The organism is Psychrobacter sp. P2G3 (assembly GCF_001593285.1).
In the GTDB taxonomy this organism is placed as follows: Bacteria; Pseudomonadota; Gammaproteobacteria; order Pseudomonadales; family Moraxellaceae; genus Psychrobacter.
Window position 1 is genome coordinate 2,651,059 of sequence record NZ_CP012529.1, and the last position, 57,671, is coordinate 2,708,729.

The 57,671-nt window shown below is 41.6% G+C and carries 51 protein-coding genes (2 of these 51 only partly in view); 21 read left to right on the forward strand and 30 right to left on the reverse strand.

The features are described from left to right. The 5 genes from AK823_RS10780 to AK823_RS10800 all read right to left on the reverse strand — a co-directional run. On the reverse strand, positions 1–105 hold the 5' portion of the coding sequence (locus tag AK823_RS10780) for a type II secretion system protein N (RefSeq protein WP_068329148.1). It extends 840 nt beyond the left edge of the window; 105 of the gene's 945 nt are visible here — the first part of the coding sequence; it begins with the start codon at positions 103–105; its stop codon lies beyond the left edge, outside the window. Beyond that, positions 106–909 carry a type II secretion system protein N gene (gspN, locus tag AK823_RS10785; RefSeq protein WP_068037403.1) on the reverse strand — a complete coding sequence of 268 codons (804 nt, stop codon included), beginning with the start codon at positions 907–909 and terminating at the stop codon, positions 106–108. Between the two features lie 255 nt (positions 910–1,164). Beyond that, positions 1,165–1,488: an H-NS histone family protein gene (locus AK823_RS10790; protein WP_068037404.1), complete on the reverse strand. Its 324-nt coding sequence runs from the start codon at positions 1,486–1,488 to the stop codon at positions 1,165–1,167. Between the two features lie 521 nt (positions 1,489–2,009). Then, positions 2,010–2,654, reverse strand: coding sequence for a single-stranded DNA-binding protein (gene ssb / locus AK823_RS10795; RefSeq protein ID WP_068037407.1), 645 nt, complete (start codon positions 2,652–2,654; stop codon positions 2,010–2,012). A gap of 107 nt (positions 2,655–2,761) precedes the next feature. Further along, entirely contained in the window at positions 2,762–4,126 is a 1,365-nt protein-coding gene (locus tag AK823_RS10800) for an MFS transporter (RefSeq protein ID WP_068037410.1), read from the reverse strand. Between the two features lie 1,001 nt (positions 4,127–5,127). On the opposite strand from AK823_RS10800, the gene uvrA reads away from it, so the two are divergent. Beyond that, positions 5,128–8,034 carry an excinuclease ABC subunit UvrA gene (gene uvrA, locus AK823_RS10805; protein WP_068037429.1) on the forward strand — a complete coding sequence of 969 codons (2,907 nt, stop codon included), beginning with the start codon at positions 5,128–5,130 and terminating at the stop codon, positions 8,032–8,034. A 388-nt stretch (positions 8,035–8,422) separates the two neighbouring features. Continuing rightward, positions 8,423–9,739 (forward strand): hypothetical protein, encoded by a 1,317-nt coding sequence (locus tag AK823_RS14160; protein WP_068329151.1) that lies wholly within the window; start codon positions 8,423–8,425, stop codon positions 9,737–9,739. Between the two features lie 135 nt (positions 9,740–9,874). Here the strand turns inward: AK823_RS14160 and AK823_RS10815 are convergent, their stop codons facing one another. Then, entirely contained in the window at positions 9,875–10,798 is a 924-nt protein-coding gene (locus tag AK823_RS10815) for a hypothetical protein (protein WP_068329154.1), read from the reverse strand. A gap of 100 nt (positions 10,799–10,898) precedes the next feature. On the opposite strand from AK823_RS10815, the gene AK823_RS10820 reads away from it, so the two are divergent. Then, positions 10,899–12,194: a PD-(D/E)XK nuclease family protein gene (locus AK823_RS10820; protein WP_068329157.1), complete on the forward strand. Its 1,296-nt coding sequence runs from the start codon at positions 10,899–10,901 to the stop codon at positions 12,192–12,194. A gap of 287 nt (positions 12,195–12,481) precedes the next feature. Here AK823_RS10820 and AK823_RS10825 read toward each other — a convergent pair whose 3' ends face one another. Continuing rightward, entirely contained in the window at positions 12,482–12,763 is a 282-nt protein-coding gene (locus tag AK823_RS10825; protein WP_068329160.1) for a DUF503 domain-containing protein, read from the reverse strand. Positions 12,764–12,926: 163 nt separating this feature from the next. Here AK823_RS10825 and AK823_RS10830 point away from each other — a divergent pair, with 163 nt between their 5' ends. The 4 genes from AK823_RS10830 to AK823_RS10845 all read left to right on the forward strand — a co-directional run bounded on the left by AK823_RS10830 (position 12,927) and on the right by AK823_RS10845 (position 16,021). Further along, positions 12,927–13,742 carry a threonine/serine exporter family protein gene (locus AK823_RS10830; protein ID WP_068329163.1) on the forward strand — a complete coding sequence of 272 codons (816 nt, stop codon included), beginning with the start codon at positions 12,927–12,929 and terminating at the stop codon, positions 13,740–13,742. Position 13,743: 1 nt separating this feature from the next. Then, the gene (locus AK823_RS10835) at positions 13,744–14,196 is read left to right on the forward strand and encodes a threonine/serine exporter family protein (protein ID WP_068329166.1); all 453 of its coding nucleotides are present in this window, start codon (positions 13,744–13,746) and stop codon (positions 14,194–14,196) included. Between the two features lie 115 nt (positions 14,197–14,311). Further along, positions 14,312–15,667, forward strand: coding sequence for a glutathione-disulfide reductase (gene gorA, locus AK823_RS10840; RefSeq protein WP_068329169.1), 1,356 nt, complete (start codon positions 14,312–14,314; stop codon positions 15,665–15,667). Between the two features lie 141 nt (positions 15,668–15,808). Next, entirely contained in the window at positions 15,809–16,021 is a 213-nt protein-coding gene (locus tag AK823_RS10845; RefSeq protein WP_068329171.1) for a hypothetical protein, read from the forward strand. Between the two features lie 29 nt (positions 16,022–16,050). Here the strand turns inward: AK823_RS10845 and AK823_RS10850 are convergent, their stop codons facing one another. Continuing rightward, the gene (locus tag AK823_RS10850; RefSeq protein WP_068329174.1) at positions 16,051–16,707 is read right to left on the reverse strand and encodes a GNAT family N-acetyltransferase; all 657 of its coding nucleotides are present in this window, start codon (positions 16,705–16,707) and stop codon (positions 16,051–16,053) included. 108 nt (positions 16,708–16,815) lie between these two features. Then, positions 16,816–18,453 carry an FAD-dependent oxidoreductase gene (locus tag AK823_RS10855; protein WP_068329177.1) on the reverse strand — a complete coding sequence of 546 codons (1,638 nt, stop codon included), beginning with the start codon at positions 18,451–18,453 and terminating at the stop codon, positions 16,816–16,818. Positions 18,454–18,833: 380 nt separating this feature from the next. Here AK823_RS10855 and AK823_RS10860 point away from each other — a divergent pair, with 380 nt between their 5' ends. Further along, complete coding sequence (locus AK823_RS10860) at positions 18,834–20,066, forward strand: tRNA pseudouridine(13) synthase TruD (RefSeq protein ID WP_082785710.1); 1,233 nt, start codon at positions 18,834–18,836, stop codon at positions 20,064–20,066. Between the two features lie 82 nt (positions 20,067–20,148). Here AK823_RS10860 and AK823_RS10865 read toward each other — a convergent pair whose 3' ends face one another. Both AK823_RS10865 and AK823_RS10870 read right to left on the reverse strand, forming a co-directional pair. Then, positions 20,149–21,612, reverse strand: a complete 1,464-nt coding sequence (locus AK823_RS10865) for a GGDEF domain-containing protein (protein ID WP_082785711.1) — start codon at positions 21,610–21,612, stop codon at positions 20,149–20,151. 375 nt (positions 21,613–21,987) lie between these two features. Beyond that, on the reverse strand, positions 21,988–22,872 hold the full coding sequence (locus tag AK823_RS10870) for a PHP domain-containing protein (protein WP_068329180.1): 885 nt from the start codon (positions 22,870–22,872) through the stop codon (positions 21,988–21,990). 308 nt (positions 22,873–23,180) lie between these two features. Between AK823_RS10870 and ispZ the strand changes: the two genes are divergently transcribed. The 6 genes from ispZ (at position 23,181) to AK823_RS10900 (ending at position 28,181) form a co-directional block, all read left to right on the forward strand. Continuing rightward, positions 23,181–23,732, forward strand: a complete 552-nt coding sequence (gene ispZ, locus AK823_RS10875) for a septation protein IspZ (RefSeq protein ID WP_068037451.1) — start codon at positions 23,181–23,183, stop codon at positions 23,730–23,732. 195 nt (positions 23,733–23,927) lie between these two features. After that, complete coding sequence (locus AK823_RS10880; RefSeq protein WP_068037454.1) at positions 23,928–24,257, forward strand: YciI family protein; 330 nt, start codon at positions 23,928–23,930, stop codon at positions 24,255–24,257. Beyond that, positions 24,254–24,667: a hypothetical protein gene (locus AK823_RS10885; protein WP_068329182.1), complete on the forward strand. Its 414-nt coding sequence runs from the start codon at positions 24,254–24,256 to the stop codon at positions 24,665–24,667. Before AK823_RS10880 ends, AK823_RS10885 begins: the two co-directional genes overlap by 4 nt. A gap of 124 nt (positions 24,668–24,791) precedes the next feature. Further along, positions 24,792–26,822, forward strand: a complete 2,031-nt coding sequence (mnmC, locus tag AK823_RS10890) for an FAD-dependent 5-carboxymethylaminomethyl-2-thiouridine(34) oxidoreductase MnmC (RefSeq protein ID WP_068329184.1) — start codon at positions 24,792–24,794, stop codon at positions 26,820–26,822. A 213-nt stretch (positions 26,823–27,035) separates the two neighbouring features. Next, entirely contained in the window at positions 27,036–27,473 is a 438-nt protein-coding gene (locus AK823_RS10895) for a secondary thiamine-phosphate synthase enzyme YjbQ (protein WP_068329187.1), read from the forward strand. A gap of 84 nt (positions 27,474–27,557) precedes the next feature. Beyond that, positions 27,558–28,181, forward strand: a complete 624-nt coding sequence (locus tag AK823_RS10900) for a hypothetical protein (RefSeq protein WP_068329190.1) — start codon at positions 27,558–27,560, stop codon at positions 28,179–28,181. 104 nt (positions 28,182–28,285) lie between these two features. Here AK823_RS10900 and AK823_RS10905 read toward each other — a convergent pair whose 3' ends face one another. The 7 genes from AK823_RS10905 to ffh form a co-directional block, all read right to left on the reverse strand. After that, positions 28,286–28,948, reverse strand: coding sequence for a DUF4112 domain-containing protein (locus tag AK823_RS10905; protein WP_068329192.1), 663 nt, complete (start codon positions 28,946–28,948; stop codon positions 28,286–28,288). Next, entirely contained in the window at positions 28,941–29,879 is a 939-nt protein-coding gene (gene ubiA / locus AK823_RS10910) for a 4-hydroxybenzoate octaprenyltransferase (RefSeq protein WP_068329195.1), read from the reverse strand. The genes AK823_RS10905 and ubiA overlap by 8 nt, the downstream gene beginning before the upstream one ends. Positions 29,880–29,951: 72 nt before the next feature. Beyond that, positions 29,952–30,191 (reverse strand): hypothetical protein, encoded by a 240-nt coding sequence (locus tag AK823_RS10915; RefSeq protein WP_068329198.1) that lies wholly within the window; start codon positions 30,189–30,191, stop codon positions 29,952–29,954. Positions 30,192–30,269: 78 nt separating this feature from the next. Then, positions 30,270–31,169: a class I SAM-dependent methyltransferase gene (locus tag AK823_RS10920; protein WP_068329201.1), complete on the reverse strand. Its 900-nt coding sequence runs from the start codon at positions 31,167–31,169 to the stop codon at positions 30,270–30,272. Positions 31,170–31,220: 51 nt separating this feature from the next. Then, positions 31,221–32,063, reverse strand: a complete 843-nt coding sequence (locus AK823_RS10925; protein WP_068329202.1) for an undecaprenyl-diphosphate phosphatase — start codon at positions 32,061–32,063, stop codon at positions 31,221–31,223. A gap of 139 nt (positions 32,064–32,202) precedes the next feature. Then, positions 32,203–32,904: a tRNA (adenosine(37)-N6)-threonylcarbamoyltransferase complex dimerization subunit type 1 TsaB gene (gene tsaB / locus AK823_RS10930; protein WP_068329204.1), complete on the reverse strand. Its 702-nt coding sequence runs from the start codon at positions 32,902–32,904 to the stop codon at positions 32,203–32,205. 360 nt (positions 32,905–33,264) lie between these two features. Then, positions 33,265–34,815 (reverse strand): signal recognition particle protein, encoded by a 1,551-nt coding sequence (gene ffh / locus AK823_RS10935; RefSeq protein ID WP_068329207.1) that lies wholly within the window; start codon positions 34,813–34,815, stop codon positions 33,265–33,267. 475 nt (positions 34,816–35,290) lie between these two features. Here ffh and ccsA point away from each other — a divergent pair, with 475 nt between their 5' ends. Beyond that, positions 35,291–36,097, forward strand: coding sequence for a cytochrome c biogenesis protein CcsA (gene ccsA, locus AK823_RS10940; RefSeq protein ID WP_068329210.1), 807 nt, complete (start codon positions 35,291–35,293; stop codon positions 36,095–36,097). 77 nt (positions 36,098–36,174) lie between these two features. Here the strand turns inward: ccsA and purU are convergent, their stop codons facing one another. Both purU and AK823_RS10950 read right to left on the reverse strand, forming a co-directional pair. Continuing rightward, positions 36,175–37,038, reverse strand: a complete 864-nt coding sequence (purU, locus tag AK823_RS10945; protein ID WP_068330297.1) for a formyltetrahydrofolate deformylase — start codon at positions 37,036–37,038, stop codon at positions 36,175–36,177. 288 nt (positions 37,039–37,326) lie between these two features. Then, positions 37,327–43,068 carry an Ig-like domain-containing protein gene (locus tag AK823_RS10950; RefSeq protein ID WP_068329213.1) on the reverse strand — a complete coding sequence of 1,914 codons (5,742 nt, stop codon included), beginning with the start codon at positions 43,066–43,068 and terminating at the stop codon, positions 37,327–37,329. 484 nt (positions 43,069–43,552) lie between these two features. Here AK823_RS10950 and rpmB point away from each other — a divergent pair, with 484 nt between their 5' ends. After that, positions 43,553–43,789: a 50S ribosomal protein L28 gene (gene rpmB, locus AK823_RS10955; protein ID WP_068037487.1), complete on the forward strand. Its 237-nt coding sequence runs from the start codon at positions 43,553–43,555 to the stop codon at positions 43,787–43,789. Positions 43,790–43,828: 39 nt separating this feature from the next. Continuing rightward, positions 43,829–43,984 (forward strand): 50S ribosomal protein L33, encoded by a 156-nt coding sequence (gene rpmG / locus AK823_RS10960; protein ID WP_068037488.1) that lies wholly within the window; start codon positions 43,829–43,831, stop codon positions 43,982–43,984. A gap of 143 nt (positions 43,985–44,127) precedes the next feature. Here the strand turns inward: rpmG and AK823_RS10965 are convergent, their stop codons facing one another. From AK823_RS10965 to fghA, 6 genes are all read right to left on the reverse strand, one after another. Beyond that, positions 44,128–44,439, reverse strand: coding sequence for a hypothetical protein (locus AK823_RS10965; protein ID WP_068037491.1), 312 nt, complete (start codon positions 44,437–44,439; stop codon positions 44,128–44,130). 172 nt (positions 44,440–44,611) lie between these two features. After that, entirely contained in the window at positions 44,612–44,923 is a 312-nt protein-coding gene (locus AK823_RS10970) for a hypothetical protein (protein ID WP_068037494.1), read from the reverse strand. Positions 44,924–44,990: 67 nt separating this feature from the next. Continuing rightward, positions 44,991–45,341, reverse strand: coding sequence for a hypothetical protein (locus AK823_RS10975; RefSeq protein ID WP_068329216.1), 351 nt, complete (start codon positions 45,339–45,341; stop codon positions 44,991–44,993). A gap of 51 nt (positions 45,342–45,392) precedes the next feature. After that, positions 45,393–46,085 (reverse strand): ribulose-phosphate 3-epimerase, encoded by a 693-nt coding sequence (gene rpe, locus AK823_RS10980; protein ID WP_068329222.1) that lies wholly within the window; start codon positions 46,083–46,085, stop codon positions 45,393–45,395. A 197-nt stretch (positions 46,086–46,282) separates the two neighbouring features. Beyond that, positions 46,283–46,531: a TIGR03643 family protein gene (locus AK823_RS14340; protein ID WP_275477977.1), complete on the reverse strand. Its 249-nt coding sequence runs from the start codon at positions 46,529–46,531 to the stop codon at positions 46,283–46,285. Between the two features lie 379 nt (positions 46,532–46,910). Next, positions 46,911–47,801 carry an S-formylglutathione hydrolase gene (gene fghA / locus AK823_RS10990; RefSeq protein ID WP_068329225.1) on the reverse strand — a complete coding sequence of 297 codons (891 nt, stop codon included), beginning with the start codon at positions 47,799–47,801 and terminating at the stop codon, positions 46,911–46,913. Here fghA and AK823_RS10995 point away from each other — a divergent pair. Further along, entirely contained in the window at positions 47,800–48,006 is a 207-nt protein-coding gene (locus AK823_RS10995) for a hypothetical protein (protein WP_068329228.1), read from the forward strand. The two genes, fghA and AK823_RS10995, sit on opposite strands and share 2 nt — an antisense overlap. A gap of 231 nt (positions 48,007–48,237) precedes the next feature. Here the strand turns inward: AK823_RS10995 and AK823_RS11000 are convergent, their stop codons facing one another. The 4 genes from AK823_RS11000 to ispH all read right to left on the reverse strand — a co-directional run bounded on the left by AK823_RS11000 (position 48,238) and on the right by ispH (position 54,464). Further along, a complete protein-coding gene (locus tag AK823_RS11000) occupies positions 48,238–49,716 on the reverse strand; it encodes a C13 family peptidase (protein ID WP_068329231.1) in 1,479 nt (492 codons plus the stop codon). Between the two features lie 215 nt (positions 49,717–49,931). Then, positions 49,932–51,950 (reverse strand): molecular chaperone HtpG, encoded by a 2,019-nt coding sequence (gene htpG / locus AK823_RS11005; protein WP_082785712.1) that lies wholly within the window; start codon positions 51,948–51,950, stop codon positions 49,932–49,934. 225 nt (positions 51,951–52,175) lie between these two features. Continuing rightward, complete coding sequence (locus AK823_RS11010; protein WP_068329233.1) at positions 52,176–52,991, reverse strand: thioesterase family protein; 816 nt, start codon at positions 52,989–52,991, stop codon at positions 52,176–52,178. 516 nt (positions 52,992–53,507) lie between these two features. Next, positions 53,508–54,464: a 4-hydroxy-3-methylbut-2-enyl diphosphate reductase gene (gene ispH / locus AK823_RS11020; RefSeq protein ID WP_068329237.1), complete on the reverse strand. Its 957-nt coding sequence runs from the start codon at positions 54,462–54,464 to the stop codon at positions 53,508–53,510. Between the two features lie 252 nt (positions 54,465–54,716). Between ispH and gmk the strand changes: the two genes are divergently transcribed. The 3 genes from gmk to AK823_RS11035 all read left to right on the forward strand — a co-directional run. Further along, complete coding sequence (gene gmk / locus AK823_RS11025; protein ID WP_068329238.1) at positions 54,717–55,346, forward strand: guanylate kinase; 630 nt, start codon at positions 54,717–54,719, stop codon at positions 55,344–55,346. A 170-nt stretch (positions 55,347–55,516) separates the two neighbouring features. Next, positions 55,517–55,777, forward strand: coding sequence for a DNA-directed RNA polymerase subunit omega (gene rpoZ, locus AK823_RS11030; RefSeq protein ID WP_068037513.1), 261 nt, complete (start codon positions 55,517–55,519; stop codon positions 55,775–55,777). A 444-nt stretch (positions 55,778–56,221) separates the two neighbouring features. Next, positions 56,222–57,671: the 5' portion of an HD domain-containing protein gene (locus AK823_RS11035; RefSeq protein ID WP_068329239.1), read on the forward strand. It continues 749 nt past the right edge of the window; only the first 1,450 of its 2,199 coding nucleotides appear in the window; the start codon lies at positions 56,222–56,224; its stop codon lies beyond the right edge, outside the window.

The following is a 57,671-nucleotide window of genomic DNA, read 5'->3' on the forward strand; positions in this document are numbered from 1 at the left end:
TGCTGCTGTCCAAGCTAACCAACCAAGGGCCAATAATAACAGCCATGCCGAAAATCGATTCAGGTTATCTATTACTGGTTTTAGGCGTGCCGATACACTCATCATTTAACGCACCCCTAGGCCTGTCATTAACGGCTGGCGAACACTCACCACCGCTGTATCTTTCGGTGCTTGCCCCTCATACTCTGGCATATTCTCTAATAACCGCTGCGTCAAACTCACATCTAGCATATTATCGCCATCAAGATACAAGTCGCCTAAACGCTTATCTTGATTGTCCAATAGATTCATATGTAGCAGGTTTGTATCATTCTTTTGTTCTGTACTGAGTTCAGCGCGCATGGCTGGCATCGTGATATAAAACACTTTACCGCCACTTGGATAACCGACTTCACCGCCAACCCATGTCAGCTGACCATCTGCTTTTGTAAAGCCTATCGACTTTGGATCTGAACCTGACTTGCGTTGCAATGAAATCGCATTGACTTGAATAGGGGTATTGGGCAGCTGCCAATCGACCAATCCAGCAAGCGTTTCCGGCGCAATTTTGCCGCTCATATCAGCAACCTGCCAAGCGTTACGCCCTACTTTTATTTGTCCATCAAGGCGCGTCTGACCGGTACTGATGTCGATATCAGCGCCTATTTTACCTAAGAACAATTGCCACGGCTGCCAAGACCAATCGGCTGAACCTGTCAACGGGATGGTCGCTACTGGCAATTGCCAAATGGCTGAGCCTTGCCATAAATTACCTGACACATGCTGCACATAAGGTGAATCCGGTGCGTATTTTTCAATTACCCACGCTGCTGGCATCTGTAACAATGCAAATAGAGTGAATAAAATGAATCCAACCAGCCACCACAGCTTACGAGGACGCTTATGAGACGAAGCAGATGCTTTGGGCACAGTTAGAGTACTCTTATTGGCAAGGTAAAAATGATATTATCATAACAAACAATCACCTATATATGACAGCAAAAAAACCAGTATCTTTATTTAAAGATACTGGCTCTTAAAATCTAATCAGACAATTGCATTATCACTTTAATATATAACTCTCTTTCAAAGAGCTGATAAAGTCAGTGCAATATAGATTGGCTATAGCAAAATATATCTTGCCCATAGTCATTATATAAACAAGCTACCATATTAACTTGATTTTTATACAGCAAAATCTTCAAGATCACTACCTGCTGCTAGTGCATCAACTAACCACGTAGGCTTACGGCCACGGCCAGTCCATGTCTCTTGATTGTTATCAGTATTACGATATTTGATACTGCGTTTTTTCTCTAATTTTTCACCAGCCTTTAGAATCTCTTCGATGGTACTGTTGCTTTCTTCTGCAATTTTTTCGAACTGCATATAAGCATCATATAAACGCTGGTGTTGTTTTTTGGCGATAAGTTGTTGTGCATTTTCAGTAATGGCACGTAACTCATCTACGTTTAAATTGTCTAAATCAATGGTATTATTTTTATTCATAACAGCCTCGGTTTCAAAAATAGAAATAAGCTCAATAGGTCTTTTATAACTTCTCAAGCGCTGGATAGATATCTAGCAATACTGCTTTACCGCTGTTGATGTCTCTTTGAATATAGTAATTAAACCAGATTTAATGTGAATCCATTTAATCGATTCTATAATATGCGACACCTAATTAAACAGCTTTAGTAACCGTGCGAGATTAACATAATTTTTATCCTTAATGAATAATTAAATATTAATAATAGCATTTAAGTTTTTGAATAATAAAAGTCTATATTCATATTAAATAATATTAGCTTTCATAATCATCTATCAATAACTACGCATATTCTATTATCTTTTATAGACATAAGTTTGTTATAGAAATATGGTTAAACATCTAAATGACTCATTTTATAAACAGCAAAAACCAACTACTTTTTAATTCCCTAACGCATTTAAGGCTATAAAAACATTAGCCATAAAAAAGAGCCTATATTTGAAGGCTCTTTTTTATATTAAAGTCTAAGGTGTATAAGTTAAAAAGGAATATCATCATCTACCGGGCCATCTGGCATAGCCGTAGGTTTTGATTGTGCTGGCGTTTGAGTAGGCTGATTAAACTGATTTTGTTGAGCCGGTGCATTTTGGTTATTGAAGCTATTCTGGTTACTGCCTTGAGCTGCCGCACCGCCAGCTTGATTATAGCCACCTTGCTGAGCTGGCTGATTGTTTGCTTGCTGACCAAAGTTGTTTTGATTACTTTGACCGCCTTGATTACCGTAACTGCCGCCTTGATTTTGATTTGAGCCTTGACCACCAAAGTTATTGCTATCTTGACCACCACTGCTCGTGCCATCGAGCATTTGCATTTGCTCAGCACGAATCTCAGTGATGTAACGATCTTGTCCGCTTTGATCTTGGTATTTACGGGTACGCAGACTACCTTCAATATAAACCTTACTGCCTTTACGAAGATACTGCGCGGCAATCTCTCCTAAGCGATTAAATAATGCAATACGATGCCATTCGGTCGCTTCTCTTTTTTCACCACTTTGCTTATCTGTCCATTGCTCTGACGTCGCAACCGAGATATTGGTCACGCTACCGCCATTATTAAATTGACGTGCCTCAGGGTCTGCTCCAAGGTTACCGATAATGATAACTTTATTAACTCCGCGCATGGTACCGTCCTTTTACTTATGAATAATTTAATGAATAGTTTTAACTGTCATTTAATGGAACCAATTAATACTATCAGTAATTTGTTTTTACTTTAACCAATTTTTGTTTAAATATCTAGGGGGCTTTGAGCAAGATGCGACAGCTCCTGTCGTGAAGTATCGGTCAGCTGGGTTTTGTCTAACTTAAGGTACGCCACTTGTTCTTTTGCCATTACCACCAGCTCATCGACGCCATCTACTGCTAGCATCTGCCGTGACCAATCTTGAATGTTGATATTTTTAGGAATAGTGACTGTCGTACTTGATAGATAAGGCGGCTGGGCAATCGGGATAATGAAGAGTAACGCTGCACCCATGATAGCGGCTAATATGCCCCAGGCCAGCAGATTTGGCTGCGTCAATAGTAAGCCACCCATCGCACCGCCAACAAAGGCCCCAAAGAACTGGCTAGATGAGTTAAGTCCCATTGCCGTCGCTTTATTCGCTACTGGCGCCCGCTTCGAGATCCATGATGGAATGGTGGCTTCAAGTAAATTAAAGCCCATAAAGTATAATAATAGACCTAAAATAATACCCACACCAAGATGACTACCAAAGGCGAGCAACGCTAATGAGGCAGTCATTAGCGCCAATGCTCCTAAAAACACTTGGCGCATTTTGCGTTTCTTTTCGGCAATGATGATAAACGGAATCGCGACGGCAAAGCCAATAAATAACAATGGCAAATAAACCAAGCCCTGCTGGCGTACAGACAAGCCCATCACGTCACTTAGCTGATGCGGCAAAATAACAAATATCGCCGTCATGGTGAGATGTAGCGCAAATATGCCGATATGCAAGCGGTTTAAATCGCCTATTTTTATCACGCTAGCCAATTGCTGGCCAATCGATTTATTGTCCAAATTATGCTTAAGGACTCGTAGCGGTGTGGGCACGACGAAAAGTAGCATCATCGCTAAAACAGCAAAGCCTGCGGTTAACCAAAACAGACCAGAGATACCAAGTGAACCGACTAATAAAGGACCAAAAGCAAAAGCGAGCATGATAGAGGTAGCAATGGTCAAGCCCATGGTTGCCATCGCTTTGGTGCGCATCTCTTCACGCGTCACATCAGCGAGTAATGCCATCAATACCGCAGAGACCGCACCACTACCTGCCAGCGCTCGACCGATAATGACCTCATAAATATCAGTCGCATTTGCCGCGATGATACCGCCAAGGGCAAATAATATTAAACCCAAAAATATGATAGGTTTACGGGGAAACTTATCCGCGGCAAGGCTCATTGGTATCTGAAAAATAGCCTGCCCTAGCCCATAAATACCGACCGCTAAACCGATCAAAAATGGCGTGGCATGCGCATAATTGTCACCATACACAGAAAACACAGGCACAATCATAAACAGGCCAATCATCCGCAAGGCAAATATACCACCGACCCCCAGAATTGCCCGTTTTTCTACGCTATTCATACTTGCCTCACTGGTTTATCACATCACGACTGACATCTATACATTATGACAATGCACAGCTGCGCTACACTTATGGGTCTATCGACTGCCTCTGGCAACTATCGGCTAGTAAGACTGACAAGTAGCATCTAGAGCTACCTGCTCTAAGAGCGACATGTACCAAATTTAATAATAATTTGGCAAAATGCTCGTCTATTCGCTCAACCCATAAATCAAGCCCCACAGTATAAAACATTCGCTACTTAGTTGCCGAGACTTTTGTCTTCCTGCCTAGACTTACTATTCCACGCCATCCCAATTCATTCATTTTACTCAATAATTTTGTTACTAAGTGCATCTAATACCTACTGATGCCTTGAATAATCCTGTAGTCATGACAATAAAGTAAGACGTTGTAAAAGTTATGATAGAGCAGTATATAAACAGGATAGCCTTATGAACGCGAACAATGATATTACGAGCAATTATTCATAGTACTTAACTATTCGTAGTTTGTAGATATTCCCAGTTTATAAATACTCATAGAGTCTAAAAGATAGAGCTTAAGAGATAAAGCATAATAAATAGTGTCTAAGAATATGAAATTGGCTTATTTATATCCTTTTGTGACATTAAGTCCTTAATTTATTACTCTATGATAACTTTGAGAATGAAATTAACGTTGATAACTTTGAGAATGAAATTAACGTTGATAACTTAGTATTCACATACATTACAGCAATAAACCCAATTCAATTAAAATTTAAACTTTTGTCAATATTTAAATAACGAATCGCTTTATAGTTAGAATCATCGCATACCCCAATAAATAATAAGTACCTATAAATCTTTAATGATGGTTATAAAGACCTTTTATTTTTAATAATCAAATAAAGCGTAGTCTATTTTCAAGTAGCATGACTAAATCTTTTAATTAAACCTTATCTACATTTTTGTATTTTATAACCATACGTACATAGTTTTTTTAATAACGCTTTTAGCAAATAGGAAACCCAGAACCGATGGCACACGAGCATATTAAGATTCGCGGCGCACGCACTCATAATCTAAAAAACATCGACTTAGACATTCCACGAGATAAATTTGTGGTGATTACTGGCCTATCTGGTTCTGGTAAATCATCGCTGGCCTTTGATACGCTTTATGCTGAAGGGCAACGTCGCTATGTCGAGAGTCTATCGGCTTATGCGCGTCAGTTTCTCTCGCAAATGGAGAAGCCAGAGGTCGATAGTATTGAAGGTCTCTCCCCTGCGATTGCTATCGAGCAGAAATCAACCAACCATAACCCGCGCTCAACGGTCGGTACGATTACCGAAATCTATGACTATTTGCGTCTGCTCTATGCGCGTATCGGTACGCCTTATTGTCCAGAACATGGCGAGCCAATGGTCGCGCAGTCGGTCACCGAAATGGTCGATCAAGTCATGGCGCTCCCAGATGACACAAAACTAATGATACTTGCGCCAGTGGTTCGTGAGCGCAAAGGTGAGCATACAGTTCTGCTTGAGCAATTAATTGGTCAAGGATTCGTACGCGTACGTGTCGACGGCGATGTCTACGATACTGATGAGCTACCAACTCTCGATAAAAAGAAAAAGCATACGATTGAGGTCGTGGTTGACCGATTTAAAGTTCGTGATGACTTAGGCAACCGCGTCGCTGAAAGTTTGGAGACTGCCCTACGTTTAGGACAAGGGTTGGTGACGCTGCACTTTATGGATGGCAATCCAAAAGAAGGTGGCGATGCTAATCAGGTCATGTCAGCTAAGCATTCTTGCCCGGTTTGTGATCGCGCAGTGTCTGAGCTTGAGCCGCGTATGTTCAGTTTTAACAATCCGTATGGTGCTTGCCCAAGTTGTGATGGTCTCGGTAAACGTCAGTATTTCTCTGCCGAAAAGCTAATTACTCACCATGAAAAATCGCTCAATCAAGGCGCGATTAATGGTTGGGATAAGCGTCACGCTTATTACTTTGGCCTGCTCTCTACTGTCTGCAAGCACTTTAAAATTGATATGGATGCGCCGTGGCAAGAGCTGCCAAACGCACAGCAAGATCTCATCATGCATGGCTCTGGTAAAGAAAAGCTAACTTTTAACTTTACCGATGAGCGCGGCCGTAAAACCAATAAGACGGTACCATTTGAAGGTGTGCTTCCTTATCTAGAGCGTCGTTATGCCAAAACGCAAAGTAACCTTGTGCGTGATGAGCTGGCGAAATACTTGGCGGATACCACGTGTAACGTCTGTGATGGCGCGCGTCTGAATGAGATATCACGCAATGTCCGCGTCAACGAGCATACCATCGCTGAAATCGTCAAGCTGTCTATTGGTGACGCTGCTGACTATTATAAAACGCTAAAAATTGGCGGTCATAAAGGTGAAGTTGCGGAAAAAATCTTTAAAGAGATTAATGAGCGTCTAAACTTCCTCGTCAGTGTCGGACTTGATTATCTATCCCTTGCCCGCTCTGCTGAAACGCTATCGGGTGGTGAAGCTCAGCGTATTCGACTTGCCAGCCAAATTGGTGCAGGTCTCATGGGTGTGATGTATGTACTTGATGAGCCATCTATCGGTCTACATCAGCGCGATAATGATCGCTTGCTAAAAACCCTAACGCGCTTGCGTGATTTGGGTAATACCGTGCTAGTCGTTGAGCATGATGAAGATGCCATTCGCCAAGCGGATCACGTCATCGATATCGGTGTCGGCGCGGGCGTACATGGCGGTCATATCATCGCTCAGGGTACGGTCGATGACATCATGGCGAACGAAGAATCACTAACTGGACAATATATGTCTGGTAAGAAAAAAATCGAGATTCCAAGCATACGTCACAAGGCTAAAACGATAGAGATTGAGGAAAAAGGGAAAGCCAAACCGAAAAAAGTACCGATGACCATTGAGCTAAAAGGTGCATCAGGTAACAACTTACACGATGTTGATTTGACCTTGCCAATAGGTATCATGACTTGTATCACTGGCGTCTCAGGTTCTGGTAAATCAACTTTGATTAACCGTACCTTAATGCCACTGGCAGCAACGCAGTTGAATAATGCCTCAACGCTCATCGCGGATAAGCATGACAGCATCAATGGTCTTGAGCATTTGGATAAAATGGTCGATATCGATCAAAGTCCGATTGGTCGTACACCGCGTTCAAATCCAGCGACGTATACCGGTGTCTTTACGCCAGTACGTGAGATGTTTGCACAAACGCAAGAAGCGCGGGCCCGTGGTTACAAAGCGGGTCGCTTTAGCTTCAACGTGAAAGGCGGACGCTGTGAGATGTGTCAAGGTGATGGTCTCATCAAAGTTGAGATGCATTTCTTACCTGATATGTATGTGCCGTGTGATACCTGTGAAGGCAAACGCTATAACCGCGAGACTTTAGAGATTCACTATAAAGGCAAAAATATCGCTGACGTGCTCGATATGACCGTTGAGGATGCGACTGAGTTCTTCTCTGCCATTCCAGCGATTTATCGTCGCCTGCAAGCGTTGATGGATGTTGGTTTGAGCTACATTCGCTTGGGTCAATCTGCGCCAACATTGTCAGGTGGTGAAGCGCAGCGTGTTAAGTTAGCCCGTGAATTGGCCAAACGTGATACCGGACAGACGCTCTATATCTTGGATGAGCCAACCACTGGTCTGCATTTCCATGATATTGATAAGCTGCTCAATATCTTGCATGCCCTACGTGATAAAGGTAATACCATCGTGGTCATCGAGCATAACTTGGACGTCATCAAAACCGCGGATTGGGTGATTGATTTGGGCCCTGAAGGCGGTAAAGGCGGCGGACTGATTATCGCGGAAGGTACGCCTGAGGAAGTAGCGGAAGTGAAAGGCTCATATACTGGTGAGTTTTTGAAGCCGATGCTTAAGCAGGCGATGAAAGAAGTAAGTTAACTAGATAATATTTATTTGGAAAGTGATTGAAAGGCTGCTCTTTAGGGAGTGGCCTTTTTTGTTGGGTTGGGTTTTAGGTTTATTAGACTAAACTTACTATTTGATTGTATCCACGTCACTAATATGCGAGCTAGTTTTTTTAGTGACTCTCCTTTATTTAAACGATTTAAAGATATATAAAGCGGAGCACTACCAATGTCTTCTTTCAAAGTCTTTAATTCATCTTTAACAGTACAAAACAAGACGAATATGAATTGGTACACGTTTTCATACAACTTCTAAAAAGGTGGTTAGTGATTAAGTACTGTGATAATATTTACATATGTTTACTTTTTAGACATAATATTTACATTATATTACACGAAAACTCACTTTAGGCATTTAAATAATGAATTCAAAAAGACGTTTATCACTAGCTATTAGTGCTATTTCATGCACACTATTATTGACTGCATGTGGAGGTGATGATTCTTCATCAACGCCTACTCAGACTACTACACAGGATCCAGCACCAGATTCACAACCAACGCCTGATCCAAAACCAACACCTGATCCAAAACCAACACCTGATCCAGAACCAACACCTGATCCAGAACCAACGCCTGATCCAGAACCAACGCCTGATCCGACTCCAGCTTTTAAACTACCGCTTTCTGTAAATATTCCCGATCTTGTAGAGTCAGATTCGAATAAGCTTCCGTTTAAACATACGAATTCAGGAGCGGTTGCCCTTACTAACGGTATTTATCTTCCAAAACTTGTTAATTTATTTGGTGATGAAGTAAATTGTCCTAGTTCTAGTGATACAGCTTGTCCAAGCTTTATTCGTCTGTGGATAGACTCAAATAACATGATCCATCAAGACGCTTGGGTGTATTTACCTGTCGATAAAAAGTGGAGCTCTTTGAGTATAAATCCTAGACAACGAATATTTGGTTTTATGGGTTATGGTGATCTTTACTCAGATGGTAGCGTCTTAAGTACTAAAAGATTCGATTCAGAAAATTCTATTTGGACATCTACTCCTGATGGATTTACTGCTAAATACTTAAATAATACGACTTACAAATTCAGTGTTTCTGACAAAAGCTTGAGTAATACTATGATCGATCCCAAGCGTCCTAATGCGGGAACTTATAGCAGCTCTGTTAAAAGCTTTAGAATTGATTCAGGAATCTCAGAGGGCGAATATTACTATTTTGATGATGCCGAAGTTTATTCGTCACAAGCAGCATCTACATCAAATGATGATTCATCTTATCAAAACATCGAAGCCTATCGTGCTGCTCATTCAACGACAGAAAAGGTTGTTTGCGCATTTAAAGCAGAGTCAGGCTTCGGTAGAACGGGACTTGTATTTAATAGTACTCAGCTGGGAGCAACCTTATATTCATTAGACTCTAACTGTGCCAAAGATATTGATACTACTGGACCAAGTAAAGCGGTCACAGAATATTTAACTGCGATTGATGGTAAGAGAATTTTATTGTTCCCAGCATTATCTTTTGATAGTGTGACGGATAAATCTTACAATACAGCGATTACTTTAAACGACAATGGTGTACCAGCTCATGGCCGTAGATATGGAGTAGGTTATGCTAATGAAACTCAATCTGGATATATTAACCAGAAAGGGTTTGATGAATGGTTAAAAACGGTAGCAAACGAGACATCAGCACTTGTGTATCCTTCTACAAGCAATTAAATCTACTCAGTAAGCTAACTTATAATCAAGAGCTTCATTATTCTTAATGAAGCTCTTGATTCTTCTACAAGTTCTACCAGCTAACTCTTAAGGTCGACTTTGAACGCAGATCAACCTATGTACTAATTATTTGTCTTAAGAATGCATACTTACTACGACATTGATACTTATTATGCTTGGGTCTTCAAAAATAGCTAAATCTTGAGTAAGCTTCATAGTTGTCGTACAAAAAATAGCAAAGTCATCCTCTATAGCCTCGGTTACTTCACATGTTTGTTCTAAGCTAGGAGGCATACTAGCACTCATTACACAGATTATATCTTTAATGTCAGTCAGATTAATTCCAACTTTATTTAACCCTTCCAAATAATTACTCTTGAAACTATCTTTGTTATCTTCGTTTGCATAAATTGTTGGAAGTATATTTAGTAGTCTATTGCCGCTGAATACATGTTTCCAATCATTAAAGTCATAGCCAATCATAGAGTCGTCCTGCCTATAAACGCTACAAACTGTAGTTACAACTGAATCTATAAAGGAATAATAAAAGTTATAACTCTCAATGCTCATATCGTTTACAAAATCATTTTTTGCTTGTGATGTGATGAAAGGTATAGCAAAAGTAGGAATAGATGATAGTGTGCTCACCTTATCTCTTAAAGCATTTTGGGATTTGGTCTTGAAACTACTTATTTCATCTATAGTTGAAGGAAGGATTGCAAAAGTCAGTGCTGATATAGTAGCTATTTCTTCTTGAAAGACGCGTAAACCATAAAGGCTAGCCTCCTTTTCAACTAAAAAAACTATGACTTTTTGACTTTTGAGTTGCTGATCTCTATCGATTTCTGTCATATTCTTTAAATCGTCTAAACTAACTATTTTAAAATCTGAATCATGGATATCGATTTTTAAATATCTATTAGAGGCTTTATTAAACCTATCTTTACCAATATTTTGCGCTACCTTCTTAGTTATTTGACCTGTTGTGACGAGCATAAATCCTTCAGGTTCTTTGTGATTAGGAATATCACTCATTGTATATTTAGAAGTACTGCTCATAGTAACGAACTCTTTGTCATGTTTTAGAAAGTATGGATGTATGTGTTATTTCGATAAACTTAATTTGATAATTTAAACTAAAACCACTAGGAAAATGACTATGCTCAACAATAATTTTAAACAAAAAATTTCAAGTTTACAGGATAAGGAACAAGCCTCTCTAAAGAATCACAATGATACAAAACAAGATTTTAATATATTTACGATCTTGCGTAAGACAGGTGAAGAAGTTGGTTTGCACTCTCGTTTCCTTGCCGAATTACTCAATAGAAATGCTAGTCATAAAATAGCAGACTTTCAACAATTATTCATTGAAACCGTATTAAATAATGCCATAGCAACACAAGAATGGAATCGAGAAAAATTAAGTCCTAAAGATGACTACAGTTGTGAAATTGAATATAGTTTTCGTAATTCAGATCATGGTAGAGCTGATATCATTCTCAAAAACAAAAACAACGTTATTGTTGTCGAAAACAAGATTTATGCTTTTGATCAAAAAGGTCAACTGGCTAAATATTATAAAGCGTGCCAAGAATTGGGCTATGACGATAAAAATATTTACATAGTATATTTAAATCGTTTTGGGGATGATGTGTCGCCCTATGGACAGGGAGATATTAGTAATGAAGACTATGGCGTGATTAGCTATAAAGAAGATGTTTTTAACTTTTTAAAACTATGTAAGGCAAAGGTAGTAGATTATCCGCATATAGAACAGACTATTGAGCAGTACATCAATACCGTTGCTAGAATTACAGGTCAAACAAGGAATGCAAAAATGAAACAAGAGTATGTAGACTTTCTGGCAAATGACAATAACTTTAAAACAGTTCACAACCTTAGCCAGAACTTTGAAACGTTTCAACAGCGTATTCAGAATGAGATATGGAATAGTTTATTGGCTTATTTTAGCGAGAAAAATATAGAGTTTACTTTTTGTGATAATCAGCTTTTACCTTATAGCCAAGAAAAAGCAGTAAAGCAGTACTTCTCAGGTGGTGGTACGAAAGGCAAAGCTAAGACGTACGGACTTTGCTATAGAATAACCGAAAAATATAACGTAGGAGTTTATTGTTATATTGAGCTAAATCATCGTTTGTATTACAGCATAACGTTAGTAGACAAGGATGGACGCCTTCCAGAATGTCCAAGCGATATGAAAGATTTCAAAGGAAGAGTTGAGAAACTACATAAAAACTGGGAGTATCAAGAAAAAAAGAAGAATTTAGGTGGTCAGGTTTATCCTCAACGCCCAGTCAATTTCAAAAACCCCAACGATAATTTTTTCGATATTATCAATGAGAAGAGTCGCGAAGAGTGGGTGGCCGAAACAGCTGATGATATTATTCAGCTAATCAATGATGTGAAGAATATCGATGTCCAGCAAGTGTGACGCTGTCTTGTTAAACATTATCATGTTTAATTATAAATAGTCGCCTTGAGGCGCAGTTTAGCCCCGATTGCAGTGGTTATCCTTGGTGACGCACAGGGCTGCGGGCGCTTGGCTAGAGTTGGTCGCTCGAATGTTGGAACGACTCTGGCCTTAGCGCCCGCCTCTGTGCTAGCCAAAATATGAGCGGGACAGAAAATTCCCTTTAAGGAATTTTCACTTGCGAAGCTAAAATTGCAGTGCAATTTTTTAACGCTTCTCAGGATTAGCTCCCAGTAATAAATCCCCACCTAAACAAACTCCCGCTCAACATTCATCATCCGCGCATCTACCATCCGCTCTATTTTCTCTTCAATTTGGCTGCATTGCGACTCGACCTCACGTTTAGACAGCCCGACGATCACAAACGTCCACTCGCTGGCATCATGTCGATCACGCTCACCGCTCTCACAGACTGCGACGCTTGGCGTATTGCCGAAGCGGGCGTGCAATCCGCCCATGCGTTGGCGTTTTTCTTTGAGTGAGCTACAGCCGGGTAGCGCAAAAGTCAGCGTTAAGATAGCAATATGCATTTTATTCTCCTTGCTACAGTGGTTTACGCTTTATAATAGTAGCAAATAAGCACGGCAAGTTATGCTATCGTTACCTTGCCGTATCGATACCTCATAACGACTCACACTGTTTATACTAATACCATTCATAAAAATCACAATAGCCAATATGCGTACTCGCCCAATGACTTCTATCAGCTACGTACAGCAACAGCGCATTACTCGATTATGCGTGCGCTGCGGATTACTCCTTATGCAATATGGTGCCGAGTCCGCTGTGGTGGTTGACTTGTCTAAACGTTTGGGATTCGCTTTGGGAATGAGTAGCGTAGAATGTTCGCTTAATTTTAATGCCATAACCTTGACGACCATCTGTAATGAACGCTGTATCACCACCACTCGAGACACTATTAATCAAAGCATCAATGTCAACTTATTGGTACAAATCCAGCAAATTATCAATAAAACCGAAGCCGATACAAATAGCGACAAGCTAGATAACAATAAACTAAAATCTGAGCTGACTGACCGCACCACCCTTGCGTTTGATGAATTAGATAAAACGGTTTATCCAACGTGGCTGGTGGGCATATTTGTTGGCGCATCTTGTGCCGCGTTTGCCAATCTTAATGGCGGCAGTTGGTCGATTACCGCCGTAACATTTATCGCTGGTATGGTAGCGATGTTCACCCGCATTTATCTGGCCAAGCACCACTTCAATCCCTTTATCACGGTCATTGTGACGGCTTTTATCGCCTCTTTGATTGGGGCGACGACTTACTATTTTGATATTGGTAATAATGCCGATATTGCCGTTGCCTCTAGCGTTCTACTGCTGGTGCCAAGCTTTCCTTTGATTAACTCTTTCTCAGACATCTTAAAGGGCTATGTCAATATTGGGATTGGACGTGCGGTTTTTACTTATATGTTGACCTTGTCCGCGTGCGTTGGCATCGTGATGGCGCTGGTTTTACTTCGCATACAGCACTGGGGGTTTTGACATGTGGTTCATTGATACCGTGGTATTGTCATGTATCATTACCCTTGGTTGGACGCTTATGTTCAGCGTACCCAAACGCTATATTCTACCTTGTTTGCTGATGACCGCGTTTGGGTTCGGGCTAAAAACAGCGCTTGTCTATCAGCACATACATCTCGTGGTAGCCAGCTTTTTTGGAGCGATGCTTGCCAGCTTTTTGGGGGTGTACTTTTCTAAAAAATATACCCTACCACCCAAAGCATTAATCTCACCAAGCGTCATCTGTATGATGCCAGGTATCGCCGCTTATAAGGCGATGGTCAGTATGGTGCAGATTGGCTATTTTGGCTTTTCGGACGAATTATTTAGCCAAATGATGGTGTATTTGTTTGAGGCGTTGTTTGTGACCTCAGGATTGGTGCTGGGTTTGTCCATTCCTGGGCTGTTATTTTATAGACGTCGTGCCATTGTATAGCTGAGTCTAGAGGCTAGCTGCCACAGCTTTACGATAAAAACCTTGTAAGATTTATTATTATACCCATTACCATAGAGTTCAAAATTGTACCAAAACTTAATAAAGAGACATAACAATGACAAAACATTATGATTATATTTCCATTGGCGGCGGTAGCGGCGGTATTGCTTCGATCAATCGAGCCGCGAGCTATGGCAAAAAATGCGCCATTATCGAAGCTGACCAATTGGGCGGCACCTGCGTAAACTGGGGCTGCGTACCTAAAAAGGTGATGTGGTATGGGGCACAAGTTGCCGAAGCCATCGAAAAATATGCGCCTGATTATGGCTTTGACGTGGAAGTAAAAGGCTTTGATTTTCAAAAGCTGGTCAATAGTCGTCAACAGTATATCCAAAACATTCACCGCTCTTATGATAATAACTTGGCGAAAAATGGCGTTGAAGTGATAAAGGGTTTTGCCAAATTTATCGATACCAATACGGTCGAGGTTAATGGCGAACACATTACCGCTGACCATATTTTGATTGCTACAGGCGGTCACCCTATTCTTCCTAATATCAAAGGCGCAGAACACGGTATTGATTCTGATGGATTTTTTAGGTTAAACCATTTGCCAAAACGTGTGGCTATCGTCGGCGCAGGATATATCGCTGTTGAGATCGCGGGCGTACTTAACAGTCTAGGCGCTGAGGTGCATTTGTATGTTCGTCAGCATTCACCGCTACGCTCATTTGATCATACTATCGTCGAGGCCTTGCTGATAGAAATGGAGCAAGACGGCATTCAACTGCATACTGAAACCACCCTTACTGAAGTCAATAAGAATGAAGATGGCAGTTTAGAGTTATGTACCAAAGATGGCGCTCTTGATACCGTAGATTGCTTGATTTGGGCGATTGGTCGCGCGCCTTCCACCGATACTATCAACTTGGATGTCACAGGCGTTGAGACGACGGACAACGGCAAAATCAAAGTCGATAAGTTCCAAAATACTAATGTTGAAGGCATTTATGCGGTTGGCGATATTATTGAGAACAGTATTGATTTGACGCCAGTGGCTATCGCGGCGGGTCGTAGGTTGTCTGAGCGCTTGTTTAATGACAAAACCGATGAGCATTTAGTTTATGATCTTATCCCGACGGTTATCTTTACCCACCCTGCTATCGGCACTATTGGCTTGTCTGAGATTGACGCTATCAATCATCATGGCAAGGACAATATCAAATGCTACACCTCGACATTTACCTCTATGTATAGCGCGGTGACTCAGCATCGTCAAAAGTGCGTGATGAAGCTAGTGTGCTTAGGAGATGATGAAAAAGTTATCGGTTTGCATGGTATTGGTTATGGTGTTGATGAGATGATTCAAGGCTTTGCGGTGGCGATAAAAATGGGCGCGACTAAGGCTGACTTTGATGATACCGTTGCTATTCATCCTACAGGTTCGGAAGAATTTGTGACGATGCGTTAGATAGACTGGGTGCTATTAGAAGAAAGGCTATTCTTGACGGAATAGCCTTTTTTATTGCCTATTTTTTATTTAGTGCAAAGTCACATACAGACAGCACAATCATGATGCTGCTATGATGCGTTTAATAATGACCGTTGCGAGATGACTGTGTGGCAGGTATACCTTTTTATATTACCGATTGGTTTAGGCATCATGACCTTGGCAGCAAGCTTATTGTTTTTATTTGCTTACCTGATGTCTGATGACAATGCCACGCGCTTGCCTGCTTTCAACTGGTTTAAGCGTTTAATTATTGTGGCATTTGTTCTGCTAAGCATTGGCTTGTTTATGACCTTTGGGCATTTTTGGGGTTAGCTCAAGTTTGATATAGATAAAGTTAACCTTTAAGCGTTAACGATTTTCTCTAACTCTAACAACTCTAAATCCTGACGTTTTGGTTCGCCATTATTGCCATCATATGGAAATGGCATCTTATTACCATTCAACTGATAACCACGGCGCTGATAGTAAGCCAATAGCTCAGGGCGATGGCTTAAAATAGACATAGTAAGACGGGTTGGTTGGCTGTTACTTTTTAAATGTCTTTCAGCGAAAGTTTCAGCGGCTTGTAATATTACATTACCAACGCCCTGCCCCTGCAGCTCTGGATGTACGGCAAACATACCAATATAAGCTTTGTTATCATTGTCAGTCCTATTAAGGTCGCTCTTATTTGTATTGTCATCAACTTTTATATCGACTGCAATACAACCCAACAGCTCACCGGTTTCATCTGCATCGCGTTCGCCAGTCGTCGTTTTTGGATAAATGAACAGATAGTGTTTTGGATTGGCAATGATGCTTGCCAGCTCAGCTTGAGTGATACGAATGCCACCGACGAGATCTGCTTCATTGGTCCAGCCTTCCGTCTCACGATAGCAGCGGTTGAGCAGCTGTTCGAGTGCGTCAATATCATCCGCTTCTGCTTGTCGTAAAAATACTGATTCTCTATTCAAGTGGTTTTTGCCTGTCTGTTCTTTATTTATCTGTTCTTTATTCATGAAACTGGTCGTCCTTTTCCGTCTATTTAGTATAAAAGGCTATATAATAAAAGGCTGATCTAAATTAATAGACCAGCCTTTATAGTAAACCTTATAACCCTCTAAATGCTAGCGTGATAATGCCTGCGCTTGGTCAATGAGATTAAATCCTACATTAATTTGTGCGCGCGTTGGCCCATGACCACGGCGAAGTAGCTCAGAAAAAGCGACCAGCTCTTTATCACGCCCTAACGTGCTAGCAGCACTCGCACGCGTATCTTCCCCATCGTCATCAAAGTAATATTCAATATAATCTAGCGTATCTGGCGAGCCAAACAAGATATTGTTATCTGGCGAGGCGGCGTAGCCGCTATAGCGTAGGCTTTTGCCATATTGTGCGGTCCAAAAGAAAGGAATACGTTCCTCTAGCGTGTTGACGTTGTCTTGATTTAAGATAGCTGCTGCTGTCACGATACCGTGTTGCAGAGCCACCCGCCAATGCTCAATACGCATACGTCCCATTTGGTTGGTCGCTTTGGCAATATCACCCAGCGCATAGACGCCATCACGCAGTTGTAGATGCTCATCCACTTGCACGCCATCCGGAGCGTTCACCTCATTTAACATCTCGGTACGTGGTGCGACACCTGTACCTAAAATGACAACATCTGCTGCAATCGTACTGCCATCTGATAGTTTTACACCGCTGACTTTACTACCTTCTCCATTGATTTCATCAACACCCGCGCCAAATACGAACTTCACCCCTTTTTCTTCGTGGAGTTTGATGAGCGCATTACTCACCGTTTCAGAGACGATATTGCTCATGACGCGGCGGCTGCGCCCAATAACGGTGACAGATGCTGCCTTCCCCGCTTCCGTTAAAGCAGACGCTGCTTCCATGCCGATAAAGCCTGTGCCTACAATGACGACATGCTTGTTATCACTGGCCGCTTTGATGTCTTTGGCATCATCCATGCTGCGTAGCGTATAGACACCATCCAAATCAGCACCTTCAAAAGGCGGTATCTTAGGCTCAGCACCTGTCGCTACCACTAGGAAGTCCGCAGTTTGCTGTTCACTATTACCACTCTCATCTTTCATCACAATAGTACGCTCATTGGGTAATACTTCGCTGACGGTTTGGTTTAAGCGTAGTTCGATATTATTTTTACTGGCCCACTCGCTGCCGCCAAGCATCAGATATTTCTCTTCCATTTTTCCTGCCAAAAATGCTTTCGACAATAAAGGGCGGTTATAAGGGGCTTTATCATCTTTACTAATCAAGGTAATCTTGCCACCATAACCGGTATGACGCAGCTGATTGGCCGTCATAAAACCAGCACCTCCGCCACCAACGATAATGGTATGGGTATCGGTTAGCTTGTCATTTTCAACGCGTTTATCTATCTTTGCTGAAGTATTGACGGTCAAGCTATCGCCCTCATCTGTCAGCTCATATTGAGTCAATCCGCGCATGGCAACTGGCTCTAATAGCGTGCCATCACGGCTATCAAAGCTGCCATGATGCCACGGGCAGACCACTCGATTACCACAGCGCATACCATCACCTAGATCTGCACCAACATGAGGACATTTGCCATCAAAGGCAAAAAACTCGTCCTCATCACGGGTAATTAAAATGATACTATCGTCATCTTGTTTATATGACTTCATACCGCCACTTGGAATGTCAGATTTATTGATCGTTACTAGATTTTTGGCGGCGATCTTGTTGTCGGCTTGGTTATTATTAACTTGGCTCATAGGTCATCCTTAACAGTTATAATTACTTCCTGAATAAAACGTGTTTGAGATAGTCGATATACTTTAATGAATACAGGTTTACTGCGGATTACCAAGCGTTACTGGAAGGAATTTTACCAAGCCTCTGTCGGCGTAGACACAGCAAGCGAGAAAAATTTATACCAGTCACGCATAATAATGTTATGTATCCATTTTATTTAGTATCGACTATATATTCAAAAAAAGCAGATTCATTGATAGTAGCAAGACCACTTATCGTACGTTGTTTATTTGTATGTTTGCTGCGTTGCAAAACGTAACTTCCTAACCTTTACTAGCTTTTTAACGAACAGACCTACTCTTTTAACCTAAAACTTATAACCAAAATACAAGACGACTTTATGAATTCTCAAGATCAAGATAATCAGAACGAAATGACAGCTACGTCTACCTCTGAACCTGACTTAAACAGTCAGTCATCTAATAATAAACTGTTTGATATCACCAGTATTGATATCGAAGCAGCGACAGATACTGCACAATTACCGCAGCCGACTTTGCCACCTATCAAACAAGCGAATTACAAGACCCATAACACAGATTTTGTCGTCAATGAGATATTGCCGTTAGAGTTTACAGGCGAAGGCGAGCATCTCTGGCTACATATTGAAAAGTCAGGGGTAAATACTGCCTATTTGGCTAAATTACTATCAGAGTGGGCAGAGATTCCCTTACGTGATGTCGGTTACTCAGGACTCAAAGACCGTCATGCGCTGACTACTCAGTGGTTTAGCCTACGAATACCAAAAAAGCAATTGCCAGAGTCTGAGTTTGCACCAGTAGATATCAGCGACAACGAGTCTGTCACCATACTTGCCCAACATTGGCACAATAAAAAGCTTAATCGCGGTACACATAGAGCCAATCAATTTATTATCACCTTGCGAGATATTGAATTGGAAAATGACGATAAGTCGTCTGTAGAACAGCATTTGCAAAATATCAGCTCAAGCGGCGTACCCAATTACTTTGGTCCACAGCGTTTTGGATGGAATGGTAATAATATTCGAGAAGCCTTGGCATTGTTTGCACGCCCAGCGCCAGAGAACCGACCACAGCCAAAGAAGAGCAAACGTAAACGTGCGCCGCGAGAGCAAAATTCTATGGAATTGTCTGCCGCGCGTAGCTTAATATTCAATGAGATATTGGCTGCACGGGTACGGGATGGTAGTTGGAATACTGGACTCGCAGGTGAGGTGTTTAACTTAGATGGCTCAGGCTCGATATTTACCAGTGAAGAAATAGACGATACTTTACGCGCGCGAGTTGCTAGCGGTGATATTCATCCGACTGGCGTGTTATGGGGTATGGCTAATGACAAAGTCAGCGCCGTAGCAGCTCAACTTGAAAACGATGTGGTACAGAATAGTGCGTTATTAACACAGCTGGCAATGGGGTTAGAGAAGCGCGATGTGAAAGCACAACGACGAGCGCTGAGATTACCAATTGAAGAGATGAGCTGGGAGTGGCAAAATAATGATGAGCAAACGCTGGTATTAAACTTTACGTTGACGACTGGCAGTTTTGCGACCAGTGTATTGGCAAGCTTGGTGCAACGGTTAAGCACCTTGTAATTAAGTGCATAGTGCATGAAGGTCAAACAATCTTTATTAAACTGCGCTGTCATTAGCTGCTTGCCAATGGGATAGCAGCTTTTTAGATGCAATAAAGGGGCTCAATATTACTATTTTCCGCTGCTAGCATCTCGTTGGCGCTAACGACCTGATTACGGCCACGATCTTTGGCTTCATATAAAGCTTTGTCTGCTATCCTAATTAAGCGCTGGCAAATATCACTTGGCAATTGCGCCTTTGGTAGCTCTGGAGCTTGTTTAGTCACCCGCTTGCCTCTTCGCGACTTAACTATCTGCGACTTTGTTAGCTGCGGTGCGTGTTCTTTTGACTTTATAGAGGCATATCTTTGCTTAATGCATGTCCGCTCAGTATGAGTCAATGTATAAAGCCCTAGACTCGCCGTTATACTAAAGCTTAGACTATGATTTACTTGAATCACATGATTGGCAATATCGCAACGCAATTGTTCTGCAATAGTCATCGCTAAATCATGCGCCATATCAGGTAAAATGATTAGAAATTCTTCACCGCCATAACGGCTAACAATGTCTATATCAGCGAGTGTATCCATCAATATATTCGCAACTTCTTTTAATACTTGATCGCCGACTTCATGACCATAATTATCATTGATATATTTAAATAAATCTAAATCTAACAAGATGACGGTATAGTCCTGAGTATCTGTCAAATCTGCTAGCGTTTGCCGCATTTGGGTCAGACCATAGCGTCGATTCTTCAGTCCTGTCAGCTCGTCATGATTGGCATGCTGTATAATTTCTTTTTTACTGTTATCTAAGATTAATAATAGTGTACTAAATACATATACCATAAAAATAGCTTTGGGCAATGCCAAATACATGTGCGTTGCACGCCAAAAGAATACTGAAGAACGACGAATCTCGTTTATGCTATCCCAGCTAAGCGTACCATCTTGAAAAATAGTGGCTGCTATCGCATTTTCCATATTAGTCATCTCGGTATAAGTCTGATAACTATAAGTACCAAGCGGTAACGAAGTAATGGTGAGTTGACGCATACTGGGCAAATTCACGCCCAAATAAGGCAAAATAGCCACTAACATAATCAAGAATACTTGAATTAAGAATGCATACCAAATATAACGACGGCGTACCAGCATCATCGCCAGCATAGTACCGCCAACTAGCGACACTCCTGAGACCAAACTACTATGACCCATTACCAAAACGACAACTGCAATATATAAGCTATAGACAAAAATTAGTACGATTTGCCAATTATGTAGACGTTTATAGTCATTTTTAATATGCGATAAATGGCCTACCATCCACCAAAAAAACAATCCCATCAGCGTTATGGTTACCCATATTGGATATAATAGCGCCATATCTACATAGCTGCCAAAGGCATCTTGCCGTAACCATACAAGTAGACACCATAACCAATGCATGGTGACTTCCATCACAATGAACAAGGCTAACAATGATGCTCTATCCGCAGCTTGCCACTCAAAAATCATTTGGGAAAGTTTTTTGTAGCCTAGCCGATATATCGATGTAACCATATACGCGTTACCACGTGCACATTCAATCTGTCGTTAACACTAACCCAAACGGAATCGTTTGTTGATAGCCACTGACAGACTGATAGATAAGTTCAAAGCATTAAAAGCGTTGCGCCTTTATTACTATATTAGTATTAATCCTAGGATATGGCAGATGAGCATCTTATTGGTTTACTCTTTAAATGATTGATATGCTTTGTAATTTTTATCAAGCCATCCATCGACGCAGCACTATACTCGTTTTTGTGAATGTTATTCTTACTCGTATAATTCTGATATGTTTATTATTGAGTTTGACAACTTTCAAATAGTTTAGCAATACGATTGTTATAAAGGGTATCTATATACGATATATGGTTGATAATTGCTTCATAATTAATAACTAGTATTTTCAAAAAGTTGCCAGACTCCGAGCTGCTCAGTAGTCAGACTTGGCACATCACCCAAACGTCGCCATGGCATATTACTACCATGAAAGTCACTACCAATTGAAGCGACAAGCTCATGTTCAGCAATACTACGATCAACCATTTTTCGGGTGCTGATCGGCTCACTAGTCGCTGGTAACTCACAAGCATCACCGCCAAGCTGAGCAAACTCTTCGATAAGCTTACGTACTCGTGTAGCCGAAAGCTGATAACGCGTTGGATGCGCGAGCACTGCTTTACCGCCGCAAGCATGAATCAGCTCAATACCATCCGCCATACTCAGGGCATCAATCGCCACATAAGCGGATTTATTGTCGGCTAAATATTTATCGAAAGCCTTTTGTACGGTCTTAACTTCGCCACGCTCAAATAACACTTGCCCAATATGCGCACGCCCAACTGCTTGTGGATTGCCACCAGCTTTATCAAGTACGGCTTGCCAAAGCTCATCATAATCAATATCCAGCAGCTTACTGAGTTTTTCAGTGATACGCTGACCACGAGTTGCCCGGCTTTCTTGCAATTGTAATAAGGTTTCATGCATTTTTTCGCGATCTGTAAAATCGAGTCCAAGCACATGAATGATTTTATTGGTTGATTTATTCTTACCATAACCGCCGTTTAGCGTATGCTCACAGCTAATCTCAACGCCATTGATAAGCGTCATTCCATATGCAGTTGCTGCTGCTCTAGCTTCATCAATGCCTAGTAAAGTATCGTGATCAGTTAATGCCAGCACATCGACACCAGCTGCATGCGCGCGCTGCACTACATCTGCCGGTGCATAAGTGCCATCAGAACAGGTACTATGGCAATGTAAATCGAATTTCATAAAGTTGGCCTTAGGTTTTTAATACGGATATTGATGGATTAATTGGGAATAATTGAATGAATAATATAATTGATTCAATTTAAAAGATGTACAAGGCAACCGAGTGCAGATGTATAAGTGACACTTCAAACGAGGTTAACGCTGTAACTCTTTTATAGTGGATTGACTATAGCTAAATGGATGAATAGTAATGATACGTATTATGGCTTACGCCTATTATCGAATATGATTGTAGTGTTGTCTGCTTTTTTTTAGCGCAGTAGACGTGTAAACTACCCACTACGTTTTTGTTGGACATCCCACTTGTTATGAAAGCATTACTAGACTTCATTCCTCTGATTGCCTTTTTTATTACTGCCCGTCAGAGCGGTATTTTGGCAGCAGCAGGTGCCTTGCTGATTGCAACTATTATCATTTATGCGATTCATTTCGTGCGCCAAAAAGGTAAATTCGATAAGCAGCAATGGGTTGTATTACTATTAACCATTGTGTTTTGTGGTGGTACGCTACTGCTACGTGATGACATCTATCTACGTTGGAAATCACCAATTATCAACGGTATCTTTGCCTTAACGTTGTTTATTAGTGCGGCTATCAACAAGCCTCTAATGCAACTAGCGATGAAAGATGTGTTCACCCTAACGATGAGTGGCTGGAAAAAGCTAACTGTCGCATGGGCACTGTTCTTTGCCTTTATGGGCGTATTACATTATATCACGGCATTTACAATGTCTGATGAAGCATGGATTAACTTTAAAACCTATGGCTGGATTCCGATTATGTTGGTGTTCGTTGTCGCTCAATTTGCGGTATTAAAAAAGCATCTAAATCCAGCCTTAACTGACAAGTCTGCGAAATAAAGGTTAATAATAGTATCCTGCTTGCTTACTTCTATCAGCATTAAAAATAAAATATACTTTGGTATTCGTTATTTTATAATAAAAGTTAAATGGTTTCTAAATACCCATAGCGACAATAATTAATTGTTAATGACAAATCGGTATTATTCTTACCGATTATAACTCTTTATTCTTACTACTTATTAAGGAAGGATTATGTCTTTATTTGCTATCATTGGTCATGATGTGGCCAACAGCGCAGCACAGCGTCAAATTACGCGTGCTGAACACGTTGAACGTTTACAAGCTTTAAGTCGCGAGCAACGCCTAGTTATTGCAGGGCCAACCCCTATTGAACATGGTAAAAGTGATATGTCAGGCAGTCTCATTATTGCAGATTTTGACTCACTTGAAGCAGCGCAGGCATGGGCAAGCGCAGAACCTTATCTACGTGATGGCGTGTACAGTCACGTTGATATCAAGCCTTTTATAAAAACGTTGCCAGCACCTACTAACGATATAGCAGATAAGGTAGTGCCATCGTGAGTCAGCGCTCATCTTTGTTAAAAAAATATTATAAATATAGTCTTGCTAGCATCATTGTCATCACTGCGATATCAGCGCAAGCTGCCCCAACGGTCACGAATACCGATCCGGCAGCAACGCCGCCTGCAACGAATCAAAATAACGCTAATCAATCAACGACACCAGCTAACAATACTTTAGCAGCACAACTACAGCCTTCAGATAAAGCATTATCCGATGCCAACCAAGCGCTACTCAGTCGCAATGCACAGCTACAAAGACAAGTTAATGACTTACAAACTCAAGTTAACGTCTTAGTCTATGAGAGCAAAGGTCAGTTGTTTTTATATGGTGCTTTCACGGTGTTGATTAGCTTATTAGTCGGTATTTTCGTCTCGTGGTTAGTGTTTGTGCGTCGTGAGCGCTGGTAGTATCAGCAGTTGTTATTGATAGACTCTATTCGATATTTCACGCCTACTAACCCTAACTATTTCCAAGCTTCTTCAATGTTTAAGCTTCTCTAATAGAGCCATCAACGCTCCTAAGAACGTTTTCATGCCTACCGCTCAAATCAAAAATGCTGAACCATCAAACGTCATTACTCCTGCCAATATTGACTGGCAAATGGATGATACGGGTAATATGGTGCCAGTGTCAGGTGAGTTTGAGGATGTTTACTTCTCACATGCCGACGGACTAGCGGAGTCGCGTCATGTGTTTTTGGCACATAACCAACTGCCGGAGCGGCTGGCAAACCTTGAGCCAAAGCAGTGCTTTACCATCGCTGAATTGGGTTTTGGTACTGGACTAAATCTCTTGGCAACTTGGCAGCTATGGCGACAACTGCGTGAAACGCATCCACAATTAGCGACTGCGAAACTGCATTTTATTACTACCGAAAAACTCCCTATACCGCTTGCAGATTTAACGCAGATACTGGCATTATGGGGACAGCGTGCGCCCGAGCTGACAGAGATAATTGAGCTATTTTTATCTGCCTATCCTCCTCTTATCGCGGGCTGTCATCGTTTGAGCTTCTTTGATGATAATTTGACCGTTGATATATGGTTGGGCGATGCAGCTATCAGCTTATCCAAATTAGCTTTGGATACTTCTATCAAGCCAGCGCCCTACATTGATGCATGGTTTTTAGATGGCTTTGCACCTTCTTGCAATAGTACTTTATGGGCTGAAAATATCTTTGCACAAATTCAGCGCCTGTCACGTTCAAAGACGACTGCAGCCACCTATAGCTGTGCCGGTATTGTCAAACGTGCGCTACAAAATTGTGGATTTGAGATTAAAAAAGTTAAAGGCTTTGGGCGTAAGCGTGAAATGCTAACGGCGGTCATGGCTGATAAAGTATATTCGAATGATAGTGATAGCAGTTCTACGCTATCTAGCGCTCACAATCATATCGTAGTTATTGGTGCTGGCGTCTCTGGACTGCTAACGGCATGGTCGCTAGCCAATCGCGGTATCAATGTCACCTTACTAGATAAATCAGCCCCCTTAGCCGGAGCATCAGGTAACCCTCGCGCCCTACTCGCACCCAAAATGACGCCTATCCATCATGTCGACGAGCATCTGCATACCATAGGTTATCTCTATAGCAGCAGACTATATCGAAAGCTCAATGAAAAGGCTGCAAAGCAAAATACAGCGCCCGTACTTGAGTTAACTGGCGCCCTTGATCTACTTATGAAAGCCAATATCGGTACAGAGCAAATTGCAGACTATCCTGAAGATATGGCAACCACGCTATCGCTTGCACAAGCACAAGAGACTACTGGATTAAAAACGCAAGATTTATCAGAGAATTTGTACTTACCCCAATCTGGCTTGGTCAATCCTCAAGTATTGAAAAATATAATACTGACCCATCCCCTAATCTGCTTTCAACAATTAGAAGTTAGCAGTATTAACGAGATGGAGAGCCATGTTTGTATTGAAGGCAGTAATCAGGATAAAGATATAATATCTATCATCGCCGATAACGTGGTGATTTGTGCCGCTTTTGAGAGCCATCAGTTAGATAAACGTATTTTTGATTGTCGTAAAATCCGCGGTCAGCTCTCTTGGTTTATTCCCTCAGCAGCACAATGGGCAAAACTGCCCAAACTTCCTCTCAAGTACGGTGGCTATTGCACCTCATTTAGCGGGCAAGCTGGTGACAGTAAGTTGAATGAGGTAGTAGAAGGCGAACAGTATTTATTACTAGGCGCAAGCTTTGTGCGCAATGATACAGACACTGATATTCGTAATGAAGAACACCAGATTAGCCGCGAAAAACTAGTCACTGCCATTCCTGAGATGGAATCGGTCATTCCAACAGATACCAGTCTGTGGCAGGGACGCGCAGGCATTCGCACCCAGACCCCTGATTATCATCCGATGGTTGGGCAGTTAGTCGGTAGTAAACGAATTTGGACCATGAGTGCAATGGGCGCTAAAGGTTATGCGCTGGCACCAATATGTGCTGAAACGCTAGTAGATATGATGCTAGGCTCGTTTGCACCATTGTCAGCGGCGATGCTTGCACGACTCTCGCCAAATCGCACGCGTTTGCAAACGCCGCTCAATTAAAGAACCTTGAAGTGAGTTTCGTCCTTCTTAAGGCATCGCTTTCAACGCCTACGAATATCTTGTAATATTAAGTATTGAAAGTAATTTTAATACCGTTCCCAAAAATCAGAGTATCAAGCAAAACGAGGTTAAGTAGTATGCCTTATGGGCTAAATGAGTTTGACACCGCTAAGTATATTTTTTGGGTTTGGTATAATAACGAGACATATTCAAATGGCTTACCAACAAACCACTCTTACATTGCCTGCCTATGCGCGCGGTATTCATATCATAACACCAATGATTGAAGATGCCATCGAGGCGCTAATACCTCATACATCTAAAGCAGGTCTAGTACACCTATTTTTACAGCATACTTCCGCCAGTCTCGCTATCAACGAAAATGCTGATCCAGATGTCAGATTAGATACCGAAGACTGGCTTAACAAAATAGCACCAGCCGACCAGCCAGAATATCGACATACGCTAGAAGGTTCAGACGATCTGCCAGCTCATTTTAAAAGTATAATGCTTGGGGTCAGCTTAACCGTTCCACTTATCAATGGCGCATTAGGACTAGGAATGTGGCAAGGTATTTACCTATGTGAGCATAGAGACAACCTCGAAAAATATGGCGGACAGCGAAAGCTAGTTATTACCGTAAGCACTTAGTCATATATTGTCATTCAATAGCAAATTACTGCTCACAGCTTACTATGCTTAAATAAACCCCTCTTGATGGATAACAACCTCATTATGAAAGCCCCTACTTTAGCTTTACTAAAATCCAAGTCCTACTTGCGTGTTTTTCCCGCCATTTTTTTTAGTGTGCTGATACTGAATGCCTGCCAAAAGACACCAGAACCTGAAGCAGCTAATGAGGCAAAAGCTGAAACAAACGTTCAAACTACGCCTGTTAATGATAGTCATGATAATGGGGCACCTATAGACAGCTCTCAAAACTCGGTTGATTCCATCATAGATTCAGAGCACGATGTTAACTTAAACGAGCTTGAAAACGATATCGAAACGGTAGAAATAGAACCAAATACTGCAGCCGCGACTCCTAATCCAGAACAAGCGATTAAAGGCGCGCAAATCACTGATGTACGTTATAAAAGCGCGTCAGGTGAAACTTTATCCGTCGTCTTTGAAACCTCGGCTGCGGGCGTACTCAATGCCATCGTAACCTTACCTAATAAACCCAAAATGACCCTAAGCGCACCAGAAGGCCAAGGTAACAATCCTACTTATCGCTCAACAGATGGTAGTATTCAGCTGGTCAGTCATGGTGGTGGTAGCGCTATAGATCTTATTCAAAACAATAAAGTCACCAGCTTCGATGCTGTCAGTGCTGAAGCTGAAGTCATCACTGAATAATTTATTAAAAGACTCATGGCTTAAGCCTCTTAAAAACAATACTTTGAGCAATAAAAAAGGCGATACACGTTACGATCGTGTGCCGCCTTTTTTATTGCTTTGGTTTAGCCAAAGCCAGTTGTTTTTCCAAACAGGCTGACCAGCCAGCTCATCACGGCCCACAATCCCCAAACAATAAATATTAAAACGATTAGCCCTAATATGTCAGGTATATGCAGATAGAGCCAAGCAACGATTGGATTACGCCAAAAGCGACTTTGCTGCTGTTTGTCTTCTAGTGATTGATGTAAAAATGGCCGATCCATATGCATGGTTTCAGTGATGCCATACTCATCTTGTAGGTGCTGATGTACGATGCCCAAGGTTTTACGGCTAGGACGTATAAAGATATCCAGCAGCGTCCCAATACCAGGTACGATGCCAACCACCATATCAATGAGCGCCAGTCTGACTGCTGGCGTCATTTTATGTGCTGGGACACCTAGCTGACGACCTAATATAAACGCATAGCTGGTCAACGCGAGTCCTGCCAAATCTCCTGCTAGCGGAATGGTCGATAGTGCCGCATCAGCGCCCATACCCTGTTTGGTAAACGGGATACGGACTAATGAATCCATGGTATTAGCAAACTTAGCCAATTTACGTTCGGTAGCGATGACTTGCTCACGACTCAAACCGTGCTCAGCCAGCTTTGCTTGGTAGTCTGCCGTAGGTTTATCTGTTGGCTTTTTCGCTTTTAATCTCGAAAATTTATTTAATTTATCCATTAAAAGTCGTCCATATACAAGCAATTGCTATAAGAGCAAAGACGTAACGCCCTACCCAAATATTGGCTAAAAATGCCTGAAAGCAGGCTAAAGCTTGACGACTGGCACAAGCGCTGTTTTGCTTAGCAAACATCATCGCTACTAAAGCCAAGCCAAATACTGGGGTGACACCTAACGTCGTTGGTGCGAAGTAATGCCACATAACTACACCCATAATGAGCAAAAACAACGTTTGTAGTAGTGAGATGATAACTACATCATAGCGACCAAATAATATCGCCGTTGATTTAACCCCAATCTTTAAATCATCCTCACGGTCCGCCATGGCATACTGAGTATCGTAGGCTACTGTCCAGCACATGTAAGCTATGAACAACAACCAACACCAGATATCAGGGGCGCCTTGTACGGCTACATAAGCCATCGGTATCGCCCAACCAAAAGCGGCGGCTAAAAACACTTGCGGCAAATGCGTAAAACGCTTCATAAACGGGTAAATAAACGCCAATATGACCGCACCCAGAGACCAATAGAATACTTCAATAGGCAAGAAAAATAATAAACTGGCACTTAATAATACCAACACTAAAAATGCAGCGATGGCCTCTTTAGCAGATAAGCGACCGTCTGCTAATGGGCGGCCTTTGGTTCGGGTCACATGACCGTCTACTTTGCGATCGGCGAAGTCATTAATCGCACAGCCTGCTGCCCGCATAAAAATCGCGCCCAGAGCAAATAACACAAATATCTTCAGACTTGGCAGACCTGCCGTTGCCCCTTGCTGCTGCGCTTGACCCATCGCTGCCAGCATTACGCCCCATAACGTTGGCCATAGTAATAGCTCAATGCCTACTGGCTTATCAAAGCGCGTTAGCTGCATGTAGGCGTGTAGCTTTTCTTTGAAACTCAAAGCTGAGGGACTGTTGGTCATTGAATCATCTCTAAACATATAGCTTCTAAATATAACGGCTCTAAGTATCTATAGCCTCTAGATATATAACTTCTAAATATCCTGCCACATCCGATTTGCTTCAATTAGTGATATCTCAGGATATTGTTTGCGTAAGGCTTTAATGGCGGCAACTTTCTCTTTATTTGCTGCTTGTTGACGCAAAAAAGTTAATTGCTCTTGTGGGTTGCTCAATTCTTTTAAACGCGCCTCTAACCTTAAAATTCGAGTACGCAATATAATGTTTATCAATAATAAGCCTGCACCCATGGCCCAAATTATTAGCGTTGACATTCCTTGCTCCTAAATCCATTAATCCTAAACACTCAAGATGATTAACTGAGTCCATTCATTAAAATAATAAAACATCTATTAAACGAAATAACCATCAAAGCGTACTGCTTCATTATGCCAGCTTTCACTTGGTTGTTGATTAGCAAGTAACGGCGCAAGCTGCGGCCGCTTCACGACTACGCGACCTTGTTTTTCACCATTTTGACTAACAACAGCTTGCGCACTTTGTAGCAATTGTCGTTCTTCTTCTGATGTTGGCGGGCTAGCTAATTGATGCAGTGCTTGCATATGCTTACCTACTTTAGCACCTTTACCTGTCTTGCTATCTTGGTAGCTATCCTCTGGAAACATTGGATCCAAATACACCACATCAATCATTTTGCTATCTGCAGTTACTGATTCAGCTTTTAGATCTGAAAAATAGCTGAGCGCATCGGTATTTATAATATGTAGACGCGTCATCAACTTTTGCCAATTCGGTAATGCACTCATCCGCTGCTGCTCTGCTAACAATAGCAATGCCATCAAGGGTTGCTGCTCAAGCATCGTTACTTGCGCGCCTGTACTGGCTAATATCAGACTATCATGACCGAATCCAGCGGTAGCATCGATGACCATGCTATCCGATGTGATTTTAGCAGCTTGTAATAGCAATTCAGATTTACGTCCAGCACTCACCACACGGCGTTGTAGCTTATCCCATTCCGGTGCCACACTCAGTCCATTACTAAGCCATGACAGCTTATTTTTTTCTTCTAACAATAAAATAGGCTGGGTAGATATCTGACTTAATTTCTGGCGATGTTTTTGATTGAGTTTATCGGTAATTAGCTCGGTATTTAAAACGATTGGCAGTTCATGTTCAGTTATTAACGTCTGCAAGCTATCAATCTGCGCTTGCTGTGACTCGCTAACATAGAGTAGCTGGCAATGCACAAAGGCAGTAGCCTCTCTAAACTCTTGCTGCAAAGCGGTCATACCTGCCCTCCCTTTATGTTATCTGCAAACCTAGTAAAACAACGTGCAAATCTAGCCAGCCATCTGATAACCAAACAACCAAGACGCCAGTAATACCACCACCCCAGTAATAATGCGTAGCCATGCAAAAATCGTAAAGTCACGGTGACTTACCCACGCCACTAGCCAGCGAATACAGAGTAGTGCCACAATAAAGGATACTACTGTGCCTACGCCTAATACCACCCAATCTTCGCTACTGGTTAACACATCACCGTGTTTGAATAAGTCCAACAAAGCTGCACCTACGATGACTGGTATACCCAGAAAGAATGAAAATTCTGCTGAAGCTTTACGCGAGACCCCAAGCCAAAGAGCACCAATAATAGTAGCACCTGAGCGTGACGTACCTGGTATCAGTGCCAAACACTGAAACAAACCAATCATTAGCGCCGTTTTTAGACTGACATCTTCGGCTTCTTTAGCAATAATCGTCTTAGGACGCTTTTCCACGTAAAAGATCAGCAAACCACCAATGATTAGCATAATGGCGACAATCATAGGATTGAACAAATAAGTTTTGATTTCATCCGCAAAGGTGAAGCCAACGAGCATAACCGGAACAGTGGCAACGATCAGACTCAGTCCCAACTGCCTTGGATTGGTCATGCCTTCTGCTTTGCCCGTCAGCAGACCCATCAATGCTTGCCATAACCTGCCCCAATAATCATAAATGACCGCTAATATAGCACCTAGCTGAACCACAACAATGAACAAGTCAACTTTGTCTTTGGTCCAAAAGCCCATCAGATCAGCTGATAAGATTAGGTAACCAGTACTAGAGATGGGCAAAAACTCAGTGATACCTTCAACGATACCCATGATGACAGCTTGAATTAACAAGAGTATATCCACAATTATTTTCCTAAAAACAGACCTGTTGGCTGTCCTATATTGTCGTTGCTTTTATAAGGTTTGGCGCATGGTTAATACTACGCATCTAGCTATTATGAATGACGTTTACATTACTGTATTTAAATGACTATATTAAAAACTATGCTTTACCTTGTTCTTTTAACGTTTTCCACGCTTGGTTGCGCAGATACTTTGGTAGCGCATGCGCCGCATCGGTACCGCCAGAACTTATAAACTGCGCAATACCCAGTTGTCCAATCACTGTCGCATCCGGCCAAACATCGTCATGACATATTTGTCCATCATATAGTTTTAAGAGCAACGCGCCATTACCGGCAATAGGAATATCGAGTACTGTTTGGCTATCATAATCCAGCAGTTGCTCAGTGCTCTCTTCATCATTGACTAACACTGGTTGCATGACAGCATGATCTGATTGCTCGCTATCTTTTATTGCATATTGCCCAAAGTAAACTTGCTGCATACGTGCGTCAAGGGCGCTATATACTTGCGTTACACCATATTGTTGATATGCCCGCTGCGCAATCGCTTGCAGACTTGAGACTCCTACGCAAGGTAAATCATGTGCCACTGATAGCGCTTGTACCACCGCAGTATTAATACGAATACCGCTAAATGCACCTGGACCTCGATTAAATATTAATGCCTGCATGTCCGCAAGGCTCAGTTTAGATTCGGACAGAGCTGCATCGATCATTGGTAAAATTTGTTGGGTCTGCTGGCGCTTACCAGTCTCGGTATGACTCGACAGTACTTGACCACTCGCATCTAAAATTGCGATTGAGCACTGATCGAACACGGTATCCATTGCTAAAAACATTGTAACCTCGGCTTATACTTTTGGCACTATAGTCAGTCCACTATAAAAGTGTTGCTGCGTTAACCTCATTTGAAGTATGACATAACCATCTACGCTCGGTTGCCTTGTCCCACTCTCAAAGTACCACTTTCAAATTGAATCGACTACATAAAAAATACGCCCTAATAAAATAGCGCCTATCATAGCATTTAGGGTAAGCGATTTTTATCACTTTCTACGTTTTTCACACTTTATTCATGAGAAGACATATAAACATAGGTGTTCTAATAGGTGAGCTAAATAGCATCCATAAAAAAACCCAAAACTACTTTAGCTCTGGGTTTCTATTAGACTTATAGTACTAATAAATTTAACTACTGTTTAAAAACGCGTTTTAAACTTTTTTGGCGCTTGGTTTTCCATCTCTTGCATCTGCTTTTGCATCTCTTCAGTGCTAGGCATATTATTAGGATCAAGTCCCATTTGCTTCGCCATTTGTTGCGGGTTCACATCTTTAGGACCGCCTTGCTGACCGCCGCCGCCAAATAAAGGACCGCCGCCCCCAGCTCCGCCACCGCCACCGCCCATTAACCCTTGCATAGACTTCATCATCTTACTGATGCCTTCAGGCTTGGATATCATTTTCATCATTTTTGCCATTTGCTTGTGCTGCTTGAGCAAACGGTTGACGTCTTGGATCTCACGCCCCGAGCCTGCAGCAATACGACGCTTGCGACTAGGGTTAATCTTATCAGGATTCTGACGCTCAAATGGGGTCATAGAATTAATTAACGCTTCCATTTCACGGACTTTTTCTTCAGGTTTAGCGTCTTCGACAGCTTTTTGCATATCCGAACCGCCCATGCCTGGCATTTTATCAAGGAAGCCCGACATACCGCCCATATTTTTCATCTGCTGGAACTGAGTCAATAGATCCTCAAGGTCGAAGTCGCCGCCCTTTTGCATCTTTTTCGCCATTTTTTCGGCTTTATCACGGTCGATTTTTTGTTCGACTTCTTCAACCAGACTCAGTACGTCACCCATACCAAGAATACGCTGGGCAATACGCTCAGGATGGAATAGCTCTAAGGCGTCGAGTTTTTCACCGCGACCTAAGAACTTAATCGGCTTACCTGTGATAGCGCGTACAGAAAGCGCTGCACCGCCGCGAGCATCACCGTCAGTCTTAGTTAAGATAACACCCGTCAATGGCAACGCATCGTTAAAGGCTTTGGCAGTATTGGCTGCATCTTGACCTGTCATGGCATCAACCACAAACAGTGTCTCGGATGGATTAACCGCAGCGGTTAACGCCTTAATCTCATCCATCATGGTCTCATCGATAGCTAGACGACCCGCCGTATCAATAATCAAGATGTCTTGGTATTGAATTTTTGCTTCTTCGATAGCGCGTAGGGCGATATCAATTGGGTTCTCGTCGCTACTTGAGTTAACGAACTTGGCGTCAACTTGACCGGCTACTTGCTGAAGCTGCTGTATTGCCGCTGGACGATAGACGTCAGCTGAGACCAGCATGACCTTTTTCTTATGGCGCTCTTGTAGATATTTGGCCAGTTTACCTGCAGTGGTGGTTTTACCCGCACCTTGCAGACCCGCTAATAAATACACGACAGGAGGCTTACCCGTCATCTCAAGCTGCTGATTAGCACTGCCCATCATTTCGGTCAGCTCATCGTGGACAATCTTTACAAACGCCTGACCTGGAGCTAATTCTTTTAGCACCTCAGCACCAAGCGCCTGCTCTTTAACGCGTTTCACGAAATCGCGAGTGACCGGTAGCGCCACGTCGGCTTCTAACAACGCCATACGCACTTCACGTAGCGTGTCTTTGATATTGTCTTCAGTCAGTTGCCCCGTGCCGGCGATATTGCGTAGGCTCGACGATAGACGTTCTGTTAAGGTATCAAACATAAATAACTCTCAATTAAACAATTAAAATATTTTTATAAAAAGGCTTCTTGTTAAGGTATATGCAGTCAAAAAGCACTTTATTAAAGATGGATTAAACAAAATGGTTTAGGGTATCGCACATTTACATCGAATATGATTTATCTAAAAATGATTGACTATCAATACTATAGCGTAATTTCCGCTAAGACTTTAGACGCATTTGGCTTTAATCTAATGCATTGACAGCCATATTAATACGGTTAAACAAATACTGTTATATAAATACCGCTATATAAACTGTTACCTATTGAGTGGCTTATATAAACCTTTATAGGTAGTTGCTGCCTCATAATGAATAACTATTTATGATCTTAGCATCTATGAATAATAATAGAGATGATTCTCAACTAGCCTTCATTTTATGATAGATTGGACGATTATTCTAATAATACCACTTTAGCGTTAAATTGAGCGGCGATTTTGCGCTCATTATGGGATGAGGCTTTTACCTGTGCACCTTGCGTTCATAATTGCTAGTATGGCTTATATAGCAGTCAGTATCCATATCAGTTGGGCATTGACGAAGAGCAACCCTATTCATAAAGGCTTAAGCCTTGGCTTACTGGTCGTCGGTATGCTCGCACATGCCGCCCTATTATATCCGTATGTGGTTACGTTATATGGGCTAAATTTTAACTTATTTAACATAATCAGCCTAATTAGTCTGTTTTTCTTGTTTTTCTATGTACTCTTCTGTCTGTACCGTCCTATTCTTAGTCTAGGTATCCTAGCTGCACCGACTGCGCTTATTGGTATGACAGTGGGCTATGTTGGCCGCGCACCTTATCAGCCACTAACTGATGTCAGCATCGGTCTTGAAGCGCATATTCTATTATCACTTGCTGCCTACTGTGTGCTGCTGATGGCTGCAGTGCAAGCGCTATTTTTGCGTCTGCAAATTCGTGAGCTTAAGCATCATACCATCCATCGTTTTTGGGTCAATAAACTACCGCCTCTACAAAGTATGGAGAGCTTATTATTCGATATGATATTGGTAGGCTTTATACTACTTAGCATCGCGCTGGGAATTGGCTTTATCTATGTAGAAGACTTGATGGCGCAGCATATTGTGCATAAGACGGTATTTAGCATGTTATCTTGGTTGCTATTTGGCATACTGTTGATAGGAAATTGGCGCGCTGGCTGGCGTGGCAAACGTGCGGCTAATATTACTTTCTATGCCTTTATCTTATTAGCAATTGGCTTTGTCGGTAGCAAGTTTGTCTTAGAGCTAGTGTTATAGAGTGAGCGTCACAGTCGGTCAGCATAAATCATAAACGATATTGCTGACCGTAACGCTTATTTAATAAGATCTTCTCTCTAATTAAAGACCACTGTTTTATTGCCTGTCACAATGACTCGATTTTGCACATGCCAGTTCACTGCGCGTGCCAATACATTGCGCTCAATATCACGACCAATAGCACGTAATTCTACCACACCCTGACGATGGGTCACACGGTGCACATCCTGCTCAATAATAGGGCCTTGATCGAGCTCTGCAGTGACGTAATGCGCAGTCGCACCGATAAGCTTAACGCCTTTGTCATACGCCTGACGATAAGGATCTGCTCCGACGAAAGCTGGTAAGAATGAATGATGAATATTGATAATCTGCATTGGCCAGCGTTCAATGAAATCAGACGATAGTATCTGCATATAGCGTGCTAATACTATTAAGTCGTTACCTGCCATCAATTCATCAACTCGCTCTTCCGCCTCAGGTTTATTATCCTTAGTTACCGGTACGTGATGAAAAGGTATACCGAAGTTTTCTACTGCTTGACGCAGATCTTCATGATTACTTACAACAGAAGTAATCTGGCAATCGAGCAATCCTCGTTGATGACGCCATAACAAATCTAATAATGCATGATCAAACTTCGATACCAAGATACCGACTTTAGTCTTAATCGCATTGTCATGTAGACGCCAAGTCATGTTATGACGCTTGGCAACGGTATGCGCAAAGCTGGCTTCAAAGTTATCAATAATTTCGCTCAAACCTTCTAGAACAAACTCTAAACGCATAAAGTACTGTCCACCTTCATGAGCAGTTGAATATTGATCGAGAGTGATAATATTGCCGCCATAGCGATGAATAAATTCTGATACCGCCTGCACAATACCGGCTTGATCGCGGCATTTGATTAAAAGTGTTGCAGTATCGATAGCAGTAGTAATAGGCAGCACTTTAGATGCCACTTGAGGTGAGGTTTTTGATAAAGTATTCGTTTCAGTGTCTGACATAATGCATCCAATTTAAGAAGAAAAACTTTCTACCACTAAGTATTAAAGCCCAGCTTAAAAATCAGCGTTAGCATAGGAATTGGTTATTTTAATCGTTTTTGCAATGTTTTGCTTACTGAGTTGGTTTTTTTTGGTTATTTATATTACCAATACAAAAACCCCCAACACGAGGGTTGGGGGTTCGTTCTAAATGCTAGTCTTCTGAATAAAGATTATAAACCATTATTCAACTTTAATAACTTTAGAAAACCTAACTCCATTACTACCTACACTAACAACAGAGCCCAAACTAAAGGCTTGATTAAAGTCAACTGAATAGAACGGATGATTCGCACCATTATCTGTCTTAGCTTCTCTACCAATAGAAATCGTATAATTTTGACTATTTTTCGAACTAGATAACAAACTAACTGCTGTATAACCGTTGCTTCCTATTCTTTCGTCAACCTCAATATTCATACTACTTACACACTCTACGCCCCCATCGCCAAATGGACTAGTAGCGCCAATCCATGGCGACTCTACATTTGAGCCATTAATAGATTTATCACTCTCTGCAAATGGAAGTCTGTAATAAATACTTTGCTTATTTTCACTACCATTTAAGAAAGTAGTGGCATCAAAACGTACTTTGACCCAGTTTGAGTAGCGCATTGGATAGCGAATACTAAAGTCAGCGCGACCTTCTTCGTTAGTAATAAAGGTATAACCATCATCTGATACCGTACCACCGATAATAGCGACTGGATTGATAGTATCAAGTATACCGTTGCCATTAAGATCTTGGTTTTTATCTAAGGTGTAATTGTAGTTTGGATCTTTATCAAACGTAAAGTTATAATTTGGATCATCTTCGCTATTAATCCAGTCTGACTCAAATTGAATTAACTCTTTATCTTCCTTAACTAAAGGATCCGGTGTGGTTATAACACCGTTGTTATCAGTCGTCTCTCTTCCTTGGAAGGTCACGGTACTGTTTAGCAGACACACCTTACCTTGTGCATAATCAGTCGCATAAGACTTAATTGACACTTCTTGATTAGGTACCGAACGACCTGAACCATCCATGACAGATATAGAACCACGTACCGTATAATAGATATCGTCCGATGATAGTTTATTAGCAAAGGCCAAAGTGGTATATACAGCCTCTTGTGACACAGTGATAGTCGTAGTCTTCACCCCTATATTTGCATTGTCTTGTAATAAACGTGCGTTGATTACAATACCGCCTATAGGTGAGCTAGCATTGGCTGTATAAACCACACGTGCTTCACCTTTACGGTCTGTTATGGCAGTAGCAGCAGACAAGCGCCCTGCTGACGAGTCTGACGCACGGCTAAATACGACGGTTTGACCTTCGACAGGCACATCATTTTTATCTTTTACCGTTGCGACTACTTCGGTACTCGTACCTGGAGTGATAACTGATTTCACCGCTTGGAATAACATTTTAGCAGGTGTGGTGGCACGGAAACGTGCATCAACTGTCGCACGATAGCGCGGCTCACCGTTTGGTAGTGTTTCACCCAATACAGTCGCCTGTAGTGCAGTAATACCAGCAAGCTCTGATGTTAAGGTAACAGGTATTGTAACGATATTGCCACTTATATCAGTGACGGCAATGGTTTTAGTAACGATGACATTATTACTATCAGCACTTCCACTAGCAAATTTACCTAGTGTCGTTTGAACCTCAACTTGCTTACCGATTAATTCAGCTGCTTGAGCAGCTGTATCACGACGTATCTGAACATTGATAGTATGTGCTTTATTAACATCATAAACGTCTTTGATATCGATAAAGCTGATGCCTGCTTGTGAGACTTTGATTAGCTCAATACTATTTAGACTACGTTGAGTATTGATACTATTTTCACCCAAAGCGCGAGCAAATACACGTAAATTACCATTGCTATCAAAGCTCAAATCAGCTTCGTTAACATTAAATACTGCTTTACCATCTGCATTGCTAATAGCAGTCGCACTAGAGTGGATAACATCACCGTTCGCGTCGACTAACTCCATACCAGCATTGGCAATGGCACGGCCTGCACCATCTACTAATGTGGTCGTGATAGTAGTAGAAGCGCCATCTTTTAGATTAGCTTCTGTAGCTGCAATAGTAATTTCTGTACCGATAGCTGATAAGCTTAATGACTTCTCTTCACGCACTTGCATGCTGACTTTGCCATCTGCATCGTATTGTGGCGTAACGATTTTGGCATTGATTACAACACTATGATTTAAACGAGCGTTCACACTGCTAGCAGCGAGCAGCACACCAACATTTATTAAACCATCAGCATCAGTTGTTACCATGCTTGGGGTTGTTAGAGCAGCACCGCTGGCTTCTAAATTTTCAATACTTAACTGTACAGGGACACCTGCCAAAATACCACCCTTGCTGTCAGTGACACGGAAGGTAGCAGTAGTCTGATCACCACCAGTGTTAAGAGTAGGTTTGTCAGAAGAAACTAATAGCTGGTAACTATCAATCGTGGCAGTATCTACTGCTACGATATAGTTCTGTATCAAATCAATGTTTTCAGCCGTGGTAGTGGTAGCCGTTAGCTTGATACCCGCTTCTAGAATCGCTTGGTTGACTTTAGCATCGTCTATAAGCGTGAGATCAAAGGTTGCTACGCCGTCACCATTAGTTGTAGCGATGTTATTACTAATAGTCACGCCAGTTTTGATAGGATCATTAACATTTAAACGAACTTCGCGATTGCCGATACTACCGTCGTTATTAGCAACTCGTACAAAGACTTTAAATGTATCGCCTTTAGTGTTGACGACTTTATTAGCACCAATGGTTAAGTTTTCTTGTGTACCGTCGGCAGTTGGTCTAACTGTTGCGACACTACTGGCTTGAGTTACGATAGTATTGTTTCTGTCAGCAGCAGATAGTGCTATAGCGAAACTGTTTCCAATAGCATCTTTTTGTGCATCAGTGAGATTGTTTGGCGCGGCGATAGTAAAGGTAGCGCGACCCGAATTATCAGTGATTTGCGAGCTACTCGATACAAGTGTGATACCTTGACTAGCTACAGCAGCTGGTAAAGCTAGAAATACTTTTTGTCCGGCAACAATATTATCAGCCTTATCTTGTGCCGTCACTACGATTTGGGTCTCACCACCATTTAAATTAAGCGGATTTGACTGATCGTTGATTAACGAGATCACAGCAGACATAGACTTTACTTGAATCTTAACTTGCTGAGTCTTATTAGTTAAGGTCTCAGTTAACGTTGCCGTTAATAATTGCTTACTTAGCGCATCTCTTTCTGCATCAGATAAGCCGTTTTCTACAATGACCTCAAAGTTAACAACACCATTACTATCAGTATTGGCAGTAATACTTCCCGACCCTGCCTGTCCATTGACTATTAGCAACCTTGCTAACGCTTTGTTATCTAAAACGAAGCTGACAGGTTGATTAGCAATCAAAGTCTTATTAGTTTGATTGCTAAGCTGAGCCTGAATAAGTGTATTATCACCCATGTTATTAAGTTGATAGTCGACTTGATTACCAGTGTCATTATTAGTGTTTAAGATATTTAAGGCTACACTTGGTGTAGTGAGCTGCACCTTTTGTGCTTGTTCATACGTAACACCGTTTTCCACATAAGACAGTTGATAGCTAATACCTCTATTTTTAAGGTCAGCACGCTCAGTGATTGTTAAGTCAGCTGGTACATTTATAGTAAATACCACCTGACCATTAAAATCTGTATTTTGAGTAATTGGGGTAACAGTAACACCATAAGTGTCAGCTAAATTATCTAGCTTGATCGTTACTTGTTGGTCTCTAATAGCTTGAGTAACATCCTGCTTAGAAACCAATTTAACATTAACTTGACCGGTACCACCTAACTGACTAATACTTGGGTTAATAATAGAACCAAATTGAATACTAGTAGCTGGCCGTTTAATATCAATTTTCTGATTAATTTTAGATTGTGTACCATCATTATCAGTCAAAACCGCTGTGTAGTTAATACCCGATTGAATCAGTGCATCACGTTGCAATAGAGTTAGGTTTGGATTTATCTGGATAGTGAATGATGCCATACCTGCATTATTGGTCATCTGTTCATTACCAACAATAGTGACTCCTTGAGCATTGTCAAGAATGAGTTTCACTACTCTGTCGTTAGCAGCACTGCCATCCATACGCTTACCAGAAAGCTGTAATGTGAACTCATTATTTAACGGGGTAATGACGCTGGGTAACGTACCTAAAAGTGAAAGCGTAATATCACTCTTACCAATGTCTGAACCTATTGTAATAGGCTGACTGCTAACACTGCTACCAGCACCTGAGGCCTCAGTGGCAGTAGCTGTTAATATAAAACTACTTGTTTTTTCTAGTTTTTCTTTTTGTGATACAGTCAAACCTGTTGGAACAACAACAGTATAACTAACCATACCCTTGGCATCAGTATTCTGCTCAGCAGCTCCATTAAATGTTAGCAAACGTGCATCTGTTAAAATCTTTGGTAAACTAGCAGTTACCTTTTGATTAGCAATAGCACCACCATTTTTATCATTCACACGAAAGCTAATTACCGCTGTACCACCTGAACTTGAAAGCTGTTTTTTACTGCTATTATCGAAGCTAATGTCATATTTTGCAGTTGGGATTTCAACCATACTTTTAACATTTTTTGCTGTGGTAGAACGATTAGGCTCAGATAAAACCACAGTGTAGCTAACGCCCTTTTCTACAATTTCTTTGCGCTGAGCTGCAGTAAGTGTAGGTGCTACAATTAGACTGACAACTGCTTTCCCTGTTGTATCAAAGGTAAAAGCCTCTGTGCTAAGCTTAACTCCAGTAACTGCATTATTAAGTTTGATTGTCCCTTTTGCCCCATTAATAGAGGTTGGTACTTTAGAGTTTTTAGCAGTTGCCGTGATAGTCAGTGACTTCTCATCTCCATAGGCATTAAGCACTACGTCCCTACCTTTCACATCTAAGACATAATCAGAGATAGGCAACGCTACAGTTAAGTTATCCGTTTCTTGCTTAGTAGCACCATTTTGCTCTTGGATACTGATTGCGTATGCAATACCTTCACCTTGTAGCAATGCATCACGCTCAGCTTTCGAAAGATTTTCATCTATTTTAATGCTGAAAGTTGCAATACCATCCGCATTTGTGACTTTACTACTGCCACCTACGATAGAGATGCCTTTGATATTATCAATACCTAGCCCAACTTTGACGTCTTGAACACGGGCACCCTTACTATTTTTGGCAATGACACTGAGTGTCGCTGTATCACCATATACATTTAAGACATTATTGGAGACCGAGCTAGTAGTCAACGAAGTACTTATATCAAGCTTACTTTCAATAACTTGAGTACCACCACCGCTGCCTTTCCTATTTACCGAAACCTTTAACTCCTGCGGTGCGACCGAAGTGCCATCCGCTTTGTTAGCAGTCGCCACTAGAGTAAAACCATTGGCTATCAGCTTATCTTTATCAGCAACTGCTTGCGGATTGAGCTTTAATGCATATACCGCGTTACCATCATTGTCGGTAGTCTGGGTACTCTGACCTTCGATAGTGATACCGTTATTTTCAGAATCTACTACTTTTAGAGTCACGGCTTTACCAACCATCGCTCCACCAGATACTTTCTCAACAGCTTTAACAGTAACGCTAAAGGCTGCTTGCTCATCAGATAACTCAATGATAGTAGGCGCTGTGTTCAGTTTTTGAATAAAGAAGTCCGGCTCAACGTCTGGCACTTGTTCATCGCCACCAGCATTGCCATTACCGCCAGTACCACCACCTGTTCCAGGTTGCGTAACACCTAAATCAGGTGCAGGTGCAACAGAATCTACTGTGTCACCATCGCCACCCCCACCACAACCTGCTAAAGCCAATGCGCAAGTCAAAGATGTAAATTGGAACAGCTTAGAAGTAAAAGGTAGCGGGCTATATGACATTTTTTGGACTCCGAATCAGCAATGATGTATTCGAGAAGATAAGCAAGAATCGTTCCCAATCTACAAATATATGAGCAAAAGTAGATAAGGTTACCGTATGTTTACTATATATATAAAGTGTATTAAATTTCTAACAGCAACTTTACTGACTTTTGTTATAAGTTACAACTAAAAATTATACCTACGGGTTAAGTAATCGATGACATACGAACGTAGATTCAGGGTATAATAGGTGACTTTTATGACGACGATTATCACAAAATAATTTGAATGTTTACTGATTTTATGGTATAAATGTCGGCTTTAAAATTTTCTGAATTGGTCAGTCTGTTATTTGCCTTTAGATGACAGCGAAAACCAGCTCAACCTTCATATAGTTTTGTTTGGTGCAATGGTGCCGCTTGCTGTGTCCATGCCGCAAATACGCGCAACTTGCCCAGACTGGTATGAGAATCCCTCATACCTCATAGATCAGGAGTTCGCCATGTCTAGAGTTTGCCAAGTGACTGGAAAGCGCCCTATGGTGGGTAATAATGTTTCGCACGCAAACAACAAAACCCGTCGTCGCTTTCTACCAAACCTTCACAACCATCGTTTTTGGGTAGAATCTGAAAACCGTTTTGTACGTCTACGTATATCTACTAAAGGTATGCGCATCATTGACAAAGTTGGTATTGATAAAGTGTTAGCAGATTTGCGCGCACAAGGTCAAAAAGTTTAAGCCACGCGCTTGTCTGCCATCATTTAAAGGAAAGCTATCATGAGAGATAAAATCAAGTTGGTATCAACTGCTGGTACTGGGTATTACTACACCACTACTAAAAATAAGCGCACAATGCCTGGCAAAATGGAGATCAAAAAGTTTGATCCTAAAATTCGCCAACATGTGATCTTTAAAGAAGCAAAAATCAAATAATTTGTATTTTTTATAGAATGATTTTTCTATAAATAAAATTATTTGAACAATAAAAAAGGGCCTATCAATTGATAAGCCCTTTTTTATTGTCTGCAATTCATATCTTATTATAAATAAATTGCCTTAAGTTCAATCATAGCCTGTTAGCTATAATTCGTAGGTTCTTTATCATAGACATGCGCATGCCACTGACTCATCTGCTTTTGCATAATCACTTGAATAGCTGCATGAATCATATGCTGACCGATAGCTTGAGTATCACTACCAAGCAACTCTTTAAGCTTATCAGAAAAGTCGATGGTCATTAGTGGTGCTTCATCTTGTTCAGCATCACGCAACAATAATCTACCGTCATCTGCTTCTACCAGTTCAAGAGTCGTCTCTTTAGCAAATCCTGCAAACTTATCTTGGGTATCGTTGTCTACTTCTATCTCATTATCAATATCATATGGCATTTAATGTATCCTCAATTATACCGTCTTGTCATTGCATAGAGTTTTACGTCTCAAGACAACATGGGTAAATGTATCATACTCATACAATGGACGCTTTGACCCTAGAATTCAAGAGCATTAACGCAAGTCTTATAAATAAGCCGATATTGACTACGTCATAATAACTGTTCAATTAACGCCAGTAGCGCAATTTGGCTAAGGTAAATAACAAGGCGACGAACATACCCAGATAATACATGAGTTTTAACTCTAGCGTCGGGTCACGATATTTAAATGGCAGTGCGACGGCGGCAGTAGCGGTGGGAAATATTAACAGCATCAGTAGCCAGCTCTCAAAAACATGTAACCAGCCTTGAAACCCTTCGCCATGACTCAGCGAAGCTAACCCTAACAATAGACAAGCAATAATAAGGCTAGTGAACAAAACATTAGGTAGATCTTTTGGGTAAATAATATTCGCAATACGGGTGGGCATAATTTGCATATAAAATTCCAGTCAAGACGAAAATCATGACTTAATAATGATAAAAAATTTATGAATAATGTGAAATTTAGCTATAAGTGCCCATCAACCATAGCAATGAAATACAAGAAGTCAGATAGCCTAGACTTATCGCATTCCAGCCCGCAATGTCAGTACCATTCAACTTGTTGAATACACGCGCACCAAGCCAAAAAAGTAACGGAATACCGAGCACAAAAGCAGGTACTATTACCGCCGCATGGCGTAACACATCTCCAACATCATCCCCCACCATTAAGCGAAAACCATATCCAGCAAGGCTCAGTATCAACGAAAATATCGCTAAGCCAATGGTAATTCCTTTGGGTACTAAACTGCGTTTTTGTTGTCGATTAGACGAACCCTTATCGTCATGGTTTGGTGAGGTTGGCTTATCCATAATGCACCTTTTTGTGACGTAAGACTATTCTTACCTGTATCACTATAATAGCTATTTGCTGCTATTTACCAAAGCTAACTCTTGACGCATGGCAGTAATAGCTGCCTGATAATCATCTTGATTAAAGATAGCAGAACCAGCTACAAACATATCAGCACCAGCCTCAGCGATAGCACGGATATTACTCGCTTTGATACCGCCATCTACCTCTAACCTAATATCACGGCCGCTAGCATCGATACGCTGACGGACTTCGCGCACTTTATCCAAGGTACTTTCGATAAACGACTGCCCACCAAACCCTGGGTTGACGCTCATCAGTAATATTTGATCGACTTTATCCATTACATAATCTAAATAATGTAGTGGCGTGGCTGGGTTAAGTACCAAACCACATTTAGCCCCGCCGTCTTTAATCAGTTGCAAGGAGCGATCAACATGTCCACTAGCTTCTGGGTGAAAAGTAATAACGCTAGCACCGGCTTCTAAGAACTGCTCAATCATACCATCGACTGGGCTGACCATTAGATGTACGTCAATGGGTGCATCAATACCATAATCACGTAACGCCTTACAAATCATACTACCAAAGGTCAGGTTCGGTACGTAATGGTTATCCATTACATCAAAATGTATGACGTCGGCGCCTGCTTTTAAAACAGTCTCAACTTCTTCGCCCAAACGCGCAAAGTCAGCAGATAGTATTGAAGGGGCGATTAGATATTGTTTAGAAGGGCTAATCATAATTGAGCTACCTAATTAATGTTTTGATAAATTGATAAGTTTGGTAAATTGACAAAAACGAGAAGGCTTACCTCAACACTATTAATGCTAGATAAACCGATAAACTTTCTATTCTAAAAAACAATGCCTTAAAAGCTTATTCTTCGGAGACTTGTGCCTCGAAAACTGATATCTTAAAAATTACTGTCTTAAAACTACTATCGTGGCTTATATTGGGTTTTGCAATAGGCACGGCCTACTTCGAAAGATCGTTTCGCTTGATGCTTAGTAGAACGACCGGTTACACGTTGGCGCCATAGACGAAAAGATGAGGGTTTTAGCTGTTGACGCATCAATTTAATGACGTTAGCTTCACTAAGTCCATAACTGTGCTCTATAGCGCCAAAAGGCGTTCTATCTTCCCATGCCATCTCTATCACACGTGATATTTGCGCGGCATCCAGTATTTTATCAACCGCTAGATTATCTGGTCTTGACTGCAACTGATCTGAGCTCACAATATCTAAACTGAGCGTATCTTTGGTCTTATTACTGGCTGATCGTTTTGTGCGTAAAGCTGTATCTATGTCAGCCTGCATAGTAGCAAGTGATGATTGTATATTCTGTTGCTGATTATTTAAACGTTCACCTACGGATGACGCTTGATGATATACCATAAACTCTTACCTTTTGCGTATTAAGCATTTAATTAACCAAGCCCTATTTTATATCAATAACTGAGCTTGGTTAGACTATCCGCTAAGCCGTCTATCTACAGTACAGTCACAAAAATTGCTTTATAAATAATAGTTTAGGGTAAATATATAGATAAGCATAAGGGTATAACTAGCTCAACTGCGCCATACGCCAATGATGCTCGATATGATCATTAATCACGGTTTGAATAAAGTAATAGCTGTGGTCGTGACCTGCTTGATAGCGTAGTGTTAACGGCTGTTTGGCTTCTTCACAAGCTTTTTGTAGTTTGGACGTTTGTAGCTGACCTTCTGCTAAGAAGTTATCATCGGCACCTTGATCAACTAAGATACTTGAATACTTGCGACCAGCATTTTTAATCGTCTGCGCTGCATCAGCTTGAGCCCACAGATCGTTATCATCACCGAAATACTCGGTATAAGCTGCTTGACCCCATGCTGACTCACTGGCTGCACACACTGGCGATAGCGCTGAGACACTGACAAACTTACTTGGGAACTTAAAACCTAGTAGCAGCGCACCATGACCGCCCATTGAGTGGCCTGTAATACCGAGACTACTAATGGCAAACTCAGAGCGAAGCAAGTCATACAACTCATCTACGATATAACTTTGCATATTGAAGTTTTCGGCCCACGGCGCATTAGTTGCATCGACGTAATAACTTGCGCCTTGACCCACAAAATAACGCTCATCGTTCGGCACTTCGTCATCTTCGCTACTTCTAGGAGACGTATCTGGTGCAATAAATATCATGCCAAGCTCGCTACATCTTTGCTGAAAGTGCGCTTTATGAGTAACGTTATCGGCGTTACAAGTCAAACCTGACAAATACAATATGGCGGGGCAAAGCTTTCCTGCAAGCGCTTCATCTGGCAAATAAATACTAAACGTCATTGGCGTTTTGGTCGCGGTTGATTGGTGACTATAGTAATGCTGTTCACCGTCAAAGCAGCGGTTCACGCTTTTTTGCGTGAGCTGGGTGTTGGCAGATAGATTATTATTGTAAGAATTATTCATGATTGATATCCTTTTTATCGAAATTAGAACAAGTGATGCTTATAAAAATTATGCAATGAGACAGTTACGCAATAAGACCATGATACCATTTTCAAAAATTAAAGGAGTGCTGAAAAACAGGAACGCTGAAAAAGGGTGCACGTATCAACAGCAATTAGGCAAAACGAATAATAAGAAATCTCAAGCAGTAAGACTTCATAAATAGTGTAGTCAATAATTTTTATAGAAACAATTTTTAGGATGAGCTGGAGCCAAGGTAATTGCTATAACATATAGTCAGTTCGAAATAAAATCGATACTTTAATAGCCACATGCTACTGGTATAAATTTTTATTGCGTGCTGTTCGCAAGCGTGACAGAGGCTGCAAAAAATTTACCCCAGCAGCACTGTATCGGTTTTAAAATGATCCAATTATAGAAAATTAGCGTTTATCTTCTACTCTGTAGTAGACGTAGCAGTATTCTCCAGCCTATCAGTAGAATCTTCAGGGATAATATTAATAGGGACAGCAGTATTGTTAGTGATTTTCGCTACTGAGGAGCGCGTCTTATCAAATAACGTCTTTTCAAATGCAGGCAAGGCGGTTTTCATTAAGCTACCGACGACCATTTGTGGCTCTGATGACTCAAAGCCCATAAAGCTTTCGCGCTCACTAACACGTAGGCTGGCATCCTTGAACGCTGCCGCAAAACTGGTGTTTTCACGTAAACTTTCCGCAAAGAAGGCTTGACCAAAATAGGTCATTTCAGCCGTATTAGTACAACCAAACGACATTTTATCGGCTGCTGAAGCGGTAATAACCACAGTCGTTGGTGACGTTAGCTCATCAATGAATGAACCAGAATAACAGGCTGATACCACGAGCACGCGCCAGCGAATGCCTGATGCATCAAGTGCTTCTCGTAGCCATGCGGCATCTAGATTATCCATCTCTAGTGGAGGGTTGGATAAATGAATAAAGTCTTGGTCACCATGTGATGATAAGGTCATGAATAACACATCTTCATCAGCATCCATTTGCTGACCGATTTTTTTCAAGCCTTGTAAAATACTAGTCTTAGTCGCCACTGGCTCATCTAACCAGCTATAAGTATTATTAATTAGCGCCAGTGAATGGCCACTGGTTCCAAAGCGCACATCAAACAATTCTCGCACTTTATTAATTTCAGAGCGAAAGACGTTTTGATCAGAGAAGCCTGCCACACCCATGAAATACCAATCACTCTTACCAGGCATACTTGGGTCAATACTGGCTAATGCTTGCTGCAATAAGCGTGGCTGCTTATAAAGTGCCGCTTCCTCTAAAACAGGCTGTACAGGTATTTGCTTAAAAATAGGTTGATCAGCCACGTTACGTTGCCAAATAGTCAATAGTGCCACAGCGCCTATTAGTATAATAATCCGCTCCCACCACGGTGTACGTTGCCTACGAGCAAAGATCCACAATAATGCTAGCGTTTGCCATAAAAACAGTACTAGAAACAATATCGGTAAAAATGAATAGCTCCATTCAGGTAACCAGCCGTGACTGCCTAAAACTTGCACAATGCTTTGTAGCAGTGCAGATAACGTGTCGGCCACTAACCATAGCACTACTGGTACGAATACCAGCATCTGGTTGCCAGAACGCCTCGCAAGAATAATACCGACCAAAGAGATGATTGCGGGCCAAATCAAATAGCTGACCAATCCTTGTTCATTGAAGACACTACCCGCTTCAGCAGCTAACCAAGAAAACAGTACGTTACTGCCTAGCGCTAATAAGGCAAATAAGGCAAATTGTACAAAGGTTGGTTTTACCCAAGAAAACGCGCGGGTCGACCCTACCAACATCCAAAGGGCAGCGATAATATTGGCAGCGAAATTGAGCGAGAAGCGCTGAAGTGAAATGGTTTTTAGCGACGAGAGTGGCAAAGACTTAGACCTCTATCCAGTCGAGAGAAATGACTATCATCATACCGATAACATAACCTCATAGTTTATCCTGCTAATCTATCGCGATTGTAACGGATTGTCAGCTAAGACGATAAGCATAATTTGTAAAAATCCATATAAAATATTGACTTAAAAAGCGAATAAAAAAAGGAGGCCTTGAATTCAAGACCTCCTTTCACATTAGCTACTAGACATTACCGCATCAATAATTCATTGACACGTTTAAGATAAGCAGCTGGATCTTCTAGTTGACCGCCGTCAGCCAATAATGCTTGGTCAAAGATGACTTGCGCAAGGTCGTCAAACTGCTCGCTACTTTCAAGCTTTTTGATAAGCGGATGATCAGGGTTAACTTCTAACGTTGGCTTACTCGCTGGTACATCTTGACCCATCTGCTGAAGCATTTGAATCATTTGTGGTGACAGCTCGCCTTCACCAACGACTAAGCAAGCTGGACTGTCTACCAGACGTGTTGAGACTTTGACATCTTTTGCACGTTCGCCTAACGCCACTTTAAGTTTATCGACGACTGGCTTCATGATTTCTTGTGCTTTTTCAGCTTCTGCCTTTTCTTCATCGTCCTGCAAGTCGCCCAAATCTACAGCGCCTTTAGCGATGTTTTGTAGCGGCATATCATCAAACTGAGTTAAGAAGTTCATTGCCCATTCATCGACACGGCTAGTCATTAAGATAACTTCGATGCCTTTTTTCTTAAACAGCTCAAGTTGCGGACTGTTTTTGGCAGCGGCTAAGTTATCAGCCGTTAGATAGTAGATAGCCTTTTGACCGTCTTTCATGCGCGCTTTATAATCTTCAAAGCTAGTCTCGACCTTATCATTAGTGCTGGTGGCATAACGAAGTAACTTGGCAATACGTTCTTGATTGCCCATGTCTTCGCCAACACCTTCTTTGATAACATCGCCAAATTCTGCGTAGAACTGCGCGAATTTTTCTTGCTTGTCATTGTCTTCGCTATTGGCCAAACTTGATAGCATTGTCAGAATGCGACGCGCGTTACCATCACGAATAGATTTCACATCACGTGATTCTTGTAGTAATTCGCGGCTAACATTCAATGGCAAGTCTGCTGAGTCGATAACCCCTTTTACAAAGCGTAGATACATCGGTAGCAGTTGCTCAGCGTCATCCATGATAAATACGCGTTTGACGTAAAGCTTAAGACCATGCTGCTGTTCACGAGTATATAAATCTACTGGTGCTTTTTTGGGGATATACAGCAATTGCGTATATTGAACGCGACCTTCAACACGGTTGTGCGTCCAAGTCAGCGGCGCATCCATGTCATAAGTGATGTTTTTATAAAAATCGACATACTCGTCATCTTCAATCTCAGACGCTGAGCGGGTCCAAAGCGCACTGGCTTTATTGATAGTTTCCCACTCATCGGTAAGTACCATCTCGCCGCCAGCTGGAGTATTGCTCGCCTCAGAGTCTTCCCCTTCTTCCTTTACATCTTCTTGCCAGACTTCTTTACGCATCTGAATCGGCAGGCTGATATGGTCTGAATATTTATTGACCAAACGCTTAATTTTGCCGCGATCTAGGTAGTTATCTTCGCCTTCAGAATATTCTTCTTTTAGATGCAAAGTGATGGCTGTGCCACGCGCTGCTTTATTGATAGGCTCAACCGTAAAGCTACCAGTACCATCTGATACCCAGCGCACCCCTTTATCCGCGGGGTCGCCTGCTTTGCGCGATTCAACACTAATCGTATCAGCTACGATAAATCCTGAATAAAAACCAACACCAAACTGTCCGATCAATTGACCGTCTTGCTTTTGTGATTCAGACAACTTATCTAAGAATGCTTTCGTGCCTGATTTAGCAATCGTACCCAAGTTTTCGATGGCATCCGCTTCATTCATACCAATACCATTATCGGTAAAGGTAATGGTTTTGGCCTCGATATCGACTGCAATACGGATACGCAGCTCACCATCGTCTTCATAAAGACTATCGTCATTGGTAGCTTCAAAGCGCAATTTATCACACGCATCAGAAGCGTTAGAAACCAGCTCACGCACAAAAATATCGGCATTAGAATAAAGCGAATGGGTCACTAAATGCAGCAGTTGCGCAACTTCCGCTTCAAAAGTGTGTTTTTTTAATTCAGGGGTACTTTCATTAGCGTTACTGTTATTAGTATTGAGATTATCAGCGTTGTTATTATCCGCTTGGGTCTGTTCACTCATAAAAAACTCCTATTATTCGTACCAAAGATGCTGTTAGCAGCATATATTAATCACAAGAACTGCAAGTACTAGCAAATAAGCGCAGCTAATTGATAAAAATCTGCGATAAATAATGCTAGGCTGGTTAATCAAATAGGGGCACGGTTAAAAATTTCAAGCATAAATGGTAGCTTTATTAAGTTTAAAGCATTATTTAACTTCTGTTTGCTTATAATGAATCACAGATTAGCGCGGCATCGGTCGAATAGTTAGGATTTGCTCGCTGCGACCAAAAGGCCCATGCACATCATGCAGTACTGCACTGGTAAGCCCTATTCCGTCATCGCCATATTGCTGTACCGCTTCGATACCAAGCCAGCGACCTTTAGGTGCGCGGTGCATATGAATTTGCAAATCAGTATTGGGGAACATCCACTGGGCGGCTGACAGCTCTATTCCAAGCCGTGGCACGACGCCATTGGCCGTATCAACCATACCTAATAGATGTACCAAATCATCGGTTGGTTCGCCTGCCACCATCTCGATATCATTGGTTATCCAGACCATGCCTTTACCCGCACGACGATCTGGAGAAGCAACCAAACGCACGCTTTCAATAAAACCGCCAGGCCAGCCTTTCATATCATCCCAAACAGGCAACCCATCTGGCTGATATACCGCTTTTTGATCTTCCAGCCCTGCAACGACGCTAGTATCTTGAGTCATCAATCGCCACGCACGGGCAATAATACAATCGCGACCACGACTACTCATGACTGCTTCTATTAGCTCGATGGTCTTGCCCGGACGAATGCAACGGGTAGTAACGGTAAATTCATCAAGCGGAATCAGTCCCAAGATATCAAGACTAATTCGGGCAACACGCATATTGGCTTGCGGTGCAAACTTTTCTAGTTCGACAGTCAGTAACCCTGTCGCTGGCGCCATATGTTGCTCATGCTCATTCCACGCACCTTGCGCGTGCTCAGTTGGCTGATAATGCGCAACGCAGGTACCATCTGTTTGCTGTTCACGTTTTATAAAGTTGTAATAAGCTGACATAACCATCCTTAGTTTTTTATAAAATCTCTCTGACCAATCCATTTTTTCGATTGTTATGAGAAGTGGCTGTATGTGAAAAACATCACTACGTTTTATTATTGGGATACGTTGAACACATTCTAACAGTGTTTTTTCGAGCTCAGTAGTTTTCGAACTCAGTATTATTGTGTTACTCATAGACTATTTGGGCGCTGGTTTACCTTTACGCCCTACCTAATAAGCTCTTGTTTTCTTATATTAAGAATCTTGCGACTCTTTATAATTAAGAATAACAAAAAGATCATAATCACAATTAAGGCACTATAAAAAAGACTATTGTCTTTCATAAAATGCACGATATTCAGCCCAAGCAACACGACAACCAATCCAATTACAAACATATTTATTTTCAATTGCTTGTTAACCTCGTCAAGAGTCGCTTCTGCTAGTACAAACCTTTTTTTCTGTTTTTTCATTCTACCTAACCTATTAGTAGATGGTTTTTGTTAAGCACTTTATTTTGAACGGGCTCTACCTCTACTTGCCTACTTGGGTAACCGGAATACGCAAGGCTTTTGGCAAACTAAACGTCACGTTTTCCTCAATACCTGACAACTCACTAGGCAAATCACCGCCCCAATCTTGTAGTTGTTGTAGCACTTCTTGAATCAGTATTTCAGGCGCTGAAGCCCCAGCAGTTACCCCAACACTTTGAATCCCATCGAACCATTTACGATTCATCTCGCTAGCATCATCAATCAGATATGCTTGGCAATTCATGCGCTCTGCTAACTCACGCAGACGATTAGAGTTTGACGAGTTTGGTGAGCCCACCACTAAGACGACTTCACAGCGACCGGCCAAATCTTTGACCGCATCTTGACGGTTTTGGGTGGCATAACAGATATCGTCTTTGCGCGGACCTTGAATACTAGGAAACTTGTCACGTAATGCATCGATGACACGAGCGGTATCATCCATCGAAAGCGTAGTTTGGGTGACAAATGCCAAACGTTCAGCATTTTGAACAGTCAACTTGTCGACATCAGCTTCATTTTCAACGAGGTGTATTTGTCCACCATGACGACGGTTAAAGCGCCCCATTGTACCTTCAACTTCAGGGTGTCCAGCATGTCCGATTAGTACTGCATCCATACCGTCTTGCGCAAATCTTGCGACCTCGATATGTACTTTGGTGACCAAAGGACAAGTTGCATCAAATACAGTTAGGTCACGACGTGTCGCTTCGTCTTCAACGGCTTTTGAAACTCCATGTGCGGAGAAAATAACGATTGAGCCGTCCGGCACTTCATCCAGCTCTTCGACGAATACCGCGCCACGATTGGCCAAGTCTGAAACCACAAACTTGTTATGCACGACTTCATGACGCACATAAATAGGTGGCTCAAAACGGGTTAATGCTTCGTTAACAATCGCAATTGCGCGATCCACACCAGCACAAAATCCGCGTGGATTAGCAAGATAAATTTGCATAAGGCAGCCTATCATTGGATAATTTAGATTCTAAAAAATTAGGGTGAAACGAATACTCTACTTTAGCATAATTTGCTTTTATTGCCTTTTAAAATACCACCGTTCCAGTCGTAATTGAACTGGAGAGGCGACTAACTAAAATAAAAGTATTAAAAGCAGTTTATAATTACCAAGCAATCATGCTTTCTATCACTCTACATGATGGCATTTTATCTTTTTACCAGCCTTTATCCGTTCATTAGGACACACTGTATGACAGGTTCATTATTTATCATTACTGCCGCCTCCGGTACTGGCAAGACCTCACTGGTTAAACAGCTACTTGCTACTACCAACGATTTGACTGTTAGTGTCTCTCATACCACGCGCGCTCCACGACCTGGTGAGATTGACGGTCAGCATTATCACTTTACCAGCATAGATATGTTTACAAAGGCTATCGGTGAAGGACAGTTTTTAGAGCACGCCGAAGTGTTTGGTAACTATTACGGCACCTCAGAGTCAAGTGTACGGGCGCAGTTAGAAGCGGGCATTGATGTCATTTTAGAGATTGACTGGCAAGGCGCGCTGCAAGTTAAAAAGATATTTGCTGAGGCAATTATGATTTTTATCTTGCCACCGAGCGTTGCGACGTTACGTCAGCGTCTATCGACACGTGCGACAGACAGTACCGATGTTATTGAACAGCGCTTAGCAGGCTCAGTTAATGAGATGTCGCAGTATGTACATGCAGATTACGTGGTAATTAATGATAATTTTGAGGTTGCCTTGACTGAGCTGAAAGCCATTATCGTTGCTGACAGACAGACTTTAACACGTCAACAACAGCGATATAGTCGCGTTATTACAAACTTATTATCAGGCTCGCCTGACCAATCATAAGCCTAATATCCAATCTTATATCCTCTAAAAGATTAGACGTAAAAAGCAACTGCGCGTTTGGGTAAATAAATGCTATAATAGCCAGTTATTACCCCTTATATTTTTGATACTATTTTTATCGAGTTGCGGGCAATGTCCGTTACTGATAAAAACAACCGAGGTAGCTATCTATGGCACGAGTGACGATTGAAGATTGTTTGGAAAATGTTGATAATCGCTTTGAATTGGTATTAGTTGCCAGCAAACGCGCTCGCCAGCTGGCTAAAGGTATTGCTGAGCCACTAGTAGAAGTCGACAATGACAAACCTACCGTATTGGCGCTACGTGAAATTGCCGCTGGCAAAATTACTCGCGATATCCTAAATCAGCCGGAGCATACTTTTGCGACCAGCTCACTAGATTTAGCATTATCGGGTGATCATAGCTTTTAGAGCTGTATAATCTTGATTTTATTTAATCTGTAGCAATATAATTTATATTACAGTTTGAAATGAATGCTATAACAAAAACCACAGTGTCATGCTGTGGTTTTTGCCGTTTAAGTCCAATAGGTAAGTCCAGCATGATTTTCTAAACGATTGTCAATAGTCGTTACTCGGAGATAGCTGGTATCATTTATTATTACTTAAAGGTTTTTAAACTGTCTACTCGCTTAGTAGTTGACATTCAACGCAATTTACGATTAATTAGAGGGTGGCGTAGTGATAATGAAGATGAAAAACAGTAATTTTCGAGCTTGCCTATTTTCAAAAAGCATAATCTTTTAAAAGCATTATCGTCTAACCAATATTTAAATAGCATTGTTCTATTTAACATATAAGCATTGGGCAAGTAGCTTCTACCAAAATCGTAACGAACAATAGGATCGCCACTCTATGAGCCAAACCTTACCCAAACTCAGTCACTATTTGGTTGATGAAGCTCAGTATAACTTACTGCGTTCGGTTGGGTATCTATGTGCAGCTGAGCGCCATGACATTATTGATGCTTGCGCGTTTGGTGATGTTGCGCACATAAAAGACAAGCGCAAGTCAGGAGAGCCTTATATTACGCATCCTATTGCGGTCGCTGAAATATTAGCCGGCTTTCGCTTAGATCGGGATACCATCATTGCAGCTATTTTGCATGATACAGTCGAAGATACTGAGGTTAGTGACGAGCAGCTTGAAGAGCGTTACGGTAAGATAGTCGCGAGACTGGTCGATGGGGTCACCAAATTAAAATCCTCCACTCATAATAAGCAACAAAATAAAGCCGCTACCTTTCATAAAATTCTCACCGCCACTTTGAACGATCCACGCGTATTAATTATCAAGCTTGCCGACCGTTTGCATAACATGTCTACACTTGATGCCGTTCGCCCTGAAAAGCAACGCGCTACTGCTCAAGAGACTTTAGATTTTTATGTACCATTTGCACGCTTAATGGGGCTCAATGATATTGCCGATTATATTGAAGTCTTATGTTATCGCAATCTTAACTCTGATATGTATAACAAAATATCTGACAAACTGTTACAGCATGGTCTTGGGCGTAATTTTCAAAGGGAAGCTATTCATCGCTATCTGACTATAGTACTCAATAATTTAGAGCTTGGTGGACACGTAAAAGTATTAGACAACCGCGTGGTTATATATCGACAATTTTTCCGTAATCGTGGTGAAATCAACGCCCTGCTCCGTCATTATGCTTTTGAGATTGTGCTCGATAATATTGAAGCTTGCGACAAGCTGGCTTATTATTTGATCAAAAAATACCAGATTGATGATTCTCATATTGAAGACAATATTCGCAGACCGCTACCTGGTGGCAATCAGTCGCTCACCCTCATCTACGAGCGTGATAACGACTGTGTCAAAGTGACTATTTTAACCAAGCAGATGCAGAGTGCGGCAAGACTTGGCGTAATCGGAGCAGAACACGCCTCTGACGTTAGTCAATCAGTCATTCAAGCTTCGTTACGCAATATGAAAGACTTGGTCGATGAAGACACTTTAGATGAAAACAGTCCTGACTTTACAGCGGCTGTCTCTACCATTAATGAGCTGATGGATTATTTGCATTCCAGTAAAATCATTTGCTATAGTCCGCAAGGCCGTGCTTATGAGTTACCGCAAGGTGCAACCGCACTAGATTTTGCCTATGCGGTAGGTCCTATGGTCGGAAACGTCGCCGTCGGTGCAAATGTCGATGGCAAAAAAGCCAAGCTTGGTACGGTTGTGAAAAATGGCCAGCTGGTTGAAATTGAAGTCAATAGCCACTCAGAACCAAAAGCTGAATGGCTTGGTTTTGTGGTCACCAACAAAGCACGTGAAGAGATTTTAC

What these genes read in the sequence shown, in the direction of transcription:
- AK823_RS10790 (WP_068037404.1), bottom strand. Translation starts at nt 1,488, where the DNA reads ATGAATAAAAATAATACCATTGATTTAGACAATTTAAACGTAGATGAG.
- ssb (WP_068037407.1), bottom strand. Translation starts at nt 2,654, where the DNA reads ATGCGCGGAGTTAATAAAGTTATCATTATCGGTAACCTTGGAGCAGAC.
- AK823_RS10800 (WP_068037410.1), bottom strand. Translation starts at nt 4,126, where the DNA reads ATGAATAGCGTAGAAAAACGGGCAATTCTGGGGGTCGGTGGTATATTT.
- uvrA (WP_068037429.1), top strand. Translation starts at nt 5,128, where the DNA reads ATGGCACACGAGCATATTAAGATTCGCGGCGCACGCACTCATAATCTA.
- AK823_RS14160 (WP_068329151.1), top strand. Translation starts at nt 8,423, where the DNA reads ATGAATTCAAAAAGACGTTTATCACTAGCTATTAGTGCTATTTCATGC.
- AK823_RS10815 (WP_068329154.1), bottom strand. Translation starts at nt 10,798, where the DNA reads ATGAGCAGTACTTCTAAATATACAATGAGTGATATTCCTAATCACAAA.
- AK823_RS10820 (WP_068329157.1), top strand. Translation starts at nt 10,899, where the DNA reads ATGCTCAACAATAATTTTAAACAAAAAATTTCAAGTTTACAGGATAAG.
- AK823_RS10825 (WP_068329160.1), bottom strand. Translation starts at nt 12,763, where the DNA reads ATGCATATTGCTATCTTAACGCTGACTTTTGCGCTACCCGGCTGTAGC.
- AK823_RS10830 (WP_068329163.1), top strand. Translation starts at nt 12,927, where the DNA reads ATGACTTCTATCAGCTACGTACAGCAACAGCGCATTACTCGATTATGC.
- AK823_RS10835 (WP_068329166.1), top strand. Translation starts at nt 13,744, where the DNA reads ATGTGGTTCATTGATACCGTGGTATTGTCATGTATCATTACCCTTGGT.
- gorA (WP_068329169.1), top strand. Translation starts at nt 14,312, where the DNA reads ATGACAAAACATTATGATTATATTTCCATTGGCGGCGGTAGCGGCGGT.
- AK823_RS10845 (WP_068329171.1), top strand. Translation starts at nt 15,809, where the DNA reads ATGACTGTGTGGCAGGTATACCTTTTTATATTACCGATTGGTTTAGGC.
- AK823_RS10850 (WP_068329174.1), bottom strand. Translation starts at nt 16,707, where the DNA reads ATGAATAAAGAACAGATAAATAAAGAACAGACAGGCAAAAACCACTTG.
- AK823_RS10855 (WP_068329177.1), bottom strand. Translation starts at nt 18,453, where the DNA reads ATGAGCCAAGTTAATAATAACCAAGCCGACAACAAGATCGCCGCCAAA.
- AK823_RS10860 (WP_082785710.1), top strand. Translation starts at nt 18,834, where the DNA reads ATGAATTCTCAAGATCAAGATAATCAGAACGAAATGACAGCTACGTCT.
- AK823_RS10865 (WP_082785711.1), bottom strand. Translation starts at nt 21,612, where the DNA reads ATGGTTACATCGATATATCGGCTAGGCTACAAAAAACTTTCCCAAATG.
- AK823_RS10870 (WP_068329180.1), bottom strand. Translation starts at nt 22,872, where the DNA reads ATGAAATTCGATTTACATTGCCATAGTACCTGTTCTGATGGCACTTAT.
- ispZ (WP_068037451.1), top strand. Translation starts at nt 23,181, where the DNA reads ATGAAAGCATTACTAGACTTCATTCCTCTGATTGCCTTTTTTATTACT.
- AK823_RS10880 (WP_068037454.1), top strand. Translation starts at nt 23,928, where the DNA reads ATGTCTTTATTTGCTATCATTGGTCATGATGTGGCCAACAGCGCAGCA.
- mnmC (WP_068329184.1), top strand. Translation starts at nt 24,792, where the DNA reads ATGCCTACCGCTCAAATCAAAAATGCTGAACCATCAAACGTCATTACT.
- AK823_RS10895 (WP_068329187.1), top strand. Translation starts at nt 27,036, where the DNA reads ATGGCTTACCAACAAACCACTCTTACATTGCCTGCCTATGCGCGCGGT.
- AK823_RS10900 (WP_068329190.1), top strand. Translation starts at nt 27,558, where the DNA reads ATGAAAGCCCCTACTTTAGCTTTACTAAAATCCAAGTCCTACTTGCGT.
- AK823_RS10905 (WP_068329192.1), bottom strand. Translation starts at nt 28,948, where the DNA reads ATGGATAAATTAAATAAATTTTCGAGATTAAAAGCGAAAAAGCCAACA.
- ubiA (WP_068329195.1), bottom strand. Translation starts at nt 29,879, where the DNA reads ATGACCAACAGTCCCTCAGCTTTGAGTTTCAAAGAAAAGCTACACGCC.
- AK823_RS10915 (WP_068329198.1), bottom strand. Translation starts at nt 30,191, where the DNA reads ATGTCAACGCTAATAATTTGGGCCATGGGTGCAGGCTTATTATTGATA.
- AK823_RS10920 (WP_068329201.1), bottom strand. Translation starts at nt 31,169, where the DNA reads ATGACCGCTTTGCAGCAAGAGTTTAGAGAGGCTACTGCCTTTGTGCAT.
- tsaB (WP_068329204.1), bottom strand. Translation starts at nt 32,904, where the DNA reads ATGTTTTTAGCAATGGATACCGTGTTCGATCAGTGCTCAATCGCAATT.
- ffh (WP_068329207.1), bottom strand. Translation starts at nt 34,815, where the DNA reads ATGTTTGATACCTTAACAGAACGTCTATCGTCGAGCCTACGCAATATC.
- ccsA (WP_068329210.1), top strand. Translation starts at nt 35,291, where the DNA reads ATGAGGCTTTTACCTGTGCACCTTGCGTTCATAATTGCTAGTATGGCT.
- AK823_RS10950 (WP_068329213.1), bottom strand. Translation starts at nt 43,068, where the DNA reads ATGTCATATAGCCCGCTACCTTTTACTTCTAAGCTGTTCCAATTTACA.
- rpmB (WP_068037487.1), top strand. Translation starts at nt 43,553, where the DNA reads ATGTCTAGAGTTTGCCAAGTGACTGGAAAGCGCCCTATGGTGGGTAAT.
- rpmG (WP_068037488.1), top strand. Translation starts at nt 43,829, where the DNA reads ATGAGAGATAAAATCAAGTTGGTATCAACTGCTGGTACTGGGTATTAC.
- AK823_RS10965 (WP_068037491.1), bottom strand. Translation starts at nt 44,439, where the DNA reads ATGCCATATGATATTGATAATGAGATAGAAGTAGACAACGATACCCAA.
- AK823_RS10970 (WP_068037494.1), bottom strand. Translation starts at nt 44,923, where the DNA reads ATGCAAATTATGCCCACCCGTATTGCGAATATTATTTACCCAAAAGAT.
- AK823_RS10975 (WP_068329216.1), bottom strand. Translation starts at nt 45,341, where the DNA reads ATGGATAAGCCAACCTCACCAAACCATGACGATAAGGGTTCGTCTAAT.
- rpe (WP_068329222.1), bottom strand. Translation starts at nt 46,085, where the DNA reads ATGATTAGCCCTTCTAAACAATATCTAATCGCCCCTTCAATACTATCT.
- AK823_RS10995 (WP_068329228.1), top strand. Translation starts at nt 47,800, where the DNA reads ATGATTGATATCCTTTTTATCGAAATTAGAACAAGTGATGCTTATAAA.
- fghA (WP_068329225.1), bottom strand. Translation starts at nt 47,801, where the DNA reads ATGAATAATTCTTACAATAATAATCTATCTGCCAACACCCAGCTCACG.
- htpG (WP_082785712.1), bottom strand. Translation starts at nt 51,950, where the DNA reads ATGAGTGAACAGACCCAAGCGGATAATAACAACGCTGATAATCTCAAT.
- AK823_RS11010 (WP_068329233.1), bottom strand. Translation starts at nt 52,991, where the DNA reads ATGTCAGCTTATTACAACTTTATAAAACGTGAACAGCAAACAGATGGT.
- ispH (WP_068329237.1), bottom strand. Translation starts at nt 54,464, where the DNA reads ATGCAAATTTATCTTGCTAATCCACGCGGATTTTGTGCTGGTGTGGAT.
- gmk (WP_068329238.1), top strand. Translation starts at nt 54,717, where the DNA reads ATGACAGGTTCATTATTTATCATTACTGCCGCCTCCGGTACTGGCAAG.
- rpoZ (WP_068037513.1), top strand. Translation starts at nt 55,517, where the DNA reads ATGGCACGAGTGACGATTGAAGATTGTTTGGAAAATGTTGATAATCGC.